The following is a 57,671-nucleotide window of genomic DNA, read 5'->3' on the forward strand; positions in this document are numbered from 1 at the left end:
CACTTCGCGAAGTAGTCATAGACGGCTTCCCACAGCGGGAAGTCGTGCGGCAGGTAACGCCGCAGCACACAGGTGCGGTCCGCGTACAAGATCGCGTTCATGATCTAACGCAACTCGTGCTCGCGCGGCCGGCCAAAGCCCAGAGCCCGCCCGCGGCATTGGAAGTGCCACGTCGTCGGAGCTTGCTCGTTCAAATCCAGCGAACATCGGACAGATCCGTCGGATACGCACGACGAGTGTCACGCTGCTCGTGAACGGCCCGTCCGTGACTCGCGATGCCTCACCTGCACTGTGGTGTCCCGGCCGCAGACCACTGCCCGCAGGCCCCACCAGCCGTCACGACTGCCTGACCGACGACGGACCACACCGGATCGCCTTGTCTCCGGGTGGCGCAGCGCCCGTGCCGGCTGAGGACTTCTGGCGACGCCATGTCCCGGGCGGTTGACCCCACTTGTGCCGCGCGCCCCCGGCGCCGCACCTCAACGTGCGGCCGTCCGCGTGTGGACGGTCTCCGTCTCCCTTTGCGTCACGCCTCGTTCACTTCCCGCGCTGACGATCCGACTGGCGAAACCGGCGTTACGGCAGTGACTCATTAGTGCTTCAGGGTCACGCCGTGACTGTCGTCGAGCTCAAGTGGACCAAGTCGGTTGGTGGACCAGGTGGTCCGCTTGGTCCGAGTGGACCAAGCGGACCGAGTGATGGGCGGAAGATGTACGCAGGCTGTCCGTGTCCGGGGCGGCGGAAGGACGCGCGCGGCGGCATGTGCCCCGCTCTGTCCAGGATTTCTCTGCCCTTCTTGCTTCCTCCGCGCCAATCCTGCTCCGGGGTGAGCGAGAAATGACCGATGTCGAAGAGACCGACGAGGACATGCAGAGCGCCGTGGCTGTCATCGGCATGGCTGCCCGGGTGCCCGGCGTCGCGGACCTCGACGAGTTCTGGGGCGCGCTCGTGTCTGGCCGCGATCTGACGACTCGTCTCGAAGGCGGTGCCGCGTACGGAGTGGTCGCCGGCACGGAGCGGTTCGACGCGGCGTTCTTCGGCTTCGGGCCGCAGGATGCACAACTGCTCGACCCGCAGGACCGGGTGTTCCTCGAATGCGCCCGGGAGGCGCTCGAGGACGCGGGTCAAAATCCCCGGACGTACCCGGGAGCCGTCGGTGTGTACGCGGGGAGTGGCGAGTCGGAACACCTCGCCGTGCTGCGCGCACAACGCCACCGGTTTCCGGAGGCGACCGACGAGCAGCTCCGCCTCGCAGGCAGCCGGGACTTCCTCACCGGCCGGGTGGCGTACGCGCTGAACCTGCAGGGCCCGGCGGTCACCGTGCACACCGGCTGCTCGACCTCCCTGGTGGCGGTTCACCTGGCCTGTCAGGCGCTGCTCGCCGGCGACTGCGACCTGGCCCTGGCCGGTGGAGTCACGGTCCGCGGCGCCGCGGGTGCCGGTGAGGGCGACGACCTGCTTTCGGCGGACGGCCGCTGCCGACCCTTCGACGCGGACGCCGACGGCATGGTCGCCGCCGACGGCGCGGGGATCGTGGTGCTGAAGCGGTTCTCCGACGCGCTCGCCGACGGGGACCAGGTCGAGGCCGTGATCCGGGGTTCGGCGCTCAGCAACGACGGGTCGGGCAAGGTGAGTTTCACCGCGCCGAGCGTGACCGGACAAGTGGCCGCGATCCGTTCGGCGCACGTCGTCGCCGACGTGTGCCCGGATTCGATCGGGTATGTCGAGGCGCACGGCACCGGCACCCTGATCGGCGACGCCATGGAGGTCCGTGCTCTGTCGGAGGCGTTCGGGCAGCCGGGGCCGTCGCGGCGGTGCGTGCTCAGCTCCGTCAAGTCGAACATCGGCCACACCGACACGGCGGCGGGAGTGATCGGCCTCATCAAGGTGGTCCTCGCCCTGCGGCACGGCCTGATACCGGGCACGGCGCATTTCCGCAGTCCGAGTCCGCACCTCGACCTCGAGGCCAGCGGATTCGTGGTGACGCGTGATGCGACACCCTGGCCGCCGGGTCACGGTCCTCGCCGTGCCGGGGTCAACGCGACGGGCATCGGGGGGACCAACGCCCACCTCCTGGTCGAGGAGGCGCCGACTCCGGACGGGGCCGCGGACGAGGATCGCGATCACCTTCCGGCGCGGGCGGCGCGTACCGCTCCCGCAGGCGTGGACGCCGCGGTGTGGCACGGCGACCGGACCGGTGAGGAGCGCGACAGCGCGGCGCCTGCGGCAGAGCAGGATGCGGGCGGGGGCGAATCCGGCCCGGCTACATCGGTGCGGGACGCAGATGAGTCCGAATCCCAGGCGCCTGCGGCCGTGCGGGATGCGAGCGCGGCGGCGGCCGAGGCGCGTACCCCGGCGGAAAAGGTGATCGCCGGGGTGTGGAGTGACGTACTCGGCGTGGCCGACGTCGGCATGGACGACGACTTCTTCGAGCTCGGCGGCCACTCCCTGCACGCGACGCGGGTCCTGGCCCGGCTGGGTCCGGCGCTCGGCAGCCAGGCACGGCGGCTCACCGTCCTGGACATCTTCGACCACCCCACCGTCCGCGAGCTCGCCGCGCTGGTGAGTGCGTCCGGCCCGCGGTGAAGTCGCGGGCCCATGAATGGCGCCGCGGTCGCATGGGCCACGTGGATCCTACCGACCGCATCGCCCGTTCCGGCAAATCGCCTGTACCGGTGACATCCCCCGTACTGGCGGCATCGCCGGTACCGGCCGCGCACCCCGACCGTCAGCCGCGCGGCCCGTGGAACGCGTGGCCTGTTGCACCGTCACACGATTTCTGGAGGACGACCTGTGAGTGACCTGACCGAGCTGCCCGGGACACCGACGACGATCCCCGTCCGGCCCGACGGGGAACCCGTGATGTCGTTCGCGCAGGAACGTCTCTGGTTCATGGACGCGTACGCCCCCGGGACGACGGCGTACACCATCCCGGAAGCCTGGCGGCTGCGCGGTGCGGCGGTCGATCCGGACGCGCTGACAGCGGCGTTGAACCGGGTCGCGGAACGGCACGAGCCGCTGCGGACCCGCTTCCCCGCCACGGTGGACGGGCGGGCCGTCATGGTCGTCGACGACGCCGGCGCGATCCCGTTGACCACCGCGGAGGCCGTCGACGACGACGCCGTGGGTGTCCTCGTCGACGCCTTCATGGCCGAACCCTTCGACCTGGCGACCGGCCCCGTGGCCCGCGCGCTGCTCATCACCGTCGGCCCCGAGGAGCAGGTGTTCGCGCTCGCGGTGCACCACATCGCGGCCGACGGCTGGTCCACCGAACTCCTTCTCGGTGAGGTGCTGACCTGCCTGGCCGGCCTCCCGCTGCCCGAACTGCCGGTTCGTTACGGCGACTTCGCGGCGTGGCAGCGTGCCCAGTCCGACTCCGGTCAGGATGTGGCGTACTGGGGGGAGCAGCTGGCCGGCGTGGCGCCGCTCGAGCTGCCCACCGACCGGCAGCGGCCACCGCTGCCGACGTACGCCGGTGCCGCGCACGAGTTCTCGGTGGCGCCGGACGTGCTCGACGCGTTGCTCCGGCTCGGGCGCCGGTACCGGGCCACGCCGTACATGGTTCTGCTCGCGGCCTTCGCGGTCCTGCTGGGCCGCCGGGCCGGGCAGGACGACATCACGATCGGGTCGCCGACGGCCGGCCGGCCCGTTCCTGAGCTCGACGACCTCGTGGGCTGCTTCGTCAACATGGTCACCATGCGGGTCGACGCGTCGGGCGACCCGACGTTCGTCGAACTGCTGCAGCGGGTCCGCAGCACGGCCGCGCACGCCTTCGCCCACCAGGAACTGCCCTTCGAGCGCCTGGTCACGGAACTGAACGTGCCGCGGGAGGTGTCGCGTTCGCCGCTGTTCCAGGTCGTCTTCTCCCTGCAGAGCTACGAATCGGACCTGCCGAGCCATCCGTCGTTCACCGTCACCGCCGACGTCCCGATGTCCTACCGGGTGACCCGCTTCGATCTCGAACTGCACACCGCGGGTGACGGCACCTTCCTGTTCGTCTACAACACGGCGCTGTTCACCGCGGACTCGGTCGCGGCGATGAGCGCCCACCTGCGGGTGCTGCTGGAGGGCATCGCCGCCGACCCGGACGCCGCGATCTCGAGCTACGAGCTGCTCACGGCCGAAGAGCGTGAGCAGCGCGCCCGCTGGAACGACACCGGTGCCGATCTCGGCCCCGACCTGTGCCTGCACGAGCCGGTGGAGGCACAGGCGGGCAGGACGCCGGACCACCCGGCCGTGATCTATCCCGGCGGTCAGCTGTCGCACGCCGAGGTCGATCGGAGGGCCGGTCATCTCGCGGCGCGCCTGACGGCCGCCGGCGTGAGGCGGGGCGACCTGGTGGCCGTCGCGATGCGGCGGGGGTGGGAGCAGGTCGTCGCGGTCCTGGCTGTCAACAAGGCCGGCGCCGCCTACCTGCCCGTCGACGCCGACCTGCCCGACAGCCGTCGCGGCGAGCTCATCGCACGCGGTGACTGCACCGTGGTTCTCACCCAGCCGGCCCTGGCTGCGCGGCTGACCTGGCCGGACGGGCTGACGGTACTGCCGGTCACCGGGGAAGCGGCCTCGCTGTCCGGGGTGAGCGAGGAGCCCGGCGGCGGGTCGGTGGCGCTGTCCGGGGTGAGGGAGGAAGCGAGTGCTGCGGTGCTGCTCGGTTCCGCGGAGCCCGACGACCTCGCGTACGTCATCTTCACCTCGGGGTCGACCGGCACGCCGAAGGGCGTGATGATCGAGCACCGGGCCGCCCTCAACACCGTCCGCGACATCAACGAGCGCTTCGCCGTGGGCCCCGACGACCGGGTGCTCGCGCTGTCCGCGCTGAGCTTCGACCTGTCGGTCTACGACGTCTACGGCACGCTGGCCGCCGGTGCCGCTCTGGTCATGGGGCAGCCCGCAGAGGACAAGGACCCGGCCGCCTGGGCGCGGATCGTCACCGAGCAGCGGATCACCGTGTGGAACTCGGTGCCCGCGCTCATGGAGCTCCTGGTCGAGCACGCGGAGCAGGAAGGGACGGACATCAGCTCGTTGCGGCTGGTGATGATGTCCGGCGACTGGATCCCGCCGACGCTCCCCGACCGGATCCGCGCGCTCGCACCGCATGCGGAGATCATCAGCCTGGGCGGAGCCACCGAGGGGTCGATCTGGTCCATCTCGTATCCGATCGAGCGCGTCAGCCCGGAGTGGTCCTCGATCCCGTACGGCCGCCCGCTGACCAACCAGCGGTTCCATGTTCTCGATCGCGGACTGTGTGACGTCCCGGTCGGTGTGCCCGGCGAGCTGTGCATCGGGGGCACCGGGGTGGCTACCGGGTACTGGAAGGACCCGGAGCGGACCGCGGCGGCGTTCGTCACGCACCCGCGCACCGGCGAGCGTCTCTACCGGACCGGCGACCTGGGGCGCTATCGGTCGGACGGTGTCATCGAGTTCCTCGGGCGGGCCGACGCCCAGGTCAAGGTCCGCGGCTACCGGATCGAACTCGGCGAGATCGAGGCACACCTGGCCCGCCATCCCGCGGTGGCCGAATGCGTGGTGACCGTGCACGGGTCCGGCAACGCCGCGCAGCTCGTCGCGTACGTCATCGCCGAATCCATGACCGGGACCGAAACCGCGACCGGAACCGGGACAGAAGCGAGGACCAGCACCGCTGCCCCACTCGACCCCCGCCCGGGACCCGGTCCCGACCCCGCCCTGCTGCGGTCGCACCTCGCGGCGGCGCTGCCGGCCTACATGGTGCCCAGCTCGTTCGTCACGTTGGCCCGGCTGCCGCTGACCGCGAACGGCAAGGTGGACCGCGGGCGGCTGCCGGCGCCCGAGCCGACCGGCGAGGCAGTGGCCCACCGGACACCGCCACGTAGCGATCGCGAGCGGTCGATCCATGCGGTGTGGGCGGACGTCCTCGACCGGGAAGACTTCGGGGTCAACGACGACTTCTTCGCCGTGGGCGGCCACTCATTGCTCGCCATCAAGCTGGTGGAGCGGCTACGGCGCGTGTCCGGCGGTACCGCGATCGCCGTGATGGACCTGTTCACCCACCCGACGGTCCGCCAGCTCGCCGCCCTGCTCGACGGGAACAGCACGACGGCACCGCGCGGACTCCTCCACCAGCTGACGCCCGAGCCGCAGGACCAGCCTCAACTCACCTACGTGGCCGTTCCGTTCGGTGGCGGAAGCGCGATGGTCTACAAGCCGCTCGCGGACTCCCTGTCGGAGACGCACGCCCTGTGGTCGGTCGCCATCCCCGGTCACGACGCCGGCGGCGACGAGCAGCGCGCACCGCTTGAGGACATCGCAGCGCGATGCGTGCGGGAGATCCAGGAGAAGGTCACCGGGCCGGTCGCGCTGTACGGGCACTGCGGTGTCGGCTCGGCGCTCGTCGTGGAGATCGCCCGGAAACTGGAGGCGGCCGGTCGTGTCCCGGAGGCCGTGTACATCGGGGCGATCTTCCCGTTCGCCCGGCCGGACCGCGGGGTACTCGGCGCGCTGGGCCGGTTCACCAACCCGGACGCTTTGCGCAGCGACCGCTCGTTCGGGAACGGCCTGACCGCGGTCGGGCTGGAACTCGGCGACGTCGACGCCACGCAGGCACGGCGTGTCGTACGCAACACGCGCCGCGACACCGAAGCGGCGGAGGAGTACTTCACCCGGCTCTTCGCCAGCCCCGTCGAGCGGCTGCGGGCGCCCGTCATCAGCGTGGCCGGAGAGCGGGACCCGGCGTCCGACTACTACCAGGAACGCTTCCGCGAGTGGCACTTCCTCAGCGAGACCACGGCCGTGGTGTCGCTGGACGAAGCGGGTCACTTCTTCCAGAAGCACCGCGCCGCCGAACTGGCCGAGATCGTCACGACCACGCACCCGGCGATCGCCTCCGGTGCGCCGGCCGGCGGCGAGGGGTGGCGGCTGCTCGATGTGTCGCACGCCGGTTCGCCGGACGTGCCCGGCGAACCGCAACGCGCGGTGCGCCGGTTCCTCTCGGTGGCTGCGGGACATCTGTTCTCGGCCGGCGCCTCGGCGCTGACCGCGTTCGCGATGCTGGTCTGGATCTACGTCACCACCGGTTCGCTCGGCCAGCTCGCGCTCTCCGCGGCCGCCGTGGTGACGCCGGGGCTGCTCGCCGCGCCGCTGGCCGGCCCGGTGGCGGACCGCTGGGGCCGGCGCACGCTCCTGATCGCGAGCGATGTCGGCGCGACAGCCGCCCAGTTGGCGTTGGGAGCGCTGGTGTGGTCCGGGAACGTACAGGCATGGCACCTGTATCCGCTGTTCGCGGCGCTGTCGGTCACCTTCACCTTCCGGCGGTCCGCGTTCGGGGCGTCGGTGCCGCATCTCGTGCCGAAGCGGTACCTGGGGCACGTCAGCGGACTCGTCCAGATCTCCGGCGCGGCGGGCGTGCTGCTCGTGCCCGTCGCGTCCGTTGCCCTGAGCGCCGCCGTGGGGCTTGAGGGCGTCCTGGTGCTCGGTGTGGCGAGCTGTGCGGCCGCGTTCGCGGTCACTCTCCCGGTGCGGTTCCCGGGGGCCGAGGCGGGGCCGGCCGAGCCGGTGGTCGCCGAGGTCGCTGCGGGGCTGCGCTACGCGTGGGGCCAGCCGTGGTTCCGCCGGCTGCTGGTCTTCTCCGCGGTGTCCCAGGTGCTGCTGACACCGCTGTTCCTCCTGGTCGCGCCGCTGGTGCTGGAGGACGGCGGGCTCGGTGACGCCGGCTGGGTCCTGCTCGTCGCGGCACTGGGGGGTGTGCTCGGCGGCGCCGTCATCACGGTGTGGGGCGGCCCGGCGCGGCGTCGGATGCGAGGGGTGCTGCTGGGCACGCTGTGCCTGGCCGGGTTCAGCCTGCTGACCGGCTCGACGGCGAACCTGGTGACGGTCGGCCTCGGGCTGTTCGGCCTCGCGCTGACACTGACCGTGCTCCACGGAATCCATGCCGCGATCGTCGAGGTCAAGGTGCCGCAGCGGTTCCATGGCAGGGTCGCCGCGCTCCACACGGTGATCGCGTGGGCCGCGCCGCCGGCCGGCCTCGCGCTGGCCGCGGTCTCGGCATGGGCGCTGTCCGGGCCCCTGCTGTCCCCCGGCGGGACGTTCACACCGGCCGTCGAGGCGGTGACCGCCGCCGGACCGGGGCGCACCGTCGCGCTGCTCTACGCCCTGTCCGCGGCAGCCCTCGCGTTCCTGGCACTGGGCGCGCTGTGCGCCGGGCTGCCCCGGCTCGTCGACGACGGTCCCGACGCGACCCCCGACGACGTGATCGGGCTGCACGCGCTGGGCCGGGCGCCGCTGAACCTTGCGGTGGACGCCCGTCCGGCCGGTCGTGGTTCGTCGGCGCTCTCCGGCCACAACGAGTCCTGATGCGCCGGGAATTCCGGGCACGCGCTTCGAAAGGGCTCGAATCAAATGTGCCGCCTCCGCAATTGTGGCCGCCGTTCACCTTGCGGGCCTCCCTGGTTCAGGCCGAGTTGCCTTCCGAACCGTGGGGTGAGGTTACACATGTGCGTCACTGAGTTTCCGTGCGCCAAGCACAGGGACGGCGAGTGACGCGACGCCTACATGTGAATTCTGTGGCGGTTCCTTCCGGCGACGCATCGTGTCGCCCACCTTCCGCGAGCTCCTTTTCGTCATGCCTATCGGGTATTTCGTGAAGTGAATCGGGCAGTCGTGTGCTTTCAGTCGGGTGTGTTCCCTTCACACGACGTGCCCGCGACAAGTGTCAAACGTCAAGAGAGGAAATGTACGTTGCAAGAGCGGGATTCTTACGTCGATGCGGGCGCGGTGCGCGGCGGCCTGGGAGACGAGGTGCACGCCAACGGGGTCCGGATCGTCATGGATCGCGACAAGGGGCGCTGCGTGGTCTCGGCCAGGCGATTCGCACCGGGAGAGACCGTGGTCGCGGGCGATGTCGAGAGGGCCGTACCGATCCGGACGAACCATTCGTTCCAGGTCGGATGGGACACGCATGTCGATCTGACGACGCCGGCCCGGGACATCAACCACTCCTGCGAGCCGAACACCGGAATCCGGGACAACGACCGGGGCGGGTTCGACTTCGTCGCGCTTCGCGAGATCTTCCCGTCGGAAGAGATCACCTGGGACTACGAGACGAGCGAGTACGTGAGCATCGCCGTGTCCCGGTGCCTGTGCGGCGAGAACCGGTGCCGGTCGGCGATACGTGGGTTCAAGTACCGCCAGGAAGACGAGACGTGGCAGCCCACGCACCTGGCCGGCTACCTCCGTGAGGAGTACGACGCCGTGAGCACGGCCCGCGAGGCGTCGGGCGCCGGGCGCCATCCAGTCGCCCGGGAGGTCTGATGCCCGAGGACCAAGTGTTCCGGGGCGAAGCCACCGCAATCCCCGAGGCGCTCACCGGGCTTCCGGGAGCCGGGCCCGCATGGGAGCCGAGCGGCCACAACGCCGCGAACGCGATCGGGCCCGCACTGGTGACCCCGCTACCGGCACCGGTCCCCGGACCGGACGCCGGTGCCGGGAACCCGTTGTCGCTCCAGCAGGAACAGGTCTGGTTTGCGCGGCAGCTGGCTCCGGAGGGCCACGCCCACCACGCACAAACGATGATCCACGTGGCCGGACCCTTCGACGTCGACCTGCTCGACCGGGTCCTCACGGAGATGACCCGGCGCCACGAGATACTGCGCACGACCTACGCCGAGACAGACGGCACGCCGTGTCAGGTGGTGCACGCGCCGCAGCCGGTACGGGCGAAGCGGGTGGACCTCCGTGCCCACCGCGAAGGACAGCACAAGCTGCTGGACGAGATCGCCGGCGCGGAACTGCGTACACCCTTCGACGCGGAACACCTGCCGCTGATCCGCTGGACCGTGGTGCAACTGGCGGACGAACAGCACGAACTCATCGTGGTGGCCCACCACCTGCTTCACGACGGGTGGACCTTCTCGCTGCTCCTTCGCGAATTCAGGACGCTGTACAACGCGTTCGGCCAAGGCGCCGAGTCGTCACTGCCGGAACCAGGCCTGCAGTACCGGGACTTCGCTCACTGGCAACGCGCGACGCTGCAGACCCGCCTCATGCAGGAGCAGCTCGCCTACTGGCAGAACCAGCTCAGGGACCTCCCGCCGCTGCTGGAACTGCCGTTGGACCGCCCCAGGCCGGCCACCCAGAGCTTCCGGGGACAGACCATACGGGTGGATCTTCCGGACGGGCTGTCGGCCGGGCTGCACGGGTTCTGCCAGGACCATGAAGTGACCGTTTTCAGCACCATGCTGGCGGCGTTCCACACCCTCCTGTACCGCTACACCGGGCAGGCGGACGTCTGCGTCGGATCCTGGTTCGCCGGCAGACGGGTACCGCGGACCGAGGACGTCGTCGGCAGGTTGGTCAACACCGTGCTGCTGCGATGCGAGGTGGACGCCACCCTGGGCTTCGCGGACCTGGTGGAGAAGGTGCACCGCGTCGTGCTGGACGCGACGGCCAACGACCTGCTGCCCTTCCCGGAGTTGGTCAGGGTCCTCAACCCCGACCGGGAGCCGGGCCGCAACCCGCTGACCGATGTCCTGTTCAGCGTGGACGACTCCCCGAGCGAGGGTCTTGTCCTCGACCTCGCCGGAGCGACCGGAACGGTTTCCGGGCACGGGAACGCAGGCGGAGACGGTTCGGCCAAGACGGACCTGCACGTCACGGTGACCCGCCTGGACGGGCGGGGTCCGGACCGCAAAGAGGCGGACGGCCGGATCACCTTGCTCTGGGAGTACGCCGCCGACCTGTTCGACGCCGCGACCGTGCAGCGGATGGCCGACGGCTACCTGAGGCTACTGGCGGATGCGATCCACCGGCCGACCGCACCGTTGTTCAAGCTGGCCGTACTCAGCCCGCAGGAACGCAAGACGATACTGGACGACTGGAATCCCGAACCCCGGCCCACCGCCCACGCCGACGCGGGCCCGCTCGTCCGCGCCGGCTCAGGCGTCCACAGCCGTCCTGGTGGCCACGACGGCCTGCTCGTCCACGACGCGGTGCGGGCGCAGGCCCGGAGGACACCGGACGCTCCGGCGGTCCGTGACGGTGCCCGCGAGGTGAGTTACGCCGAACTCATACACCGGGCGGACTCGCTTGCCGGCATCCTCCACGCGCGGGGTGTCGTCCCCCGGGCGGTGGTGGGGGTGTGCCTGCCGCGCGGCGCGGACCTGGTCATCGCCCAACTGGCCGTCCTCTTCGCCGGAGCCGCCTACTTGCCCCTGGACCCGGAGAACCCGCCGGTCCGCCTGGCCGACCAGTACACCGCGGCCGGGGCTGTCCTCGTCCTCACGGACCGGGTGACCGCGGAGCGCCTCCCCGGTGACCTCCCGCAATTGCCGATGGACCGGCTGCCGGAGCCCGCCGAAGCGGTCCCCGCAGACCGGCCGCCGACCAGGCCCGACGACCTCGCGTACCTCATCGCGACCTCCGGCTCGACCGGCCGGCCGAAGCTCGTGATGGTCGAGCACCGGTCGCTGGCCAACGCGGTCGCCTGGCGCTGCCGCCGCTGCGCCCTCGGACCGACGGACCGCATCGGCCAGGTCGCCTCCCCGGGGTTCGACACGTCCGTGATGGACATCTGGCCGACGCTGGTCTCCGGCGCCGCCCTGTACGTACCCGACCTGGACACCCGGCTCGACCCGGAGCGCCTGCGCACCTGGCTGGTCGAGGAGGGGATCACGGTCACCGAGCTGCCGACCGCGCTCGGCGAGCGCGTGTTGGCGTTGAGCTGGCCGCCCGCCCCGGCCCTCCGGGAGCTGATCACCGGCGGTGACCGCCTCCGGGTCCGGCCTGCCGCCGACCTGCCGTTCCGGGTGCTGAACGAGTACGGCCCGACGGAGATCACGGCGACCGCGACGGCCGGGCACGTCGACCCCGCAGGATCCGACGGGCCACCCGACATCGGGCGCCCCATCACCGGTGCCCGCGCCTACGTCCTGGACGCCGGGCGGCAGCTGGTACCGCCCGGGGCGACCGGGGAGTTGTGGATCGGGGGCATCGGCGTCGCCCGCGGCTACCACGGTGCGCCCGGGCTCACCGCGGACCGTTTCGTCGCCGACCCGTACGCCGGCGTTCCGGGGCGGCGCATGTACCGCACCGGCGACCTCGCCCGGCATCTCCCCGACGGGCGCATCGCCTTCATCGGCCGCCGGGACCGCCAGATCAAACTGCGGGGCTACCGGATCGAACCCGCTGAGATCGTCGAGGTGCTGCGCGCCCACCCCGCGGTCACCGACGCGGTGGTGCTGGCCAGATCTGCCGAGGACGGACTGGGCGAGAAGCGTCTGGTCGCCTACCTGGAGGCGAAGGACCGCCCGGACCTGCGGCAGCAGGTGCGGGAGCACCTCGCCAACCGCCTGCCGCGTTACATGATCCCCAGCGATGTCATGGTCCTGGACGCGTTGCCGCTCAACCGGAACGGAAAGGTCGACGAGCGGGCGCTGCCGGCTCCAGGCCCGGCCGAGCCGGAAGCCGGATTCCGGCCTCCCCGCACCGAGACCGAGCGTCGGCTCGCGGACACCTGGTGCGCGGTACTGCGCCTGGAACGCGTCGGCGTCGACGACAACTTCTTCGACGTCGGCGGGCACTCGCTGCTCCTGGCCGCGGTGCAGCGGGAACTCGCCCGGCAGGGTCACGACCTGCCGATCGTGACGTTCTTCGAGCACACCACCGTCCACCAGTTGGCGGCGTACCTGGATGACCGCGCCGTGGCCGAGGGCAAGGACGTCGACGAGTCCGGTGGGGCGGCCCGGGGCGCCGGGCGCGCTCGCCTGGACCGGCGGCGGGCTGCGGCGCGTTCGGCCGGCGTGGTCGGGGGCGGTGACTCCACCCGGCAGCAGACGTGACGCTCCCGGGTGGATGAGGCGGAGAGCCCTCTGAGGAAGGTCCACGCCCGCCGCACGCACGAGACGTGGCGGGCGCGGACCGAGCTGACGGGGGTCTGCGCCGCCACCCCGCTGCCCCCGACGCCTCCGCCAGGGACGCCCCCGCCAGGTGGACGTCACCGTCCGTCCGTCACCGGGTCTTCCGAACGCTCGCGTGTCTCACCGGCCATGGCTTTCGGGGCCGGCTGATCCGCACCGTGGTGGACGACCTCGCCGAGCCGGGGGATCGCGGAGAACAGCACCGGCAGGACGGCCACGGCGTTCAGTCCGGCGGCGATCCAGAAGACGCCCTGCAGCCCGATGTGGTCGACCAGCAGTCCGCCACCGGCTGCGCCCAGGGGGATGACGCCCCAGGTGGCGAAGCGGAACACGGAGTTCATCCGCCCCAGCAGGTGCGGCGGGGTGACGGCCTGGCACAGACTGACCTGCAGCACGTTGAAGACCAGTGCGCCGAGGTACGCCACGAACATCCCGGCCGCGAACGTCACCGGACCGGACGCCATCGGCAGTACCGCTGTTCCCGCGGTGAACAGCACGATCGACACCACGAAGGCCCTGCCGGTGCCGAAACGGCGCGCGAAGGGCTCCGCCACGAGCGCCCCGACCACACCGCCGCCGTTGCCGACGGCCAGCGCGACGCCAATCACGGCCGGGCTCATGGACAGCCCGTCGGAGGCGTAGACCACCTGCAGGGCGAGGATGATCGCGGACGCCAGTTCGGCGAGCGTGGCGCACAGCAGCAGCGGCCGCATCAGCGGGTGGCCGAAGACGAACCGCACCCCCTCGCCGATGTTCCGGCGCAGGCTGCTGTGCTCGGCCGGCGGGCTCACCGGTGCCGGCGTACGGATGCGCAGGACGAAGTACGCCGACGCCAGGTACGAGACGGCGTCGGCCAGCACCGCGAGTGGCGCGGTGAGCAGCTGCACGAGCACACCGCCGACGGCCGGGCTGCCGATCTGCGATACCGAACGGGACAGTTCCAGCTTGCCGTTGGCATCGACCAGGCGGTCCTCGGCGACCAGTGCCGGCATCACCGACAACTGCGCCACGTCATAGAACAGCGTGCCCAGGCCGATGAGGAACGTCACCGCGTACAGCAACGGCATGCTGAGCGCGTCCAGCGCCAGCGCGGTCGGCACGGCCAGCAGGGCCGCCGCTCGGACCGCGTCGGCCGCCACCATCACCGCACGCAACGGCAGCCGTTCCACCCAGACGCCCACCGGCAGCCCGAAGAGCAGGATCGGCAAGTACTCCACGGCCCAGAGCACCCCGATCTCGAACGCCGACGCGTCGAGGCCGTGCAGCGCCACCAGCGGCAGGGCCAGCAAGGTGATGCCGGTGCCGCACAGGCTGGCGGTCTGGGACATCCACAGATTGCGGTAGTCGGCGACGCCCCACAGGCTCCGACTCAGGCGCGATCGCCACGTGCCCGTCATGCCGGGTGCCGCTCGACGATGGTCTGGGGCATGGGTGTCCTTAGGGAGAGATTGTCAACAGTGGCCGCCTCGATGCCGAAAGCGACGCATGTCACCGAATTGCCGTTTAGGTTCGGTGTACGACGCGGAATCGGATTCTCATTCAGCTCATAGTGCCCTGCGAATGGATGCTTCGGGCGAGTCGGCTGTCTCAATGAACCCAGGAGCTGAATATTTGTCAAGCGGGAGCTGCTGACAGCGGGTTGGAAGGCCGAATCAACGGCCCGAGATTGCACTTAGGTGGCCGAGGCCGTCAACTGCGGTGACACGGCCCTGAGTTCCTGGCGGTCGCCATCAGTTGGCCTGCTATTCATCACCCGGTGACGGGGTGGACGTGTGTGCGGATTTCAGTAGGCACCGTCCTGAACAGCCCGCGGGCCATTGCCCGTCGGACGCCCCTGCCGTCGTGCCGGCGTCCCGATCGATTCCGACCGGAGACCGAGTTATGCCTACCGAAGACGTGGACGACAGCGGATTCGTCGCAGTCACGGCCATGGCGGGGCGTTTTCCCGGAGCCCCGGATATCGAGACCTTCTGGGACAACCTCCGTGCCGGCCGCGAGTCGGTGTCGGTGCTGACCGAGCAGATGCCGGCGGCACAGGACGGACACGTACCGTCCTACGGGCTGCTGAGCGACACGGACCGCTTCGACGCCGAGCACTTCGGCTACTCGTCCGAGGACGCCCTGATCATGGATCCGCAGCAGCGACTGCTGCTGGAGTGCGCCCACGAGGTCCTCGAACGCGCCGGCCACAGCGGTCCGGAACGGCTGCCGACCGGGGTGTTCGTCGGGGGCTCGGCAAGCGACCACGGAGCGTTCGTGCGCGCGTGGGCGCACGGCCGGGGTGCCCCGCTGACGGAATCCCGGGTCCAGCAGGGCAACGACCTCGACTTCCTCGCCCCCAGGATCTCCTACAAACTCGGCCTCACCGGGCCTGCCATGGCGGTGCAGTCGGCCTGCTCCTCATCGCTGGTGGCGGTGCACGTCGCCATCGGTGCGCTGCTCGCGGGTGACTGCTCAATGGCGATCGCCGGAGGCGTCGCGGTGCCCGCCGCGATCCCGACGCTGTGGCACGACCCGGACGACATCTTCGCCGACGACGGGCGGTGCCGCCCCTTCGACGCCCACGGCCGCGGCACCGTACGGGCCGGTGCGGTCGGGCTGGTGGTACTGCGCCCCCTCGACGAGGCACTGTCCGACGGCGACCATGTGCACGCGGTCATCCGCGGTACCGCCGTGAACAACGACGGCCGTCGCAAGATGGGTTTCCACGCGCCGAGCGTGGCCGGGCTGGCCGGAGCGGTCCGCACCGCCCACGTGGTGGCTGGTGTCGAGGCCGATGAGATCGGCTACGTCGAGGCGCACGGCACCGGCACCGTGCTCGGCGACTCGGTCGAGATGGCCGGTCTGACCAAGGCGTTCCGCCAGAGCACCGACCGGACGGGATACTGCCGGATCGGCTCCGTCAAGGCCAACATCGGCCACGCGGACGCGGCCGCGGGCATCGTCGGCCTGATCAAGACCGTGCTCTGCGTGGAACACGGGGTCCTGCCCGCGAGCCTGAACTTCACCGAGCCGAACCCGGCGATCGACTTCGCGTCCTCCCCGTTCGTCGTCAACGACCGCACGATCGACTGGGAGTCCGGGGGGCGGCCAAGGATCGGCGCGACCAACGTGATCGCCTACGGCGGCACCAACGCGCACGCCGTGGTCGCCGAGGCGCCGTCCGCGCCCCCCACCACCCCGGGGCGGCCCGACCACCTGCTGGTCCTGTCGGCACGGACCCGGCCCGCGCTGCGGAAAGCCGCCCGCAATCTGGCTGACCACCTCGAACGCTTCCCCGACACCGACCTCGCCGACGTCGCCTGGACCCTGCAGACCGGCCGGACCATGCACCCCGAACGCCACTTCGTGGTCGCCGCGGACGTGGCCGAGGCCGTCGCCGCCCTGCGCGCCGCGATACCGGACGAGCCAGGGCCGGGCCATCTGACACTGCGACGCCTCGCGTTCCTCTTCGCCGAACCCGACGACAACCGCGCCGGCTCCGCCGCCGCGGTCCACGGCGCCGAAGAGGTGTTCCGCACCCACCTGGACGACGTCGCCGCCGCGGCGCACCCCCACCTCGGCCACGACCTGCGCCGGACACTGGCGACATCGTTTCCCAGCGGGCCAACGCTCAGCTCCGCGGCCCTGGCCGAGCAGTACGCGACGGCACGACTGCTGATGTCCTGGGGACTGCGTCCCGACGCCGTCGCCGGGCAGGGGCGTGGCGCCCGCTGCGCGGCGGCCGTCGCCGCGGATGCCGGCCCCGACGACACGGCCCGCCTGCTCCTGGGGCTGACCGAAGCCGACAACTCCGCGCTGCCGAGCGCAGCCGACGTCGGCGGAGCGCCTGTGGGGCTCAGCGGTCGCGCGGAGAAGCCGGCGGAAACCGGCCGCCCCCTGCTCTGCGACGCCTCGGCGCTCCCGGACAGCGGACCAGGACAGATCGTCGTACACATCGGGGCACGGCCACCGGCAACGCCGGCCGCCGACGACTCCGTGTCGCTGTACGTCGACGTCCTGGACGAGCCCGGCCACCCGGCCACCGGTCTGCGCACGCTGCTCACCGCGGCCGGCCGACTCTGGGTTGCCGGGGCCGCCCTCGACTTCGCGGCACTGCACACCGGCGAACGCCGTCGCCGGCTGCCCCTGCCCACCTACCCCTTCGAACGACGCACCTACCTGGTGCCTCACCCGACCTCCTACCCCCCGGCTTCCCTTACCCACGGAAAGTGATATTCGTGAACGACATCGAGCGCGCCATCGGAAACATGCTGGTCTCCGAACTCTTCGTCGAGGTCCCGCAGGACCGGATGACCTCTGAGGACCAGCTCCGCACCGACTTCGGGCTGGACTCCCTCGGCTTCCTCGAGCTGCGGGTCATCTGCGAGAACACGTTCGGCATCACCATCACCGACACCGACTTCACCCCGGAGAACTTCACCAGCATCGGGACCGTCGCCGACCTCGTCCGCAGGCTGACGGAGGGTTCCCCGGTCGCCGCCGAGTGAGCGCCGGTACGACCACGGCTCACCACCCTGCTCCGCCGAGTGAACCCCCGCACGTCCACGGTTCACCGCCCTGCTCCGCCGAGAGGACACACCCCACCCCATGTCAGCCGCCGACGCGACCGGAATTCCCGGACGCGAACCGTCCCCGCCCTGGTCCAGCCGGGATGTCCAGTTCGACCACTACGGAGGGCAGCGACTGCCGTTCGGCTGCACCGGTGCGAGCGGAATCATTCAGCACTTCGTCGAGCTGTCCGGCAGCGACGCGGGACGCGCCTTCGACGTCCTCGACGCCAGCGGCGGGTACGGCTCCGCCTGTCTGGGGGCGGGTTCGGAGGTTATCGCCGCGGCCCTTTCGGACGGCGTCCGCAATGCCGGGTACGTGACCGACGAGATCGCCTCCTCGGAGCGTTCCCTGCTCCTGGAGCGGCTGTTCGCCCCCGGCGGGCTGTTCGCCGACCGGTTTCCTGCGGCCGACTACCGGGTCAGCGGGCGCAACTCCGGCTCGGAGGGCATGGAACTCGCGCTGCGGCTCGTCCTGGAGTCACGCTTCGACCACCGCAGGCTGCGGGCCGCGCCGGGGACCGGGGAACGTGACGTCGTCCTCGCCTTCGAGGGCGCCTGGCACGGCTGGACGGGCGGACTGCTGCCGTTGATGAACCGCCGCCACTACCGGATCGGTCTGCCGGCCATCGCCCCGGAACCGTTCGGCTTCCGCACCGACCACATCCCCTTCGGTGACCTCGACGCGGCCCGCGAGTGGTTCGACCGCAACGGCGAGCGGGTCCTTGCGGTCGTCGTCGAACCCGTCCAGGGCGATGCCGGCATCCTGGTACCCGAACCCGGATACCTGCGGGAGTTGGCCGCGCTGGCGAAGGACAGCGGCGCGCTGCTGGTCGCCGACGAGGTTCTGACCTTCGCGAAAACCGGCCAGTTCTTCGGCATGACCGACGAGTCGGGCCCGATCCCCACCGACATCACCGTCATCGGCAAGAGCCTCGGCATGGGGGCACTGTCCACCTCAATGGTGATCGCGCGCCGGGAGCTGGGTGCGCGGCCCACCGGCACCGTGTCCACGTCCGACCTGCGCCCCCTCACATGCGCGGTGATCAGGGCCGGGCTGGACCACATCGTCAGCGAGGGGCTGGTGGAGCGCTCCGGCAAGCTGGGAGCCGAACTCGGCCGGCTGCTGCACGAGCAGGTGGTCGCGAAGTTCCCCGACCTGTACGTGGAGGCCCGCGGGGTCGGTGTGATGCACGGCGTCGAGCTGACCGACCTCGCCGCCGCCCGCATCGGCAAGCTGCGGACCAGCATGATCCGCAACGGCGTGTACGTGGAGTTCATGTCCGGGGCCGGCCGCCGTTCGCGCGGCCTGCGGTACGTGAACGCGACGATGCGGGTGGCGCCGCCGCTCGTCGCGACCGCGGACGACATCGAGACGATCGTCGCGCGGCTTGCGGCCGGGTCGCACGCCCTGCTCCAGGAAACGCCGTGACGACGCCCGCACGGCACCCGCAGGCCGGGGCGGCGGCCGGCGTGTCGGCCGCGCCGGCCGGTGCGCGGCTGCTGCCGGTCCGCCGGCGTGTCGAGCACTCCGACACCGACGCCTACGGCGTCGTGCACTTCGCCCGGTACCCCGCCATGCAGGAAACCGCCCTGCTGGACAACCTGGAACGCCTCGGTGTCGGACTCGCGGTACTCGCCGAGGAAGGCCTCGGCCTGATCGTCGTCGAGGCGAGGACCAGGTACCACGCCCCGGCGCGCTACCCCGACGAGCTGACCCTGGAACCCGTCGTCGGCCACCTCGGCATCGCGCGCGCCCGGATCGACACGCTCATCCGGCGGACCACAGACGGCGCCGAACTCGCCTCCGGTTCCCTCGTCGTGGCGCTGACCGACCGCCTGACCGGCGCGCCCCGCACGCTGTCCCCCGCCCTGTACACCGTCCTTGAGGAGAACCGCTCCGATGTCCGCCCCTGACCCCGCCGCCGTGACCGACCCCAGCCGGACCATGGGGTTCACCGAGATCAAGAACTGGCTGCGGCACCGGCACCCGATGCTCTACCTCGACCGCGTGCTGGACTACGAGCCCGGTGTGCGGCTGGTCAGCAGGCTCTCGGTGTCCGGGCAGATCGACGCGATCGCGGGACACTTCCCCGAGCGCGCGGTCTTCCCGGCCAGCCACCTGAGTCAGGCGTTCGCCCAGTCCGGGATCATCCTGTTCCAGCTCAGCACCTCGCCGCTCGCCGACGACGAGCTCACCCTCGTCGGCTCGATGAACTCGCGGTTCTTCCATGTGGTGGCGCCCGGCGACACCGTCACGTTCACCGTGACGGCCGACCGTCTGGTCGACGGCACGACGTTCTTCTTCTCCGGCCGTGCGTTCGTGGACGGCAAGACGGTGGGCGCGTTCCGGTCCAGCCTGGTGCGGCGCAAGGCCGACGCCCTGGGGCACCAGTGGTGGTGAACGAGCCCGGCCGCAACGGCGCGGCTCTGGTCACCGGGATGGCCTGGTGGACGGCACTCGGCTCGGACTTGGACGAGGTGTGGCGGGCGTTGCTGGCGGGCGCGACCGGTGTGGCACCGGTCGCGAGCGCTCACCCGCTGCGCAACGACCGGGCGGCGGCCGTCGGGGACCTGCCGGCGGAACTCGGCCCGGAGCAGCGCCAGTACGAACTCGCCGCGCGCGCCGTGCGGACCGCGGTGTCGGACGCCGGGCTCGACGTCACCGACCCGCGGCTGCGGCTGGTGGCCGGCACCAGCCACGGCTCCCACCTGGACGTCCCGCCCGACCGCCTGGACCGCTGGGGCGAGACGCTCGCCGCAGGGCTTGGCATGGCCCGCCGCCCGCTGCTGGTGAGCACCGCCTGCTCGGCGGCATCGGACGCCCTGCTGGTGGCCGCTGCGCTGATCGCCGAGGGAGAGGAGGAGGTCTGCGTCGTCGGCGGCGTGGACGTGCTGACCCCCGCCAAGCGGCTCGGGCACTCCGCGCTCGGCACCATGTCCCCCACCGAGCTGCGGGCCTTCGACGAGCGGCACGACGGCACGCTTCTCGGCGAGGGCGCGGCGTTCCTCGTGCTGGAGCGCGCCGACCGCGCTCGGGAGCGCGGCGCCCGGATACGGGGCCGGCTGTCCGGCACGGGCTCGGCGAACGACGCGGCCGGCCCGACAGCCCCGGACCTGAGCGGCGACACCGTCGTACGAGCGGTGACCGCCGCACTGGCCGCGGCCGGCCGCGGCCCCGGCGAGGTGGGTGTGCTGAACGCGCACGGCTCCGGCACTCCCGTCAACGACGACGTCGAAAGCCGCGGTTTCGCCCGGGTGTTCACCGACGGGAAGGCACCCGTCGTGTTCGCGACCAAGGGCGCTTTCGGTCACACGCTGGGCGCCACCGGGGCGTTGGAGGCGGTCGCCGTGCTGCTGGCCCTGCGGGACCAAGCGGTTCCGCCGGTGCCCGGGCTGAAAACGGCGCTTCCGGGCTTCCCGTTGCCCCTGCCGGGCGGAGCCGCACCTCTGCCGTTCACCGGGAACGTCGGGCTCAGCATCACGATCGGGTTCGGCGGGTTCACCACCTGCCTCGCTCTGGAGGTCCCTGCGTGACGGCCGACCATCTGCCCACACCCGTCCAGGACATCGCGGTGCCGGAAAACTCCGGGCTTGCCGTCCTCGGCACCGCACGCGTCAGCCGCTCCGCGGACGCCCCGCCGACCCGGCGGATCCCGTCCTTCTACGCCGATCCGGCGTCCTGGGCGGTCCTCGAAGCCGTCGACGCACTGCGGGCGGGCTGCCCGGAGGTGACCGCCGCCCCCGAGACCACGGCCACGGTCATGGTCACCACCCACAGCACCCTGGACACCATGAGGGTGATCGCCGGAGGGCTGCCGGGCGGGCGTGTGTCGCCGTTGCGCTTCGCCGGTGCGAACGCCGGTGGGCCGGTCAGTCTCGTCTGCATGACGCACGGCCTCCGCGGACCGACCCTCACCCTGACCAGCGATGGGACGGAGGGCGCGCCGACAGCCCTGACGATGGCCCGGCACTGGCTGCGCACGGGTGCGGCCGACCGCGTCGTGATCGTCGCGCACCACCACGACGCCGCGCTGGGCCGGCACGAGGTCCGCTGCGCCGCCGTCGGGGCCGCACCGGACCTGCGCCCGCAGGGAGCACGACGATGAGCGCCCACGTCCGGGGGCACTCGGACAACTCATCAGCCCCAGGCCTTTCAGGCGCGCCGGCCAGCACCGCTGCCTCTGGCGCAGCAAGCACCCCGGGCATCCCGGAGCGTGCCGCGGTGCTGGACTTCCTGTCCGCGGCCGTGGACGTCGCCGCGGGACCCGGCGCCGGCCCGGACGAGCCCGAGGCCGTCATCGACGCGGTGGCCGGCCTCGGTCTGCCGCCGGGCTCCCCGGTACTGATCGCGATGCCGAACAGCCGGGCCGCGCTCGCCGCGTTCTTCGGGACGCTGCTCGCCGGCACCGTCCCGGTGCTGCTCCCTCCGGCGGCAACGGCCGCGCGGATCGCCGACATCGGCCGGCAACTGGGCGGCGCCGCGCTGATCGCCCCCCGGATCGACCCGGCACGCTTCGGCGCGCCGGAGCTGCACTCGCTGGGCGGCCGGTGCGAGGCGGCGCTGCTGGACGCCGGGGCGCACCAGCGGTACAGCCCCGGCGAGGTCGTCCTCATGACGTCGGGCACCTCCGGGATCGCCAGCGGCTGCCTGCACGGTGTCGGCGCCCTGCTGCGCAACGCCGACCGCCACGCCACCGCGATCGGCCAGCGCGCCGACGACACGGTCCTGGTGTCCCTGCCCCTCTTCTACTCCTACGGCCTCGTCGCGCAGGCGCTGGCCGCCTTCGTACGGGGCTCCCGGCTGGTCGTCTCCGGACCACCGTTCACCCCGAAGTCCTTCACCGAGACCCTGCGCGCTCACGACGTGACGGTCTCCGCGCTGACCCCCAGCTCGGCCGTCCGGCTCGCCGAGGAGCTGGCCGAAGGACGCACCGCCAGAGCAACTACCCTGCGTACACTGACAGTTGGCGGCGACACACTCGACCCGGTGCACGTCCGCTCCCTGCTGAAGAGCGGTTTCCCCGAGCTCTACCTCACCTACGGCCTCACCGAGGCCGGTCCGCGCGTGACCACGCTCGCCGCGCACCGCGAGCCCGAGCACCGCTGGGCCTCGGTCGGCGTCCCGCTACCCGGCGTGCGGACGCACCTGCGCGAGAGGACGGGCGACGGGCCGGGCGCTGAACTGGTCGTCGAATCCGACACGGTGCTGCGACGCAAGCTCCCGGGGGGCGCCCCGACCGCCGACAGCTCCGTCAGCACCGGTGATCGCTTCGACATCGACACCGACGGTTACCACTACTTCCTCGGCCGGTCCGGCGACTGCGTCGTCATCGGCGGGGAGAAGATCTGGCTGCCCTCGGTGCGGCGCATCGCCGCCGGCGTCCCCGGCGTCCGCCGCGTCGCCACGACCACCTACCACGACGACGACAACGAGCTGCGCTACGGACTGGACGTCACCGTGGACGACCCCGGCCCCCGTCTGGAGACCGAGATCAGGAACGCGCTCAACCGCGTCCTGCTGCGCGCCGAGCGCCCCCACCGCATCACCGTGCGCCCGGCGACGCCCGAAGAGTGGCGCAAGTGAGGACGCAGGGGTCGCGCTCGCGACGACCGACGAGCAGCGCCGACGAAGTGGCACACATGAAGACCGAGGAGTGGCGCACATGAGCCCCGAGACCCGTACCGCACAGACCCCCGTCCTGGCGCCGGGCACCGCACGCCCCACCGCCCCGGCGTTGCACGCCGTCGCCGACCGGGTCCGGTGGACTCCGGAAGCCGAGGCTGTCCGCGCGGGCCACGAAGCCGTCGACTACCGCACCCTGTGGGAGCGCTCCGCACAGGTCGCGGCACGCGTCGGCCAGCTCGGCGCCACACCCGGCACGGCCGTCGGCATCCACCTGACGCGCTCGGTCGACCTCATCGTGACCCTCGTCGGGCTGCTGCGGTCCGGCTGCGTCGCCGTGCCGCTGGACGTCGGCTACCCGGCCGAGCGACTGCGCTTCATGTGCGAGGACGCCGGCGTGCAGCTGATCATCGGCCACCGGAAGCCCCTCGACCGCCTGAGCGGCTTCACCCCCGTCATCACCGACGGGAAGGTCGGCTACGCCCTCGCCGACCCGGCACAGCCCGCCCCGGGCGCCGACACGGACGCTGGTCCCGGCCCCGCCCCGGCATTCCAGGCCCCGCGGATCGACGGCGACGACATCGCCTACGTCGTCTACACCTCCGGGTCGACCGGCCGCCCCAAGGGCGTGCGCTACGCGCACCGCAACCTCGCCAACCTCGTGGCCTGGCAGGCCGACGCCAGTGTGTGCGGGCCGGGTGACCGGACGCTGCAGTTCTCCCCCGCCTCGTTCGACGTGATCTACCAGGAGGTGCTCACCACGCTCGGCGAGGGCGGCACCGTGGTCTGCTGCGACGAGGACGAGCGGCTGGACCCGCAACTCCTGTGGGATCTCGTGGAACGCGAACGGGTCAACCGCCTGTTCGTACCCTTCGTGATGATCCAGTCCCTCGCCCTGTTCGCCGACGACGCCACCCCGCTCCGCCACCCGCTGCGGGAGATCCTCACCTCAGGGGAGCAGGTCCAGTCCACGGCCCCGATCAGGGCGATGTTCACCCGGCTGCCCGACTGCCGGCTGGTGAACCAGTGGGGCACCACCGAAACCCACGTCGCCACCTGGTACGAACTGCCCGCGGACGTCACCACCTGGCCCGACCTGCCCTCCATCGGCAGACCCATCACCGGCACCGCCGTACGGGTCTACGCCGAGGACGGCCGGCCGGTGCCGGACGGTGAGATCGGCGAGCTGTGGATCACCGGTGCCGCCGTTGGGCCCGGCTTCCTCAACCTGCCCGAACGCACGGCCCGCAGCTACCGCCCCGACCCCCTCGACCCGGACGTACCGGCGTACCGCAGCGGCGATCTCGGCCGGGTCACCCCGGACGGCCTCCTGGAGTTCCTCGGCCGTCAGGACACCCAGGTCAAGGTGCGCGGCTTCCGGATCGAACTCGGCGAGATCGAGACTGTGCTGTGTGCCGACCCGTCCGTCGCCCAGGCTGCGGTGGTCGTCGCCGGCTCCGCGGCCGAGGACCGGACTCTGCGGGCGTTCCTCGTACCGAAGTCGGCCCCTGAGGACCCCGCTGCCTGGGCGACGGGCCTGATTGCGGACCTGCGCGACCGGCTGCCCGCCCACATGGTGCCGGTACGCACCGACGTCGTCCCGTCGTTGCCGCGCACACCCAGCGGCAAGGTCGACCGGCTGGCGCTCGCCGCCGCCAACCCGGCGCCGACGGCCGACAGGAGGACGGCGTGATCGAGAAAATCACCCGCGCGGCCCCCGACCACATCCCAGCCGTGGACCGGACGGCGGGACCCCTGCCGCTGTCCGGTGCCCAGCGGGCGCTGTACCTGGTCGAACTGCTCCACCCGGGCACCCCGATGTACAACATCACGGTCGCGATCCGCCTGGAAGGCCCGCTGAACGTGCCCCGCCTCCGCGACGCCGTTGCGCGCGTCGTTGCACGGCACGAAGCACTGCGTACGACCTTCACGCGCGGCACCACCGCGCCCTTCGAACCTGCCCAGCGGATCAACACCCCCTACACCGACCTGCCCCTCGTCGAACTGAACGCCGCCGACGGGGCCGTCCAGGCCACCGCCGACGCCGCCCACGCCCAGAACGTGACGTCCGCCGCCGAGGACCTCGACGCCGCCGCGCTGCGCCTGGCCCAGACGTGGGCCGACGAGCCGTTCGACCTGGAACGCGGACCGCTGCTGCGCACGCGGTTGCTCAAGGTGGAGCCCGACAGGCACCTCCTCGTAGTCACCATGCACCAGCTGATCTCGGACGGCCGCTCCCTCCAGGTCTTCTTCGACACCCTGGCCGAGGAATACGCCCGTACCCCCCAAGCCACCGACCCGATCCCGTCGCCGGCGGACACCGACCCCCAACCGGGCGCGCACATACTCCAGTTCGTCGACTACGCGGCCTGGCAACGTCGCCGCCCCATCGACGCCGATCAGCTCGACTGGTGGCGCGACCGCCTAGCCGGAGTCCCGACGGTCCTGCGGCTGCCGACCGACCGGCACCGCCCGGCGGTCGCCGGCCCCCACGGGGGCAGCCACTGCCACGCCCTGCGCAGCGGCGTGATGGAACCGGCGCTGCGGCTGGCACAGGACCTGCGCGTGACCCCGTTCGTCCTGGTGCTGACCGCCTACGCCACGTTCCTCTCCCGCCTCGCCGACACCTCGGACGTACTGGTCGGTGTGCCGGTGAGTGCCCGTGACCGCGCCGAACTCGACGACATGATCGGCTTCTTCGCCACGACACTGCCCGTGCTCGTGCAGGCCGGACCCGACCGCAGCTTCGCCGACCTGTGCCGGTCGGTGCAGTCGGAACTGCTGGACGTCCTGACCCACCAGGACGTCACCATGGAACAACTCGCGGCAGAACTGGCGCCCGAGCGCGACCCTGGGCACGCCCCCCTGGTGCAGGCGTTCTTCTCCCTCGAACAGGAACCGGTCGTCAGCCCCCGCCTCCCAGGCCTTCGCGCCACCGCGTTCGACCTCCCGCCCAGCGGGGCGAAGGCCGACCTCGACATGATGATTTTCCGCGCGGCCGACACACACGACGACTTCGACATGACGATCACCTACCGGACCGACCTGTTCGAGGCCACCACCATCGCCCTACTGGTCGCCCAGTTCGAACGCCTCCTCGCCGCGGCGGTCGCCGACCCGACGGCCCCCCTCGCCTCCCTGCCCGGCCCGATCAAGGGCGTCCCACCCCTGCCCTATCCGGCACGACCCGACGTCCCGTCCCCGCCGCCTGTCCCGGCCGAGGACGTCACCGGGCCTCCGCGCCTCACACCACGACCCGCGCAAGCCGTGCCGCACGGTGCCCCCGCAGCCTCCGCCGGCCCTGCCATGGAGCAGCACCTCGTCGAGATCTGGCGGGAGGTCCTGGGCCGCGAAGACGTGGGTCTCGACGACAACTTCTTCGACCTCGGCGGCACATCCTTCGCGCTCGCCACCGTGCACACCCTGATCGGTACTCGCACCGGAGCGACGACGCCCCTGGTGTCGCTGCTGGAGTTCCCGACGATCACTACGCTCGCCCGGCACCTCACCGGCGACACCCGAACAGAACACCCGGTGGCCCAGCCGACCGGCCAGGCACGCACCGCCCGCCTGCGCGACCGCCGCACCCGGCTGCAGCAACGACGACCAGGACAGGGAACCAGCGCATGAGCCCACACCCGGACAACGCAGACACCACCCACACCGAGAACAACTCCACCGAACCGACAACTGGCACGGCAGCCGTGGTCGCCGCGATCTGGTGCGAATTGTTCGGCGTGCCCCGGGTCGGGCCCCACGACGACTTCTTCGCCCTGGGCGGCCATTCAATGCTCGGAGTGCGGATGGCGTCCCGATTGCGCGCCGAGTTGGGACTCCGCGTCCCGGTCCGCACGATCCTGGAGAACCCGACGCTGCAGGACCTCTCCCAGTTGCTCGACGAGGCCCTGCAGCCCACACCCGACCCCGTCGGCGACTGAACCTCCCTTTCATCCACGGGCTCAGTTGTACTCAGCCACCACGTTGGTGACACGCAGCCGTCGGTAGTTGATCAAGGCAGGACCTCCGGGCGTAGTGGAGATTGGCGTCTTTCACTCACCTCGGAGGTCCTGGTGGCCCACGCTGATGCCCGGCTGACCTTCCACGGCAGATGCCTGGTGGTGCGTAGTGTCGTAGCGGACCGGCGTCCGGTCGCTCACGTTGTTCAAAGGAAGTCGGCGTCTCCCGCCAGTGCGCCCATCGGTGAGTGAACCGGTATCGCGCCGAGGGCTGGAGCGGGCTGCAGGACCGCAGCAGCAGTCCGCGCCGCTGGCCCACCCGCACTCCCGCGGCTGTCGAACGCCGTGTCCTCAAAGCCCGCCTCACCTTGCGGACCGGACCGGGCACCCTGGCGGAGCACACCGGCGTTCCCGCCCGCACCATCAGCCGGATCCTCAGCGGCCACCAAGTACCGCCGCTGTCCGCCTGCGACCCCCTGACCGGCCAGGTCATCCGCGCCACCAGAGCCGGCAGCCGCCGCTACGAACACCGCCGGCCCGGCGACATGATCCATGTCGACGTCAAGAAGCTCGGCAAGATCCCCGCTGGTGGCGGCCATCGCGCCCACCGCCGCGGTGAACGATCCGGAGCCCTCCGAGGCCTGGGTCACGACTACATCCACGCGGCCGCCGACGACCACTCCCACCTCGCCTGTGCCGAGATCCTCCGCGACGAGAAGGATGCCACCCGCGCGCTTCCTCACCCGCGGAGCCGCCTTCTTCCAGGCCCACGGCATCACCCGCATCGAGCGGATCATGACGGACAACGCCAAGATCCGGATTTCACCGGTCGGGTTGGCGTCTTCGACCTGTGCAGAAATTGCTGGTAGGGGACGCTGCCGCGGGAGGAAGCGGTCATGGTGATCTCCGGGCCGTCCCGGACGCGCAAGGCCCCGCATCCCCAGGTCTTCTCGGGTCCGCGGCTGTAGTCGAACTCTGCTTTGCTCCGGTGTCCGTCAGATGACCAGGCGGGTACGGGCGGGACTCGTGGGGCCCACGCGCGATCTCGCGCGTGGGCCCCGACGTCACTGCGAACGCCTCGCCAAGACGGCAGCCAGTGCTGCCCCCACCTGACGCAGGGGCTCGGGCTGCGTCATGTCGTTATGTGCGGAGGCAACGGGATGGACGTGCAGGCGCCCGGTGAAGTAGGGCGCCCACCGCCGGCGGACCTCCTCCGGAGAAAACCCGGTATCGGTTGCGGGGAAGTGGAGGATGTCGCCGGCGAAGTGTCCCGGCGGGGTGCGCCGGACCATCCCCCAGTTGTCGCGAGTGTTCTGGATCACCCCTCGGATGTGGTCCTCGGTCAGCTCCTTCAGGGCCGGGATCTCCTCCTGGATGATCTTCAATGTCTCGGGCACGGTGAGGGGATGGTCCGGGGTGTCCACCGGGTGCCCGAGGGCGTGCAGGAGCTGAACCATGATGGTGTGGTCGTCGGCCTCCTCGTGCGGGGCGTCGGTGTCCGGCGGGTAGGCGTCCATGACGGCCAGCAGAGCCACCTCGTGCCCCGCCTGCTGGAGCCGTACCGCGACGGCGTGCCCGAGGTTGCCTCCCATGGACCAGCCGAGCAGGTGGTAGGGGCCGCTCGGCTGAACGCTCGTGATGTGGTCGACGTACCAGGTGACCAGCGCGTTGAGGTCGGACGGGGCCGCCTGCGCGAGCGTGACGCCCGGAGCCTGCAGTCCGTACACCGGTTGGTCGGCGTCGAGATGCCGCACCAGACCGATGTAGGACAGGCCGATACCGCTGGCGGGGGGCAGGCAGAACAGCGGCGGCCGGTCTCCGTGCCTGCGTAGCGCCACCACCGGCTGGAAGAGGTCCTCCTCGGTGCCGGTGCCCAGCAGCGAGGCCAGGCCCGCCACGGTGGGGTTCTGGAACACGCTCACGAGTGACAGTTGTGTGCCGGTGGCGTTGCGGATCTCACCCAACAGCCGCACGGCAAGCAGCGAGTGCCCACCCAGTTCGAAGAAGTTGTCGTCCACCCCGACCACAGGAAGGCCGAGAACATCGGCGAACACCTCGCGGAGCAGGTATTCGTGGGAGGTTCCCGGTTGCCTGCTCGTGGGTGCGGTGGAGTGATCCGGGGCCGGCAGCGCCGTGCGGTCGAGCTTGCCGTTCACCGTCAACGGCAGCCCGTCCACCATCTGGACGATCGCGGACGGCACCATGTACTCCGGCAACACGGCTGACAGGCCGGCACGGACTTCCGCCATGTCCACAGCGCCGTCCGAACCGCCCACCGGGACGATGTATCCGGTGAGGCGTCTGTCGCCTGGCTGGTCTTCCCGGACCACCACCGCGGCCTGGCCCACCGACGGGTGGGTGAGCAGCGCGGCCTCGATCTCGCCGAGCTCGATGCGGAAGCCACGGACCTTGACCTGGTCATCGGTACGCCCCAGATACTCCAGAGCACCCTCGGTGTTCCACCGGGCCAGATCCCCGGTGCGATACATCCGCTCACCCGGCCCGCCATGGGGGCTGGCAACGAAGCGTTCAGCGGTCAGTCCGGGCCGGTTGACATATCCCCGGGCCAGCTGCACACCGCCCAGATACAGCTCCCCAGCCACCCCGGCCGGCACCGGGCGCAACGCCGCGTCCAGCACGAACACCTGCGTGTTCCAGACCGGGCGACCGATCGGCACCACACCACCGGCCTCAACACCCGGTTCACAGGTGAAAGCGGTCACGTCGATGGACGCTTCCGTCGGCCCGTACAGGTTGTGCAGTGGAATGTCCAAGGAGGCCGCGAACCGGTCCCACAGCTCGGCAGGCAGGGCCTCACCGCTGGCCATGACCGCGCGCAGTGACGGCAGCGTCCACCGCGACGTCTCGGCCGCCGTCACGAACACCTGAAGCATCGACGGCACGAAGTGAGCGATCGTCACATGCTCGCGCCGGATCAGCTCGGCCAGATACGCCGGGTCACGGTGACCGCCAGGACGGGCCACCACAAGGGTGGCCCCCTCCAGCAGCGGCCAGAAGAACTCCCACACCGACACGTCGAACCCGAACGGCGTCTTCTGCACCACCCGGTCCTCCGGGGTCAGGCGGTAAGCGTCCTGCATCCACGCCAACCGGTTCACGACACCCGCATGCGGAACCGCCACACCCTTCGGACGCCCGGTCGATCCCGAGGTGTAAATGACGTAGGCGGGATGGGCCGGTAGGAGCACCCCGCCGCGGTCGGCGTCCGACAAGTCCCCGTCAGCCGGTCCGGCCAGCTCGGCCACGGTCGCGGGGTCGTCCAGCACCACACGTGCCACGTTCTCCGGCAGCACACCCTCGACCTCACGGGTGGTCACCACCAGCGCCGGCTGCGCATCCCGCAGCACGTAAGCCACACGCTCCGCCGGATACTCCGGATCGATCGGCACATACGCCCCACCGGCCTTGACCACGGCAAGCAGGGCAACGACCAGATCCGGCGAGCGATCCATCATCACCGCCACCCGGCGCTCCGGGCCCGCACCACGCGCCACCAGCAACCGCGCCAACCGGTTGGCCCGCGCGTTCAGCTCCGCATACGTGAGATGGAACCCCTCGAACAGCACCGCAGTCCCGTCCGGAGTACGGGCAGCCTGGGCCTGGAACAACTCGGGAAGAGTCCCGGGGCCAACATCGCGCGCCGTGTCGTTCCAGTCGACGAGCAGCCGCTCCCGCTCGACGGCTTGGAGCACCTCGACCTGGCTGAGTGCGCTCGACGGTGACGTTTCCAGCGCCGACACGATGGCGTCGGCCGCCGTGGTCACCATCGAGGCGAGGGCGCGCGGATCGATCGGGGAGACCGTCTGAGCCTTCACGACCAAGCCCTCACCGGTGTCGTCGATACTGACCGTGACCGGGTAGTTGGTGCGCTCGTGCGCCTGGAGCAGATCCACACCGTCAAGCCCGGCGCCGGCAGCGGCGGCCTCGCTGTGGCGGTAGTTGAACAGCGAGGTGAACAGCGGGGTCTGAGCGGAAACTCCGCTGGCCTGCTGCGCCACCGCCAACGGAGCGTGCTCGTGCACCAGCAACTCCGCGAGCTGTTGCTGCATCCCCCGCACCGCTTCCAGCACGCCCCCGGCACTCGCGCTCACCCGGACGGGAAGGGTGTTCATGAACAGTCCCGGCACCCGGTCCGCGCCGGTTCCGGCGTTCATCCGGCCGAACAGCACAGTTCCGAACACCACGTCGTCACGGCCCGAGGTGGCTGACACGACACGCGCCCAGGCGAGGTGGAACAGCGTCGCCGGGCTGACACCCAGGCTCCGGGCCTGCTCCCGCAGCCGCACCGCGAGGCCCTCGTCCAGCGGCGTCCGCGCCTCAGCCACGTCACGGCCGTCTCCGAGTACGTCCAGTAGGCCGTACGGCGCCGTCGGCTCGCTGACATCGCCGAGCAGGTCCGTGAAGAACGTCTCGTGTTCCTGGGAGGAGACTCCCGACCTGGCCTGCCCGACGAACTCCCGGAACGGCAGCGGCTCGGGCAGAGTGCCCTGCCGCCCGTCGAGGAAGGCGGCCACCTCACTCATGACCACGTCCAACGCGGTGTGGTCCTGGATCAGGTGATGAACCTGCAGGACCGCCATCCAGCGGTCCCCGCCCGGCTGCCGGGCCAGATGAACGTGCAGCAACGGGCCTCGGGAGAGGTCCATGCGCGGCGGGCATTCCGCGAGGAGCCGGTCCGCCGCGTCCGAGCCGTCATGGTCCGTCTCTACGGGGAGGTTCACTTCCCGCACGGCAAGTGTTGCCTGGCGCGCCACCACCTGGACCGGTTCGCGCAGCCCCTCCCAGGCGAAGGAAGTCCGCAGAATGTCATGCCGGTCGACGACCCGCTGCACTGCGGCGAGGAACGCCTCCACCCGCGCCCGGGAATCGAATCCCAGCACGATCGGCAGGACGTAGGGGTCGCCGGCGTTCCCACTCTCCATCAGGGAGTGAAAGAGGATCCCCTCCTGCAGCGGAGCCAGTGGGTAGATGTCGGCGATGTTGGCAGCCCCTCCCGGAACGGCGGCGGCGATCCGATCGATCTCCTCGCCGGTGAGGTCGACCAGCGTCACCATCTCCGGCGTGATCACCGTGGCGTCGGCGGGGATGCCGTTCTGCGGAACGGTCACCTGCCCGGCCGCCTGTTCGACGGCCGCGGCCAGCTCCGCCACTGTCGGGCTGACGAACAGCGAGCGGACATCCACGGCGATGCCCCGCTCTCGCGCCCGCTCCACGAGCGTCACTGCGAGCAGGGAGTGTCCGCCAAGTTCGAAGAAGTTGTCGTCGACCCCGACCTGGGGCAGGTCGAGCACCTCGGCGAAGACCGCACACAGGATCTCCTCCTGCGGACTCGACGGACCCCGGCCGGTGACTCCGGCGCCGTAATCGGGGGCGGGCAACGCTTTGCGGTCCAGCTTGCGGTTCACCGTGAGCGGGAGCGCGTCCAGTTCGACGATCGCCGCCGGCACCATGTAGTCCGGCAGCAGTTTGGCGACGTGGGCGCGCAGTGCGGAACTGTCAGTCTGCAGTGCCAGATCCCCGGTGGGAACGACATAGCCGACCAAGCGCTTGTCGCCGGGCTGGTCCTCGCGGACGATGACGGCGGCCTGGCCCACGGCCGCGTGCGAGGCCAGAGCCGCCTCGACCTCACCGAGTTCGATGCGGAAGCCGCGAATCTTGACCTGGTGGTCGGTTCGGCCGAGATACTCGAGCTGGCCGTCGGGGTTCCAGCGGGCCAGGTCTCCGGTGCGGTACATGCGCTCGCCGGGCGTGCCGTAGGCATTGGCGACGAAGCGTTCCGCGGTCAGCGCGGGCCGATTGACGTATCCCCGGGCCAGCTGCACACCGGCCAGATACAACTCGCCGGCGACGCCGGGGGGTACCGGTCGCAGTGCGGAGTCCAGCACGTAAGCGCGCATGTTCCACAGGGGTGCGCCGATGGGCGGAACGCCGGACCCGGACAAGGGAGCGCTGGCCAGCGAGGCGACGGTCGCTTCTGTCGGCCCGTAGATGTTCAGCATGAGCCGGCCGCGAGACCACCGCTCAGCGGTCTCCGGCGGGCACACGTCACCGGCGACCACCAGGGTCATCTCCTCCGGGAGACCGCCCGCGGAGGCGAGCAGCGGCAGGGTCGCGGGGGGCAGGGTCGCGTGTGTGACGCGCTGCCTGGCGGCCAGCTGCGCCAACGGCGCACCGGGAGACATCTGGTCCGCGGAAGCCAGGACCACGGCCGCACCCGCCAGCCATGCCGGCCACATGTCGGCCACCGACGCGTCGAAGCTGGGCGAGGCGAACTGAAGCAGCCGGCTTTCGGGTCCGACCTGGAGCCGCTCGATGTGGTCGGCGGCAAGGTTCGGCACGCCCCGGTGGGTGACCAGGACGCCCTTGGGGCTGCCGGTGGAGCCGGAGGTGTAGATGACGTAGGCGGGGTGGCCGATCAACAGCGGGCCATGGCGTTCGGCGTCGGTCACGTCGTGGCCGGGGTAGCCAGCCAGGTCTTCCCGCAGCTGCGCCTCCTCCAGCGACAGTCGCAGCACGTCGGCCGGCGGCACTTCGTCCTGCGCTGCTTCGCCGGTGATGAGGACGGCCGGTCCGGCGTCGGTGAGCATGTAGGCGATCCGATCCGCCGGATAGCGCGGATCGATCGGCAGGTAGGCGCCCCCGGCTTTCAGCACCGCCAGGATGGCCACGATGAGGTCGATCGACCGCGGCAGTGCCAGAGCGACGATGTCCTCAGGCTGTACGCCGTGGTCGATGAACAGTCGGGCAAGCTGGTTGGCGCGGGTGTTGAGTTCCGCGTAGGACAGCTCGGTGTCGTCGAACACGACCGCGGTCGCGTCCGGGGTACGCGCGGCTTGGGCCTGGAACAGCTCGGGAAGGGTCGCGAGGGGAACATCGCGGGCGGTGTCGTTCCATTCGACCAGGATGCGATCCCGTTCGACGGCGTCGAGCACCTCTACGCGGCTCACCGGCATGGACGGATCGGCGGTCACTGTCTCCAGGACCCGAACAAAACGTTCGGCGATACCGGCGGCGGTGTGATGGTCGAACAGGTCAGCGGCGTAGGTGAGGACGCCGTGCAGGCCCGCGGGGGTTCCGTCGTCGGTGAGGTGTTCGTTGAGCTGGACGTCCAGGTCGAACTTGGCAGGACCGTTGCCGGTGGGCAGCACCTCGACGTTCAGGCCGGGCAGGTCCAGTCTGGCCTGTGCGTTGTTCTGCAGGGTGAGCATGACCTGGAACAGGGGATGGCGGGCCATCGACCGGGCCGGGGTGAGCTCCTCCACCAGCCGTTCGAACGGCACGTCCTGGTGCGCGTAGGCGTTCAGTGCGCGCTCACGGATGCGCTCGAGGAGCTGTGTGAAGTCGGGGTTCCCCGACACGTCGGAGCGCAGGACGAGGGTGTTGACGAAGAATCCGACCAGGTCGTCAAGTGCCTCATCGGTCCGTCCGGCGACGGGAGTACCGATAGGGATGTCCTCCCCGGCACCGTGGCGGTTGAGCAGGACGGCCAGTGCCGCCTGCATCACCATGAACACGGTCACACCCTGCACCCGGGCCAGATCCACGACCGCCCGGTGCACCTCGGCGTCGATGTGCAGGTCGACCGTACCGCCCCGGTGGGAGGCCACGGGGGGACGCGGCCGGTCGGCCGGCAACGCCAGTTCCTGCGGCACCCCGTCCAGCGCGCCGCGCCAATACGTCAACTGCTCCGACAGCAGACTGCCGGCATCGGACGCGTCGCCCAGCAACTCCCGCTGCCACAGGCTGTAGTCGGCGTACTGAACGGGCAGGGACGCCCATGTGGGGACCTCACCGGCGGAGCGGGCGGCGTAGGCCGTCGACAGATCGTGGGCCAGCGGGCCCAGGGACCACCCGTCACCGGCGATGTGATGCATCACCATGATGAGTACGTGCTCGTCGGGGCGGATGCGCAGCAGGCTGGCGCGCAGTGGGGTCTCGCCCGCCAGGTCGAACCGGTGGCCCGCCGCCTCGGCGACCAACCGGGTCAGCCCGGACTGGGCGACCTGTTCGGTGTCGACGGTGGTGAGCAGGTCACCGATCGTGTCGGTGTCCACGATCCGCTGGTAGGGCCGGCCGTCCACGGTGGTGATCAGCGTGCGCAGGACCTCGTGCCGGCCCACCACATCGCGCAACGCTGCGCGCAGAGCATCGGTGTCCAGCGTGCCGGTCAGCCGCAGCGCCATCGGGATGTTGTAGGTCGCCGACGGGCCTTCCAGCTCGCTCAGGAACCACAGCCGCTGCTGCGCGAACGACAACGGCACCAACTCCGGCCGCTGCGCAGGCGCCAAGGGAAGCCGGGACACACTGGAAGTGGTCAGTCGGCCGGCGAGAGCGGCCGGGGTGGGAGTCTCGAACAACGTCCTGATCGGTACTTCTACTCCGAACACGGACCGGATGCGGCTGACCAGGCGGGTCGCGAGCAGGGAGTGCCCGCCGAGGTCGAAGAAGTTGTCGTCGACCCCGACCTGGGGCAGATCGAGCACCTCGGCGAAGACCGCGCACAGGATTTCCTCCTGCACGTTTGCCGGACCCCGGCCGCCGGCATCGGTGCCGTAGTCGGGGGCGGGCAGCGCCTTGCGGTCCAGCTTGCGGTTCGCCGTGAGCGGGAGTATTTCCAGTTCGACGATCGCCGCCGGCACCATGTAGTCCGGCAGCAGGCTGGCGACGTGGGCGCGCAGGGCGGAACTGCCAGTCTGCAGTGCCAGGTCCCCGGTGGGAACGACGTAGCCGACCAAGCGCTTGTCGCCGGGCTGGTCCTCACGCACGATGACGGCGGCCTGAGCGGCGGCCGGGTGCGAGGCCAGAGCCGCCTCGACCTCACCGAGTTCGATACGGAAGCCACGAATCTTGACCTGGTCGTCGGTACGGCCCAAATACTCCAGCTGCCCGTCAGTGTTCCACCGGGCCAGGTCACCAGTCCGGTACATCCGCTCGCCCGGCCCGCCGTAAGGGTTGGCGACGAACCGCTCCGCGGTCAACCCCGGCCGGTCGAGGTATCCCCGGGCCAGGCCCGTCCCGGACACATACAACTCCCCCGCCACCCCGACCGGCACCGGCCGCAACGCAGCGTCCAGCACAAACACCCGGGTGTTGGTGATCGGCTCCCCGATGTACGGGATCGCGCTGTCGGCGCCCAGCACCCCCATCGTCGTGCAGACCGTCGACTCGGTCGGGCCGTAGGCGTTGACCAGGCGACGCCCCGCCGCCCACCGGCTGACGAGATCCGGCCGCAGCGACTCACCGGCCGTCACCAACGATGTCACCGTGGGCAGGCTGTCCGCAGCGAGCTCGGCCAGCATGACAGGCGGCAGCGTCACATGAGTCACCTTGCCGGCGGTGATGAAGCGAGCCAGCGCCGACCCGCCCACCAGGTCCTCCTGAGCCGCCAGGACAAGGCCGGCCCCGCTGCACAACGTCACCGCGATCTCTGCCGTCGCGGCGTCGAAACTGGGTGAGGCGAACTGCAGGACGCGGCTCTCAGCCGTGATCGCGAACTTCTCGGCCTGTGCGTCGACCAGGCTCGACAGGCCGTGGTGCGTGACGGTGACGCCCTTGGGGCGGCCGGTGGAGCCGGAGGTGTAGATGACGTAGGCGGGGTGGGCCGTCAGCAGGGAACCGTGGCGCTCGGTGTCCGACAGGTCGTCGTCGGGCAGGACCGACAGGGCCTGTCGCAGCTGGGGATCATCGAGGGAAAGCTGTGTGACGTCGGTCGCGGTCAGTTTCTCCTGCGCCGCTTCGCTGGTGATGACGAGTGCGGGCCGGCCGTCGGTGAGCAGGTAGGCGATCCGGTCGGCCGGGTAGGCGGGGTCGACCGGGAGGTAGGCGCCGCCGGCCTTGGTCACGGCCAGGATGGCGACGACGAGGTCGATCGACCGCGGCAGCGCCAGGGCGACCAGTCGTTCCGGTCCGACGCCGTGCTCGACCAGGAGGCGGGCGAGCCGGTTGGCGCGGCCGTTGAGCTCGGCGTAGGAGAGTTCGGTGTCGCCGAACACGACGGCGGTGGCGTCCGGGGTGCGGGCGGCCTGAGCCTGGAACAGCTCGGGCAGCGTCACCGCCGGCACGTCGCGTGCGGTGTCGTTCCAGTCCACCACGACACGGCGGCGCTCATCGGCACCCAGCACATCGAGGCGGCCCACCGGAAGGTCGGGGTCGGCCGTCACCGCGTTCAGCACCTCTACAAGCCGGTCGACGAGCATGTCGACGGTCGCGCGGTCGAACAGATCGACGGCGAACGTGACTATTCCGTTCACACCGGCGGCATCGCCCTCGGCGTCGAATGCCTCCGCCAGAACGAAGGACAAGTCGAAGACCGGATTGTCGCCGACCTCGAGTCTCTCTATGTCCAGTCCGGGCAGATCGAGCGTGGCAGGCGCGACGTTCTGCAACACGAGCATGGTCTGGAAGAGGGGGTGGCGCGCCGTGGATCGGGCGGGGGCGAGGTCTTCCACCAGTCGCTCGAACGGCAGGTCCTGGTGGGCGAGGGCGTTGAGGCTTTCGTCCCGGACGCGGTGGAGCGTGTCTCGGAAGGTGGGGTCGCCGGACAGGTCGTTGCGGATGACGAGGGTGTTGATGAAGAAGCCGACGAGCTGGTCGAGATTTTCGTCGGTGCGTCCGGCGATGGGGGTGCCGATGGGGATGTCGGTGCCCGCGCCGAGGCGGGAGAACAGTGTCGCCAGTGCGGCGTTGAGCACCATGAACATGGTGACGCCTTCGGCGCGTGCCAGGTCGGTCAGCCGCTGGTGCAGGCCGGCGTCGATGTGCAGGCCGGAGGTGTCGCCTCGATGGGTGGCCGTCCGGGGTCGGGACCGGTCGGTGGGCAGGGCGAGCTCTTCCGGGAGCCCGGCCAGCCTGTCCCGCCAGTAGGCAAGTTGCGTGTTGTGCAGGCTTGCGGGGTCGTCCGGGTCGCCGAGGAGGTCACGCTGCCAGAGGGTGTAGTCGGCGTACTGGACCGGCAGGGGCTCCCGGACGGGAGGCCGGCCGCCGGTCCGGGCCGTGTAGGCGGCCGACACGTCACTCGCCAGGGGGCCCAACGACCATGCGTCGGCGGCGATGTGGTGCACCACGATCACCAGCACGTGCTCCTGCGGGCTCAGCCTGAAGAGCCAGGCTCGCAGCGGGATGTCGGTGCGGAGCTCGAACGCGGAGCGCGATACCCGCTCAACCTCCTCTCGCAGGTCTGCCTCGGCGACGTCGATGAGCGGCACGTCGAAGGGCACGGACTCCGAGGGGAGAACCACCTGCTGCGGCGTGCCGTCGGGGGCCGGGAAAACGGTCCGCAGCACTTCGTGCCGGACGAGGACGTCGCGCAGGGCGGCACGTGTCGCCTCGATGTCCAGGTCGCCCGTCAGACGCAGGGCCACCGGGATGTTGTAGTTGGCGTTTCCGCCTTCGAGTTCACGCACCAACCACAGCCGTGTCTGGGCGAAGGACGGCGGCAGGACGTCGGGCCGCGGCCTGCGCGTGACCCGGGACCGCGTCTCGTCCATGCCCTCCAGCCGGGCTGCGAGACCGGCGACCGTGGGGCTTTCGAACAGGGCACGGATCGGCACCTCCACCCCGAGCACCGTGCGGATGCGGCTGACCAGCCGTACGGCGAGCAGCGAGTGGCCGCCGAGGTCGAAGAAGTTGTCGTCCGCTCCGACGTACGGCAGGCCGAGGATGCCGGCGAACACCTGGCACAGGAGTTCTTCCTGGAGCGTCCGCGGCTCCCGGCTCCCCTCGGTCGTCTCGTACGCCGGTGCGGGGAGGGCTTGGCGGTCGAGCTTCCCGTTGGCGGTGAGTGGGAGTGCGTCCAGGACCACCACTGCCGACGGGACCATGTAGTCGGGCAGCAGACCGGAGACGTGGGTGCGGACGGCGGCGCCGTCCACGTCCGCTCCCGCGACGACGTAGCCGATGATGCGCTTGTCGCCGGGACGGTCCTCGCGGACGAGCAGGGCGGCCTGCGTGACCGCGGGGTGGGAGGTGAGGGCGGCTTCGATCTCGCCGAGCTCGATGCGGAAACCGCGGATCTTGACCTGGTCGTCGGTGCGGCCCAGATGCTCCAGTTGCCCGTCGGTGTTCCACCGGGCCAGGTCGCCGGTCCGGTACATCCGCTCGCCGGGCGAGCCGTAGGGGTTGGCGACGAAGCGCTCGGCGGTGAGCGCGGGGCGGTGGAGGTATCCGCGGGCGAGTTGGGCGCCGGCGACGTACAGCTCGCCGGGGGTGCCGGGGGCAACCGGCCGCAAGGCGGAGTCGAGAACGTAGGTTCGGGTGTTCCACATCGGGCGGCCGATGGGCGTGATCCCCTGGCTGATGTCGCCGGCGGCGTTCACGGGGTGGTCGGTGCAGCCGACGGTGGTCTCGGTCGGTCCGTAGTGGTTGACGACGTGCACGTCCGGGTGGTCGCGGTGCCACTGCTGGACTTGCGCCGTGCGCAGGGGTTCTCCGCCGAGCATGAGCTGGCCGGTGGGCGCCCAGTTGCCGGGGAGGGTCTGGAGGAACGCCAGGTGGCTGGGTGTGGCCTTGAGGAAGGTGATCTCGTGGTCGGCGAGGGCGGCGGGGAGGGTTTCGTCCCAGGTGGCGATGTGGAGGCGTCCGCCGCTGGTGAGCGCGCCGTACAGGGCGGTGACGCCGAGGTCGAAGGCTATGGACGCGTGGAGCAGGGTGCTTCCGCTGAGGTGGGGATAGGCGTGCCGGGTGCGGGCGATGTAGTTGACCACGCCCTGGTGGGTGATGGCCACGCCCTTCGGCCGTCCGGTGGAGCCGGAGGTGTAGATGACGTACGCCGGGTGCGCGGGCAGCAACAGGCCGTGCCGCTCGGCGTCCTCGAGGTCGCCGGCGGGCAAGCCGTCGAGGACGTCCGTCGTGTGCGGGTCGTCGAGAACGAGCCGACGGACGTTCCCCTCCGGGTGGACGGCTTCCGTGGTGACCAGGAGCGCCGGCCGTGCGTCGGTGAGCAGGTAGGCGATCCGGTCGGCGGGGTGGTCGGGGTCGATGGGGAGGTAGGCGCCGCCTGTCTTCAGTACGGCGAGGACGGCGACGATGAGGTCGGTCGAGCGGGGCAGCGCCAGGGCGACGAGTTGTTCGGGGCCGGCGCCGCGTGTGACGAGGAGGCGGGCGAGCTGGTTGGCGCGTGCGTTGAGGTCGGCGTAGGACACCTCGCTGTCCTCGAACACGATGGCGGTGGCGTCCGGCGTGCGGGCCGCCTGCGCCTGGAACAGCTCCGGAAGCGTTGACGCCGGCACCTCGTGTGCCGTGTCGTTCCATTCCGTGAGGACCTGGCGGCGTTCGGCCGGGCTGAGCAGGTCGATGCCGGTGACGGGCTGGGCGGTGTCGGTGGCCACGGCGTCGAGGAGCCGCACGAGCCGTTCGACGAGGGTGACGACCGTGGTGTGGTCGAACAGATCGGTCGCGTAGGTGATGACGCCGGTCAGGCCGCTCGGCCGGCCGTGGGGAGCGAAGTTCTCCTGGAGTTGGATGTCGAGGTCGAACTTGGCCGGCTGGTCGCCGCTGGGCAGCGGGGCAGCGTCGAGCCTCGGCAGGTCGAGGCTGGGCGATGTGGTGTTCTGCAGGCCCAGCATGATCTGGAACAGCGGGTGGCGGGCCAGGGACCGGGCGGGTGCCAGGTCCTCCACCAACCGTTCGAACGGCACGTCCTGGCGGGCGAGGGCGCCCAGGCTCTGCTCGCGGACGCGGCGCAGCATCTCCCGGAAGGACGGGTTGCCCGACACATCGGTACGGATCACCAAGGTATTCACGAAGAACCCGACGAGCTCGTCCAGACTCTCGTCGGTGCGGCCGGCCACTGACGTGCCGATGGGGATGTCGGTGCCAGCGCCGAGGCGGGACAGCAGTGTCGCCACTGCGGCGTTGAGCACCATGAACATGGTGACGCCTTCGGCGCGGGCCAGGGCGCTGAGCTGCTCGTGCAGGTCGGCGTCGATGTGCAGGCGCGCGGTGCCGCCGCGGTGGGTGGCCACGGGGGGCCGGGGGCGGTCGCTGGGCAGGGCGAGCTCCTCCGGCAGACCGGCCAGTTCCTGCCGCCAGTAGCCGAGCTGCGCGTTGTGCAGGCTTCCGGGGTCGTCGGGGTCTCCCAGGAGGTGGCGCTGCCAGAGGGCGTAGTCGGCGTACTGGACCGGGAGCGGTTGCCACGCGGGGGCGTGGCCGCCCGACCGGGCGGCGTACGCGGTGGAGATGTCCCGCGCCAGGGGGGCGAGCGACCAGCCGTCGCCGGCGATGTGATGGAGGACCAGGACCAGGACGTGGTCCTGCGGCGCCACCGTGAACAGACGTGCCCTCAGCGGGACATCGCGGGCGAGGTCGAAGGGGCGGTGCGACTCGTTGGCCACCGCCTGCTCGAGCTCGCTCTCCGGCACCTCGGCCGTGGGCAGCTGGAGGTCGATCGCGTCCGGGCTGAGGATGTGCTGCTCCGGTGTGCCGTCGACGCTCGGGAAGACGGTGCGGAGGGCTTCGTGCCGGGCGATGACGTCGGTCAGGGCGGTCCGCAGAGCGTCGTGGTCGAGGTCTCCGGTGAGACGGAGGGCGATGGGGATGTTGTAGAGCCCGGAGGGTCCTTCGAGTTCGCCGAGGAACCACAGGCGTTGCTGGGCGAAGGACAGCGGCACCGAGGCGGGGCGCGGCATGGTGGTCAGCCTCTGGCGTGCCGTCTCGGAGTCCGTCACGCGCTGGGCGAGTCCTGCCACAGTGGGGGTTTCGAACAGGGCCCGGATCGGGATCTCCGCCCCGAGGGTGGTGCGGATGCGGCTGACCAGGCGGGTGGCCAGCAGGGAGTGCCCGCCGAGGTCGAAGAAGTTGTCGTCCACCCCGACGTGCGGCAGGCCGAGGACGTCGGCGAACGCCTGGCCGAGGAGTTCTTCCTGCAGGGTCCGTGACGCGCGGCCCGGGCTGGTGGCGGTGTAGTCGGGGGCGGGCAGGGCCTTGCGGTCCAGCTTGCCGTTCACCGTGAGCGGGAGCGCGTCCAGGACCACCACGGCGGAGGGCACCATGTAGTCGGGCAGCAGCCCCGACACGTACTCCCGGACCGCCGCGCCGTCGAGGGCGGCGTCGTTCGTGTTGTCGCCCGGGACGACGTAGCCGACGAGGCGCTTGTCTCCGGGCCTGTCCTCGCGGACGACCACGTTGGCCTGGGCGATGTCGGGATGGGAGGCCAGTGCGGTTTCGATCTCGGAGGGTTCGATGCGGAAACCGCGGATCTTGACCTGGTCGTCGGTGCGGGCGAGGAATTCGAGCTGTCCGTCAGCGGTCCAGCGGACCAGGTCTCCGGTGCGGTACATCCGCTCGCCCGGCCCGTCGTACGGGTTCGCGACGAACCGCTCGCCGGTCAGCCCCGGCCGATCGAGATATCCCCGGGCCAGCCCGGCCCCGGACACATACAACTCCCCCGCCACCCCGATCGGCACCGGCCGCAACGCGGCGTCCAGTACGTACAGCCGATTGCCGGAGACCGGTCTGCCGATCGGTACGGCACCGCCCTCGACCCGCTCCACCAGGTACCAGGTCGCGAACGTCGTCGTCTCCGTCGGCCCGTACACGTGCAGCAGGTGCTTCGGCCCGGCGAGCTCCATGACCCGCCGAACGCTCAGAGGGTCCACCGCCTCGCCGCCGAACAGCAGGTACCGCAGGCGTCCGAGCCCCTCGTGCGACTCCGCCGCCAGGCGGTTGAACAGCGCGGTGGTGACGAACATGGCGGTGATCCCGCTGCGCTCGATCTGCGCGGTGAGCCGTTCGGGCGACAGCAGCACATCCCGGTCGACGCCCACCAGCTTCGCACCGTTGGTCAGCGCACCCCAGATCTCGAACGTGGCCGCGTCGAACGACACCGACGACGCCTGAGCAACGACATCGTCAGTGCCCAGCGCAACGTAGTTCGCCTGCCGAACGAGGCGGACGACGGCCTGCTGCGGTACGACCACGCCCTTGGGACGCCCCGTCGATCCGGAGGTGTAGATCACGTACGCCGCGTGGACGGCCGGCTGCCTGCCACCCCGGTCCGCGTCCGACAGGTCCTCCCCACCGAGATCCGCCAGCTCCGCGGACGTGGCGGGATCGTCCACCACCACGCGCTCCTCAGGGATGTCCGCACGGACATGGGCCTGTTGCGTGACCAGCAGAGCCGGCCGGGCGTCCGCCAGCATGAAAGCGATCCGGTCAGCCGGATAAGTCGGGTCGATCGGCACGTACGCCGCCCCCGCCTTGACCGTCGCCAGCAGCGCGACCACCAGATCGGCCGAGCGGTCCATCATCACCGCCACCCGGTCCTCCGGCCTGACGCCGTGGGAGACCAGGATTCGCGCAAGACGGTTCGCCCGCGCGTTCAGCTCCGCGTAGGACAACTCGGCGTCGTCGAACTCGACCGCTGTGGCGCCCTGCATGCGGGCCACCTGGGCCTCGAACAACTCCGCCAGTGTGGCCTGCGGCACCTCCCGGCCGGTGTCGTTCCACTCGACGAGCACCTGCCTGCGTTCGATGTCGCTGAGGAGATCGATGCCAGTGACCGGAAGCGCGGGGTCCGTGGTGACGGCGTCGAGCACGCGGATGAGCCGCTGGACGAGCGAGTCCACGGTCGTGCGGTCGTACAGGTCCGCCGCGTAGGTGATGGTGCCGGTCAGACCTGCGGGGTGGCCGTCGGTGTGGGTTTCGCGGAGTTGGAGGTCGAGGTCGAACTTGGCGGGCTGGTCCCCGTTGGTCAGCAGGTGGCTGTCCAGGCCAGGCAGGTCGAGTGCAGGGTCGGTGGTGTTCTGCAGGGCGAGCATGACCTGGAACAGGGGGTGGCGGGCCATGGACCGGGCGGGTGCCAGATCCTCCACCAGCCTTTCGAACGGCACGTCCTGGTGGGCGAGGGCGCCCAGGCTCTGCTCGCGAACACGCTGCAGCACCTCCCGGAACGAAGGTGCGCGCGATACATCGGTACGGATCACCAGGGTGTTGACGAAGAACCCGACGAGGTCGTTCAGGCTCTCGTCGGTACGTCCGGCGACGGGGGTGCCGATGGGGATGTCGGTGCCCGCCCCCGAGCGGGAGAGCAGTGTCGCCAGTGCGGCGTTGAGCACCATGAACATGGTGGCGCCTTCGGCGCGGGCCAGCACGGTCAGCCGTGCGTGCAGGTCCGCGTCGACGCGGACGGCGGCTGTGGCGCCGCGGTGGGATGCCACCTGCGGCCGGGGGCGGTCGCTGGGCAGGGTGAGTTCTTCCGGCAGGCCGGCGAGGGTCTCACGCCAGTAGGTCAGCTGGGTGCTGTGCAGGCTTCGGGGGGCGTCCTCGTCCCCGAGGAGCTCACGCTGCCAGAGCGTGTAGTCGGCGTACTGGACCGGGAGTGGTTCCCAGGCGGGGGCGTGCCCGCCCGACCGGGCGGCGTACGCGGTGGAGATGTCCCTTGCCAGCGGTGCGAGTGACCACCCGTCACCGGCGATGTGGTGGAGGACAACCACGAGGACGTGGTCCTGCGGCGCCACCGTGAACAGCCGTGCCCGCAGCGGGATCTCGCGGCTGAGGTCGAAGCCGCGTGCGGCTTCCTCCCTGACGGCCTGGGCGATTCCGGCTTCGGCGACGTCGGTAGCGGGCATCTGGAGCTGGACGTCGATCGCGTCCGGGCCGAGGATGCGCTGGCTGGGCGAGCCGTCGACGCTCGGGAAGACGGTGCGCAGGACTTCGTGCCGGGTGATGACGTCGTGGATGGCGGTGCGAAGGGCCTCGTGGTCGATGTCTCCGGTGAGACGGAGGGCGATGGGGATGTTGTAGAGCCCGGAAGCGCCTTCGAGTTCACCGAGGAACCACAGCCGTTGCTGGGCGAATGACAGGGGTACGACCTCGGGGCGCGACCCGGTGGTCAGCCTCCGGCGCGCTGTCCCGGCGTCGGTCAGGCGGTCGGCGAGTCCGGCGACGGTGGGAGTTTCGAAGAGTGCCCGGATCGGGAGTTCCATTCCGAGGGTGGTGCGGACGCGGCTGACCAGACGCGTGGCCAGCAGCGAGTGGCCGCCGAGGTCGAAGAAGTTGTCGTCCATTCCGACCTTCGGCAGGCCGAGGACGTCGGCGAACATCTCGCACAGGAGCTGTTCCTGCGGGGTTCGAGGTTCCCGGCTCTCCTCGGTTGTCCCGTACGTGGGCGCGGGAAGGGCGTTGCGGTCCAGCTTGCCGTTCACGCTCAGCGGGAGCGCGTCAAGGACGACCACGGCCGAGGGCACCATGTGGTCGGGCAGCAGGCCGGTGAGGTGGCTGCGGACCGCGGCGCTGTCGACGTCCGGGGTGGTGGGAACGACGTAGCCGACCAGGCGCTTGTCGCCGGGCTGGTCCTCGCGGACGATGACGGCTGCCTGGGCGACGGCCGGGTGCGAAGCCAGGGCGGCTTCGACCTCACCGGGCTCGATGCGGAAGCCGCGAATCTTGACCTGGTGGTCGGTTCGGCCGAGGTATTCCAGCTGTCCGTCGGTGGTCCAGCTGGCCAGGTCGCCGGTGCGGTACATGCGCTCGCCGCGCGGACCGTGGGGGTTGGCGACGAAGCGCTCGGCGGTGAGGCCGGGACGCTTGAGGTAGCCGCGGGCGAGGCCGGGGCCGGTGATGTAGAGCTCGCCGGGGACGCCGGGGGCGACGGGTTGCAGGGCGGTGTTCAGCACGTAGAGGCGGGTGTTGGTGATGGGAGCGCCGATGCGGACGTCAGTGGGAGGCGTGAGCTGGGCGGTGGTGGCGCAGACGGTGGATTCGGTGGGTCCGTAGGCATTGATGAGGGTGCGGTCGGCCGCCCAGCGGGTGACCTGGTGCGCAGGGAGGGCTTCGCCTGCGGTGATGAGGGTGGTGAGGTCGGGAAGGTCGTGAGGGTCGAGGTCGGGAAGGACGGCGGGGGGAAGGGTGGCGTGGGTGACGTTCTGGTGGGTGACGAGGCGGGTCAGCGCCGGGCCGGGAAGCAGGTCTTCGCGAGTGGCGGTGATGAGGGTGGCGCCGGTGCACAGGGTGACGGCGATCTCGGCGACGGCGGCGTCGAAACTGGGTGAGGCGAACTGCAGGACGCGGCTCTCAGCCGTGATCGCGAACTTCTCGGCCTGTGCGTCGACCAGGCTCGACAGGCCGTGGTGGGTGACGGTGACGCCCTTGGGGCGGCCGGTGGAGCCGGAGGTGTAGATGACGTAGGCGGGGTGGGCCGTCAGCAGGGAACCGTGGCGTTCCGTGTCCGACAGGTCGTCGTCGGGCAGGACCGACAGGGCCTGTCGCAGCTTGGGTTCGTCCAGGGACAACTGCGCAACGTCTGCGAGCGGCAGTTCGTCTTGCGCTGCTCCGCCGGTGATGACGAGTGCGGGCCGGCCGTCGGTGAGCAGGTAGGCGATCCGGTCGGCCGGGTAGGCGGGGTCGACCGGGAGGTAGGCGCCGCCGGCCTTGGTCACGGCCAGGATGGCGACGACGAGGTCGATCGACCGCGGCAGCGCCAGGGCGACCAGTCGTTCCGGTCCGACGCCGTGCTCGACCAGGAGGCGGGCGAGCCGGTTGGCGCGGCCGTTGAGCTCGGCGTAGGAGAGTTCGGTGTCGCCGAACACGACGGCGGTGGCGTCCGGGGTGCGGGCGGCCTGAGCCTGGAACAGCTCGGGCAGCGTCGCCGCCGGCACGTCGCGTGCGGTGTCGTTCCAGTCCACCAGGACACGGCGGCGCTCATCGGCACCCAGGACATCGATGTCGCCGAGAGGCGCATCCGGTGCGGATTCCAGCGCGGCGACCACTCCTTCGCCGACTGTCTCCATCATGGCGCACAGGACGTCGGGCGACCCGGGTGCGACGACGTGAGCGGTGAGGACGAACCCGTCGCCGGTGTCGTCGACGATCATTCCGACGGGGTAATTCGTCCGTTCCTGCATGAACAGCACATCCACGCCCGGAAGCCCGGCACGTGTCTGCTCGGAATCCGTCCTGCTGTGGCGGTAGTTCAGGAGCGAGGTGAACAGTGGGGCGTCCCCGCGTATCCCGCTCGTCTGCTGTGCCAGCGCGAGTGGCGCGTGTTCGTGCAGCAGCAACTCGGCCAACTGGGCCTGTACGGCGCGTACGACGTCCCGCGTGCCGGCGCCGCCGGTGCTGACACGGACCGGGAGGGTGTTGATGAACAGGCCCACGACCCGTTCGGCCCCCACGCCCATCCGGCCGAACAAGATCGTGCCGAAGACCACGTCATCGCGGCCCGAGGTCGCGGCCAGCACGCGGGCCCATATGACGTGGAACAACGTCGCCGGGCTCACACCGAGGCGCCGTGCCTGCTCACGGAGCCTGCCTGAGAGTCGCGGATCCATGAGGGCGGTGGACTCGGTGGCGCCCGAGCCGTCTCCATGGACATTCACCAGCCCGAACGGGGCGGTCGACTCGGTGACGTCGCCCAGCAGGCGACTGAAATACGTTTCGTGTTCCTGCCGTGACACCTGGCCTCGAGCCTGGGCGACGACGTCGCGGTACGGCGAGGGCGCGGGCAGCTCGTCGTCGCGTCCGTCGATGAACGCCTGCACCTCGCCCAGGATGACGTCCAGCGCGGTGTGGTCCTGGATCAGGTGGTGGACCTGCACCAGTGCGAGCCATGGCTCGCCGCCGGGCTGCGCGGCCACGTGCATACGGATCAGAGGAGCACTGCTGACGGTCATGGACGGGGGGCACTCCGCCAGCAGCCGCGCTACCAGTTCGTGGTCGGGCACCGCAGCATCGGCGTCACCGGGCAGCACGACCTCCTTCACCGGCAGCGCGGCGTGACGGAGCACCACCTGCACCGGCTCGGGCAGCCCTTCCCAGAGCACCGCGGTTCTCAAGTTGTCGTGCCGGTCCACCACTTTCTGCAGGGCGGTCACGAACTCGTCTAGAAGGCTGCTGAAAATCTCGGGTTCTGGCCCCGGCTCGGTGGAGTTGGGGCCAGTCTTGTGAGCATGCAGGGGGAATGGGCTGGGGAGTTGGTCGGGCCGGATGTGTGGGAGACCTGCCGGGAGTTGATCCCGGCCGGGAGTGTGTTCGCGTTCCTGGCCGAACATCGCGAGGCGCTGTTCCCGCCGTCGATGTTCGCGGACATGTATCCCTCGTCCAACGGGCGGCCGAGTCTGCCGCCGCAGGTGCTGGCCGCGACGGTGGTGTTGCAGAGCCTGCAGGGGCTGTCGGATTTCGAGACGGTCCAGGAACTGCGGTGTGACCTGCGGTGGAAGGCCGCTTGCGGGCTCGGGCTGTACGACATGGCGTTCGATCCGTCGCTGCTGACGTACTTCCGGCGTCGGCTGCGTCATTCGGCCGATCCGATGCGGATCTTCACCAAGGTCAAAGAGGTCGTGGCCGCGACCGGTGTGCTCAAGGGCAGGCAGCGGCGGGCGCTGGACTCCACCGTGCTCGATGACGCGGTGGCCACCCAGGACACCGTCACCCAGATCATCTCCGCGATCCGCCGGGTGATCCGCGAGGTTCCCGGCGCGGAGGAGGTGGCCGCGGGGCACTGCCGGGCGCACGACTACACCGACCCGGGCAAGCCGAGGATCGCCTGGGACGACGAGTCGGCCCGCGCCGCGCTGGCCGACGCGCTGGTCACCGACGCCCTCAACCTGCTCGGGCGCCTGCCCGAGCAGAACCTGGGCGAGAAGGCGGCGAACGCGGTCGGCCTGCTGGCCCTGGTCGCCGGCCAGGACGTGGAACCCGCCGAGGACTCCGACGGGCGCGATGGCCGCTGGCGTATCGCGAAGCGCACGGTGGCGGACCGGGCGGTGTCCACCGTCGACCCCGACACACGGCACATCCACAAGAACCGCACCCGTCACCAGGACGGCTTTAAAGGGCATGCGTCTTTCGAGCCGGAGACCGGCCTGTTCACGGCCGTCGCCCTGACCAGCGGCTACGGTCCCGACAATCACGAGGCCGCCGTCGCCTGCGAACTTCTGGAGGGGGAGGACGGCGAGTTAACCGTGCTCGGCGACTCTGCCTACGGCACCGGGGACCTGCGCGCACAACTGCAGGCCGACGGCCACACCCTGGTGATCAAGCCGCCACCGCTGCGGCAGGCCGTCCCCGGTGGCTACACCATCGATGATTTCCGTATCGACCAGGCCGCCGGCACCGCAACCTGCCCGGCCGGACACACCGCCAACCTCGGCCAGATCAAGGCAGGCAGCGCCCGCACCGCCCAGTTCAAGCGCGCATGCACCGGCTGTCCCCTGCGAGAGCGCTGCACCACCTCCAAGACCGGACGCACCCTCAACGTCCACCCCCACTACGAGCTGCTGGCCGCCGCCCGGTCACAGGCCGCCACCGACGTCGGCTGGCAGGACGAATACCGCCGATGGCGGCCACCTGTCGAACGCGCCATCGCCTGGCTCGTCGCCAAGGGCAACCGCCGGGTTCCCTACCGAGGCGTCATCGCCAACAACATCTGGCTCCACCACCGCGCCGCCGCTCTCAACCTCCGCCGACTGATCACCCTCGGACTCACCCGCACCAACACCACCTGGCACCTCGCCCCTGCCACCGCATAGCGAAAAGGGCCGCCCGGCCTACGGCCGGACAGCCCCACAACAAGATTTTCAGCAGCCTTCTAGTCCGTCGCGGGAATCGAAGCGGAGAACGGTGGGGAGGACATACACGCCCTCATCCGCGCTCTCGCCGCCCATGAGGTGGTGGAAGAGGATGCCCTCCTGCAGCGGAGCAAGCGGGTACACGTCCGCCACATTCGCGGCGCCGCCGGGGATACGGGCGGTGATCTCCGCGATGTGCCCGGCGTCCAATTCGACCAGGGGAAGCATGTCCGGCGTGATCACCTGCGAACCGGCCGGGATCCGGTTCGCGGGAACCTGTACCTCGGCTCGACCGCTGGTCGCCGCGAGACCGGCCACGGTGGGCGTGGTGAACAGGGACCGTACATCGACCGACAGGCCACGCGCGCGCAGCCGTTCCACCAGCGTCACCGCCAGCAGCGAGTGCCCGCCGAGGTCGAAGAAGTTGTCGTCGACCCCGACGTGCGGCCGGCCGAGGATCTCGGCGAAGGCGTCGCACAGGATCTCCTCGCGGGCGGTGCGCGGCCCTCGGCTCGCGTGCCCTGAGGTGTACTCGGGCGCGGGCAGGGCGGCCCGGTCGAGCTTGCCGTTCACCGTGAGCGGGAGGGCGTCCAGGACCACCGCGGCCGAGGGCACCATGTAGTCGGGCAGCAGGCCGGCGACGTGGGTGCGGACGACGGTGCCGTCGATGTCGGCCTTCGGAACGATGTAGCCGACCAGGCGCTTGTCGCCGGGCTGGTCCTCGCGGACGACAACGGCGGCCTGGGCGACGGCCGGGTGCGAGGCCAGGGCGGCTTCGACCTCGCCGAGTTCGATGCGGAAGCCGCGGATCTTGACCTGGTCGTCGGTGCGGCCGAGGTATTCCAGCTGTCCGTCAGTGGTCCAGCGCACGAGGTCGCCGGTGCGGTACATGCGTTCGCCGAGCTGACCGTGGGGGTTGGCGACGAAGCGCTCGGCGGTGAGGCCGGGGCGCTCGAGGTAGCCGCGGGCGAGTTGGGCGCCTGCAAGGTAGAGCTCACCGGGGACAGCGGGGGGAACGGGTCGCAAGGAGGCGTCGAGGACGTAGGTGTGGGTGTTCCACACGGGTCGGCCTATGGGGACGACCGGGTCGTCACCTGTCAGATGCGAGGCGTGGGTGACATCGATGGAGGCTTCGGTGGGGCCGTAGAGGTTGTGCAGGGGGGCGTTCAGCGTGCGCAGGAAGTGGTCGCGGAGTTCGGGGGTGAGGGCTTCGCCGCTGCACAGGACGGCGCGCAGGGTGGTGCAGCGGGAGGCCGAAGGGTCGGTGAGGAAGACCTTCAGCATGGAGGGGACGAAATGGCTGACGGTGACGTGCCGGGTCTGGATGAGGTCGGCCAGGTAGGCGGGGTCGCGGTGTCCGCCGGGGCGGGCCACGACCAGGACTGCGCCCTGGAGGAGAGGCCAGAAGAATTCCCAGACCGATACGTCGAATCCGAACGGGGTCTTCTGCAGTACCCGATCCGAGGCTCCGATCGGGTACTGGTGCTGCATCCATTCCAGGCGGTTGGCCACCCCCTGATGCGGAACGGCGACCCCCTTGGGCCGTCCGGTCGACCCGGACGTGTAGATGACGTACGCCGGGTGCGCGGGCAGCAACAGACCGTGGCGGTCGCTGTCGTCGAGGTCGGTCGCGGACAGGCCCTCGAGTGTGAGCTTCGTGTCCGGGGCGTCGAGGACGAGGTGCCGCACCTTCTCACCGGCGGGAAGATGCGGGTGGAGAGCGCCTGTGGTGACGACGACGGCGGGCCGGGCGTCGGAGAGCAGGTGGGCGATCCGGTCGGCGGGGTGGTCGGGGTCGATGGGGAGGTAGGCGCCGCCGGCTTTCACCACCGCCAGGAGGGTGACGATCAGATCGGCGGAGCGTTCGAGATGCACCCCGACGAGGGTTTCCGGGCCGACGCCGTGGTCGGCCAGGTGGCGGGCGAGCCGGTTGGCGCGGGCGTTGAGGTCGGTGTAGGACACGTCGACGTCCTCGAACATCACCGCCGTCGCGTCGGGGGTGCGAAGCACCTGCGCCTCGAACAGTTCGGACAGCGTCGCCGCCGGGACGTCGTGCGCGGTGTCGTTCCATCCGATCACGACCTGCCGGCGTTCGGCCGGGCTGAGCAGGTCGATGTCGTCGACGGGCTGTGCCGGGTCGGCGGTCACCGCGTCGAGCACCCGGACAAATCGCTCGGCCAGCGTCTGCACCGTGGCGTGATCGAACAGATCGGCCACGTAGCCGATCCCGCCCATGAGACCGGTCGGGACGCCGCCGGGGCCGAAGGTCTCCCTGACGGAGACGGCAAGGTCGGCTCTGGCCGGCGCTTCCCTGCTCGCCAGCACGGTCACGTCGAGGCCGGGCAGCGCGAGGGCCGGTTCGCCGTTGTCCTGCAATGCCAGCATGACCTGGAACAACGGCTGACGGGCTATCGACCGGGCGGGCGCGAGGTCCTCCACCAGCCGCTCGAAGGGCAGTTCCTGATGGGTGAGCGCGTCCAGGTTCCGTTCGTGTACCCGGGCCAGCACGTCGCGGAAGGATGGGCGTCCCGACAGGTCGCCTCGGATCACCAGGGTGTTCACGAAGAAGCCGACAAGATCGTTCAGAGCGACTTCGGTACGCCCGGCCACCGGAGTGCCGATGGGGATGTCGGTGCCGGCGCCGAGACGGGAGAGGGTGGTGGCGAGCGCGGCATGGAGCACCGCGAACATGGTGACGCCCTCAGCCCGGGCGAGGGCGCTGATCCGCCGGTGCAGATCGGCGGTGATGTCGAGGTCCGCGCTGCCGTTGCGGTGGCTCGGCATGGAGGGCCGTGGACGGTCGAACGGCAGGGGCAGTTCCTCCGGCAGGTCGGCCAGAGCCTTCCGCCAGTACGACAGCTCCTGGTTCAGGAAGCTCGCCGGGTCGTCCTCACCTCCGAGGAGTTCACGCTGCCAGAGGGCGTAGTCGGCGTACTGGATCGGGAGCGGTTCCCAGGTGGGGGCGTGACCGCCCGACCGAGCGGTGTACGCGGTGGAGACGTCCCGTGCCAAAGGCGCCAGGGACCATCCGTCGCTGGCGATGTGATGGGCCACCAGGACCAGCACATGGTCCTGCGGGGCCACTGCGAGAAGACATGCCCGCAAGGGGATCTCGCGGGAGAGGTCGAACGGGCGGACGGATTCCTCGGCCACCACCCGCGCTATCTCGTCTTCCGAAACCTTGATCACCGGCAGCGGCAGGCCGGCGTCGTCCGGGGTGAGGATCTGCTGCTGGGGGACGCCGTCGTCTGTCGCGATCAGCGTCCGCAGCGCCTCGTGCCGCTCGATCAGGTCCACCAGTGCCGTGTGCAGGGCCTTGCGGTTCAGGTCACCGGTCAGCCGCAGAGTGATCGGGATGTTGTACGTGCCGTTGGGTCCCTGCAGTTCACCAAGGAACCACAACCGCTGCTGGGCAAAGGACAGAGGAATCATCGAGGTGCTCTCTACGACAGGTGACGGACTGAACAGAAAAAAGGTGGGCGGGAACGAGAGGGCTGGCGCCCCTAGCGTCGCCGGGGACTCAGAACGGGCCGGCTGTGCTTCTCCGGTCCCAGCCGCTTCGCCAGGCCTGCGGGAGTGGGCGTTTCGAAGATCGCGCGGATCGGGACTTCCCTGCCGAGGGTGGCGCGAATATGACCAGCGAGCTGGGTCGCGAGGAGAGAGTGCCCGCCGAGGTCGAAGAAGTTGTCGTCCACTCCGATGTCGGGGACACCCAGCACCTTCTCAAAGATGCGGCAGAGAGCCGCCTCTTCAGGTGACGCGGGTTCCCTGCTCTCGCCCTGGACGGCGTATTCGGGCACCGGAAGGGCGGATCGGTTCAGCTTGCCGTTCACCGTCAGCGGCAGCACGTCCAGGACCACGATCGCCGACGGCACCATGTAGTCCGGCAGCACGGCCGCGGCATGGGTCCGCAGAGCGCCACCCGCCGCCCTGAAGGCACTGACATCCTCGGCGGACAACTCGCGGGCGGGAACGATGTATCCGGTGAGGCGTTTGTCGCCCGGCTGGTCTTCCCGGACCACCACCGCGGCCTGGCCCACCGACGGGTGGGTGAGCAGCGCGGCCTCGATCTCGCCGAGCTCGATGCGGAAGCCACGGACCTTGACCTGGTCATCGGTACGGCCCAGATACTCCAGAGCACCCTCGGTGTTCCACCGGGCCAGATCCCCGGTGCGATACATCCGCTCACCCGGCCCGCCATGGGGGCTGGCAACGAAGCGTTCAGCGGTCAGACCGGGCCGGTTGACATATCCCCGGGCCAGCTGCACACCGCCCAGATACAGCTCCCCAGCCACCCCGGCCGGCACCGGGCGCAACGCCGCGTCCAGCACGAACACCTGCGTGTTCCAGACCGGGCGACCGATCGGCACCACACCACCAGCCTCAACACCCGGTTCACAGGTGAAAGCGGTCACGTCGATGGACGCTTCCGTCGGCCCGTACAGGTTGTGCAGCGGGACACCCAACGAGGCCGCGAACCGGTCCCACAGCTCGGCAGGCAGAGCCTCACCGCTGGCCATGACCGCGCGCAGTGACGGCAGCGTCCACCGCGACGTCTCGGCCGCCGTCACGAACACCTGAAGCATCGACGGCACGAAGTGAGCGATCGTCACATGCTCGCGCCGGATCAGCTCGGCCAGATACCCCGGGTCACGGTGACCGCCAGGACGGGCCACCACAAGGGTGGCCCCCTCCAGCAGCGGCCAGAAGAACTCCCACACCGACACGTCGAACCCGAACGGCGTCTTCTGCACCACCCGGTCCTCCGGGGTCAGGCGGTAGGCGCCCTGCATCCACGCCAGCCGGTTCACGACACCCGCATGCGGAACCGCCACACCCTTCGGACGCCCGGTCGATCCCGAGGTGTAGATCACATACGCCGCGTGGGCCGATAGCAGCACCCCACCGCGGTCGGCGTCCGACAAGTCCCCGTCAGCCCGGCTCCCCAGTTCGCTGATCGTCGCGGCGTCGTCCAGCACCACACGTGCCACGTTCTCCGCCAGCACACCCTCGACCTCACGGGTGGTCACCACCAGCGCCGGCTGCGCATCCCGCAGCACGTAAGCCACACGCTCCGCCGGATACTCCGGATCGATCGGCACATACGCCCCACCGGCCTTGACCACAGCAAGCAGTGCGACAACAAGGTCCGCCGAGCGATCCATCATCACCGCCACCCGGCGCTCCGGGCCCGCACCACGCGCCACCAGCAACCGCGCCAACCGATTGGCCCGCGCGTTCAGCTCCCCGTAGGTGAGATGGAGCCCCTCGAACCGCACCGCAGTCGCATCGGGGGTCCGAGCCACCTGCCTCTGGAACAGCTCGGGAAGTGTGGCGGGAGCAACATCACGCGCCGTGTCGTTCCAGTCGACCAGCAGCCGGCGCTGTTTGTCGTCCAGAACGTGGATCGCACGCAGCGGTCGCCCGGGATCCTCCTCGAGTGCCGTGACGAGATCCTCGACCGTGGTCTGCATGAAGGCGACCACCGACCGCGGATCGACCGGGGCCACCGACTGGACAGTGAGGGTGAAGTGGGGGTTCGTGTCGTTGACGGAGAATTCCAGCGGGAAGTTGGTGCGCTCGTGCCCGTGCAGCAGTTCCATCCCGGCGGGGATCGGAGCGGCGGCGTCTTCGCTGTGACGGTAGTTGAACAGCGAGGTGAACAGCGGTGTCCGAGCGGGAAGGGCGCTGGCCCGCTGAGCCAGGATGAGAGGTGCGTGCTCGTGCACCAGCAGGTCCGCGAGCTGCCGCCGCATGGCGTACACGGCGTCGCGCACGCTCACGGAGCCGATGTCGAGGCGGGCGGGCAGCGTGTTGACGAACAGACCGGGTACCCGGTCGGCTCCGGCGCCCGCGTTCATCCGGCCGAACAGCACCGTGCCGAACACCACGTCGTCACGGCCCGAGGTGGCTGACACGACACGCGCCCAGGCGACGTGGAACAGCGTCGCCGGGCTGACACCCAGGCGTCGCGCCTGCTCCCTCAGTCGCTGGGCCACATCCGCATCGAGTGGCATGCGTACCTCGGACACGCCGCTGCCGTCGCCGTGCACGTCCAGCAGCCCGTACGGCGCGGTCGGCTCGCTCACGTCGCCCAGGAGTTCCGCGAAGAAGCGCTCGTGCTCCTGCGCCGGGATCGTGAGCCGTGCCTGCGCGACGAACTCGCGGAACGGCAGCGGCGCCGGCAGCGTGTCTCCGCTTCCGGACAGGATCGCGCGGATCTCGTCGAAGACCAGGGCGAGGGACGTACGGTCCTGCACGAGGTGATGCACTTCGAGCAGGACGTACCACCGCTGGTCGTCAAGGTCCTGCGCGACGCCGAGTTGCAGCAGGGGGGCGCTCCGCACGTCCATCGGCGCGGTGCGTGTGGCCAGCAGGCGGCCCACGACATCCGCGCCCTCCAACTGGAGGGTCTTGACCGAGATGGGGGCGGTGCGCAGGACGACCTGGACGGGCTCCCGGAGCCCTTCCCACAGGAAGGCCGTACGCAGGATGTCGTGCCGGTCGACCACCTGCTGCACAGCGGCGAGAAAAGCGTCCACCCGCGGCCGGGAGTCGAGGCGCAGGACATACGGCAGCGTGTACAGGTCGGTGCCGTTCTCGCCCTCCAGCAGGTGGTGGAAGAGGATGCCTTCCTGGAGCGGGGCCAGCGGGTAGATGTCTGCGATGTTGGCCGCGCCGCCGGGCACCTCCGCGATGATTCCGTTGATCTCCTCCGCCGTGAGGTCGGCCAGCGTCACCATCTCCGGAGTGATCGTGGTGGCATCGGCGGGGATGCCGTTGGCCGGCAGCACCACCTTCGGAGCGCCCTGCAGCGCCGCCAGACCAGCCACGGTCGGGCTGGTGAACAGCGTCCGTACATCCACCACGACACCCGCCGCCCGGGCCCGCTCCACCAGCGTCACCGCCAGCAGCGAGTGGCCGCCCAGCTCGAAGAAGTCGTCATCGACACCGACGGAGGGCAGGCCGAGCACCTCGGCGAACAGCGCGCACAGGATCTCCTCCTGCACCGTCGAAGGCCCGCGCCCGGTGGCCCCGGCACCGTATTCCGGAACCGGCAACGCCCTTCGGTCGAGCTTGCCGTTGACCGTCAACGGCAGTTCGTCGAGCACCACGATCACGGCCGGGACCATGTACTCGGGCAGCACCCGGGCCAGGTGAGCGCGGAGCTCCGCGATGTCCGTATCACCGGCTGCCACCACGTACCCGACCAGGCGCTTGTCGCCCAGCCGGTCCTCTCGCACCACCACGGCCGCCTGTGTGACGGACAGGTGGGTGAGCAGGGCCGCTTCGATCTCGCCGAGTTCGATACGGAACCCGCGGATCTTCACTTGGTCGTCGGTACGGCCCAGATACTCCAGTTGCCCGTCGGTGTTCCACCGGGCCAGGTCACCCGTGCGGTACATCCGCTCGCCCGGACCGCCGTAGGGGTTGGCGACGAACCGCTCGGCGGTCAGGCCGGGCCGGTCCAGATAGCCCCGGGCCAACTGCACACCGGCCAGGTACAGCTCACCGGCCACCCCGGCCGGTACCGGCCGCAACGCCGCGTCCAGCACGAACACCTGCGTGTTCCAGACCGGACGACCGATCGGCACCACACCACCGGCGCCGGCACCCGGCTCACAGGTGAAGGCGGTGACATCGACGGCAGCCTCGGTCGGGCCGTACAGGTTGTGCAGCGAGATCGGCAGCACCGCATGGAACTGGTCGCGCAACGAGACTGACAACGCCTCGCCGCTGCAGACCACGGCCCGCAGAGACGTGCACTCCTGAGCGGTGGGTTCGGCGACGAACACCTGCAACATCGACGGGACGAAGTGGGCGATGGTGGCCTGCTCGCGCTGGATCAGCTCGGCCAGGTACCCCGGGTCACGGTGACCGCCAGGGCGGGCCATCACGAGGGTGGCACCTTCGATCAGCGGCCAGAAGAACTCCCACACCGACACGTCGAACCCGAACGGCGTCTTCTGCACCACCCGGTCGTCCGACGTGAGCCGATAGGCATCCTGCATCCACGTCAATCGATTGATCAGGCCCCGGTGGGTGATCGTGACGCCCTTGGGACGTCCGGTGGACCCAGAGGTGTAGATGACGTACGCCGGGTGATCGACGAGAAGGTCCCGGGTGCG

Annotated in this window: 20 protein-coding genes and 1 pseudogene (1 of these 21 running past the window's edge); 17 read left to right on the forward strand and 4 right to left on the reverse strand. The window is 70.5% G+C overall.

What is annotated here, in order from left to right:
* Window positions 1-837: 837 nt before the first annotated feature.
* From DN051_RS01340 to DN051_RS01355, 4 genes are all read left to right on the forward strand, one after another.
* Entirely contained in the window at window positions 838-2,586 is a 1,749-nt protein-coding gene (locus tag DN051_RS01340; protein ID WP_112437661.1) for a beta-ketoacyl [acyl carrier protein] synthase domain-containing protein, read from the forward strand.
* Between the two features lie 207 nt (window positions 2,587-2,793).
* Complete coding sequence (locus tag DN051_RS01345; RefSeq protein ID WP_112437662.1) at window positions 2,794-8,328, forward strand: non-ribosomal peptide synthetase/MFS transporter; 5,535 nt, start codon at window positions 2,794-2,796, stop codon at window positions 8,326-8,328.
* Between the two features lie 384 nt (window positions 8,329-8,712).
* Complete coding sequence (locus DN051_RS01350; RefSeq protein ID WP_162624769.1) at window positions 8,713-9,285, forward strand: SET domain-containing protein-lysine N-methyltransferase; 573 nt, start codon at window positions 8,713-8,715, stop codon at window positions 9,283-9,285.
* Window positions 9,285-12,809: a non-ribosomal peptide synthetase gene (locus DN051_RS01355; RefSeq protein WP_112437664.1), complete on the forward strand. Its 3,525-nt coding sequence runs from the start codon at window positions 9,285-9,287 to the stop codon at window positions 12,807-12,809. The genes DN051_RS01350 and DN051_RS01355 overlap by 1 nt, the downstream gene beginning before the upstream one ends.
* 155 nt (window positions 12,810-12,964) lie before the next feature.
* Here DN051_RS01355 and DN051_RS01360 read toward each other — a convergent pair whose 3' ends face one another.
* Complete coding sequence (locus tag DN051_RS01360) at window positions 12,965-14,215, reverse strand: MFS transporter (RefSeq protein ID WP_162624770.1); 1,251 nt, start codon at window positions 14,213-14,215, stop codon at window positions 12,965-12,967.
* Between the two features lie 553 nt (window positions 14,216-14,768).
* Here DN051_RS01360 and DN051_RS01365 point away from each other — a divergent pair.
* From DN051_RS01365 to DN051_RS46270, 12 genes and pseudogenes are all read left to right on the forward strand, one after another.
* Complete coding sequence (locus tag DN051_RS01365) at window positions 14,769-17,102, forward strand: beta-ketoacyl synthase N-terminal-like domain-containing protein (protein WP_112437666.1); 2,334 nt, start codon at window positions 14,769-14,771, stop codon at window positions 17,100-17,102.
* A gap of 5 nt (window positions 17,103-17,107) precedes the next feature.
* Entirely contained in the window at window positions 17,108-17,377 is a 270-nt protein-coding gene (locus DN051_RS01370; RefSeq protein ID WP_234388956.1) for an acyl carrier protein, read from the forward strand.
* Between the two features lie 100 nt (window positions 17,378-17,477).
* Window positions 17,478-18,869: an aminotransferase class III-fold pyridoxal phosphate-dependent enzyme gene (locus DN051_RS01375; protein WP_112437667.1), complete on the forward strand. Its 1,392-nt coding sequence runs from the start codon at window positions 17,478-17,480 to the stop codon at window positions 18,867-18,869.
* Window positions 18,866-19,354: an acyl-CoA thioesterase gene (locus tag DN051_RS01380; RefSeq protein WP_199314835.1), complete on the forward strand. Its 489-nt coding sequence runs from the start codon at window positions 18,866-18,868 to the stop codon at window positions 19,352-19,354. The genes DN051_RS01375 and DN051_RS01380 overlap by 4 nt, the downstream gene beginning before the upstream one ends.
* The gene (locus DN051_RS01385) at window positions 19,341-19,841 is read left to right on the forward strand and encodes a 3-hydroxyacyl-ACP dehydratase FabZ family protein (protein WP_199314837.1); all 501 of its coding nucleotides are present in this window, start codon (window positions 19,341-19,343) and stop codon (window positions 19,839-19,841) included. Before DN051_RS01380 ends, DN051_RS01385 begins: the two co-directional genes overlap by 14 nt.
* Complete coding sequence (locus DN051_RS01390; protein ID WP_246040835.1) at window positions 19,835-20,974, forward strand: beta-ketoacyl synthase N-terminal-like domain-containing protein; 1,140 nt, start codon at window positions 19,835-19,837, stop codon at window positions 20,972-20,974. Before DN051_RS01385 ends, DN051_RS01390 begins: the two co-directional genes overlap by 7 nt.
* Entirely contained in the window at window positions 20,971-21,546 is a 576-nt protein-coding gene (locus DN051_RS01395; RefSeq protein ID WP_053761438.1) for a beta-ketoacyl-[acyl-carrier-protein] synthase family protein, read from the forward strand. The genes DN051_RS01390 and DN051_RS01395 overlap by 4 nt, the downstream gene beginning before the upstream one ends.
* Window positions 21,547-21,662: 116 nt before the next feature.
* Window positions 21,663-23,024 carry a class I adenylate-forming enzyme family protein gene (locus DN051_RS01400; protein ID WP_162624771.1) on the forward strand — a complete coding sequence of 454 codons (1,362 nt, stop codon included), beginning with the start codon at window positions 21,663-21,665 and terminating at the stop codon, window positions 23,022-23,024.
* Between the two features lie 79 nt (window positions 23,025-23,103).
* Entirely contained in the window at window positions 23,104-24,756 is a 1,653-nt protein-coding gene (locus DN051_RS01405) for an amino acid adenylation domain-containing protein (RefSeq protein WP_112437669.1), read from the forward strand.
* On the forward strand, window positions 24,753-26,693 hold the full coding sequence (locus DN051_RS01410) for a condensation domain-containing protein (protein WP_112437670.1): 1,941 nt from the start codon (window positions 24,753-24,755) through the stop codon (window positions 26,691-26,693). Before DN051_RS01405 ends, DN051_RS01410 begins: the two co-directional genes overlap by 4 nt.
* Window positions 26,690-27,001, forward strand: coding sequence for a phosphopantetheine-binding protein (locus DN051_RS01415; protein WP_053761442.1), 312 nt, complete (start codon window positions 26,690-26,692; stop codon window positions 26,999-27,001). Before DN051_RS01410 ends, DN051_RS01415 begins: the two co-directional genes overlap by 4 nt.
* A 132-nt stretch (window positions 27,002-27,133) precedes the next feature.
* Window positions 27,134-27,829 (forward strand): annotated as a pseudogene (locus tag DN051_RS46270) (leucine zipper domain-containing protein); the annotation flags it as partial.
* Between the two features lie 254 nt (window positions 27,830-28,083).
* Here DN051_RS46270 and DN051_RS01435 read toward each other — a convergent pair.
* Window positions 28,084-47,847, reverse strand: a complete 19,764-nt coding sequence (locus tag DN051_RS01435) for a non-ribosomal peptide synthase/polyketide synthase (protein WP_162624772.1) — start codon at window positions 47,845-47,847, stop codon at window positions 28,084-28,086.
* Between the two features lie 75 nt (window positions 47,848-47,922).
* Between DN051_RS01435 and DN051_RS01440 the strand changes: the two genes are divergently transcribed.
* Window positions 47,923-49,503 carry an IS1182 family transposase gene (locus DN051_RS01440; RefSeq protein ID WP_112437672.1) on the forward strand — a complete coding sequence of 527 codons (1,581 nt, stop codon included), beginning with the start codon at window positions 47,923-47,925 and terminating at the stop codon, window positions 49,501-49,503.
* 48 nt (window positions 49,504-49,551) lie between these two features.
* Here the strand turns inward: DN051_RS01440 and DN051_RS01445 are convergent, their stop codons facing one another.
* On the reverse strand, window positions 49,552-52,974 hold the full coding sequence (locus tag DN051_RS01445) for a non-ribosomal peptide synthetase (RefSeq protein ID WP_112437673.1): 3,423 nt from the start codon (window positions 52,972-52,974) through the stop codon (window positions 49,552-49,554).
* A 71-nt stretch (window positions 52,975-53,045) separates the two neighbouring features.
* A protein-coding gene (locus DN051_RS01450) for a non-ribosomal peptide synthase/polyketide synthase (RefSeq protein ID WP_112437674.1) crosses the window boundary here: on the reverse strand, window positions 53,046-57,671 show its 3' portion. Its footprint extends 11,385 nt past the window's final position; 4,626 of the gene's 16,011 nt are visible here — the last part of the coding sequence; the start codon falls outside the window, past its right edge — the gene reads right to left on this strand; its stop codon occupies window positions 53,046-53,048.

It is taken from the genome of Streptomyces cadmiisoli (assembly GCF_003261055.1).
Classification (GTDB): Bacteria; Actinomycetota; Actinomycetes; order Streptomycetales; family Streptomycetaceae; genus Streptomyces; species Streptomyces cadmiisoli.

Excerpts from the sequence above, each read along its gene's own strand:
- DN051_RS01340 (WP_112437661.1), top strand. The coding sequence starts at position 838 with ATGACCGATGTCGAAGAGACCGACGAGGACATGCAGAGCGCCGTGGCT.
- DN051_RS01355 (WP_112437664.1), top strand. The coding sequence starts at position 9,285 with ATGCCCGAGGACCAAGTGTTCCGGGGCGAAGCCACCGCAATCCCCGAG.
- DN051_RS01360 (WP_162624770.1), bottom strand. The coding sequence starts at position 14,215 with ATGTCCCAGACCGCCAGCCTGTGCGGCACCGGCATCACCTTGCTGGCC.
- DN051_RS01365 (WP_112437666.1), top strand. The coding sequence starts at position 14,769 with ATGCCTACCGAAGACGTGGACGACAGCGGATTCGTCGCAGTCACGGCC.
- DN051_RS01375 (WP_112437667.1), top strand. The coding sequence starts at position 17,478 with ATGTCAGCCGCCGACGCGACCGGAATTCCCGGACGCGAACCGTCCCCG.
- DN051_RS01385 (WP_199314837.1), top strand. The coding sequence starts at position 19,341 with ATGTCCGCCCCTGACCCCGCCGCCGTGACCGACCCCAGCCGGACCATG.
- DN051_RS01405 (WP_112437669.1), top strand. The coding sequence starts at position 23,104 with ATGAGCCCCGAGACCCGTACCGCACAGACCCCCGTCCTGGCGCCGGGC.
- DN051_RS01415 (WP_053761442.1), top strand. The coding sequence starts at position 26,690 with ATGAGCCCACACCCGGACAACGCAGACACCACCCACACCGAGAACAAC.
- DN051_RS01440 (WP_112437672.1), top strand. The coding sequence starts at position 47,923 with ATGCAGGGGGAATGGGCTGGGGAGTTGGTCGGGCCGGATGTGTGGGAG.
- DN051_RS01445 (WP_112437673.1), bottom strand. The coding sequence starts at position 52,974 with ATGATTCCTCTGTCCTTTGCCCAGCAGCGGTTGTGGTTCCTTGGTGAA.